Origin of the sequence: Ruegeria atlantica (assembly GCF_013033965.1) — a bacterium.
Taxonomy (GTDB): Bacteria; Pseudomonadota; Alphaproteobacteria; order Rhodobacterales; family Rhodobacteraceae; genus Ruegeria; species Ruegeria atlantica_D.
The window spans coordinates 170,392-224,406 of record NZ_WQFE01000008.1 but is presented as its reverse complement, the minus strand read 5'-3'; the positions used below and the strand labels follow the sequence as shown (position 1 = coordinate 224,406).

The window sequence follows — 54,015 nt, the reverse complement described above, 5'->3', positions numbered from 1 at the left end:
ATGCCGCTGAAAAAGCGGCCTAACATTTGAACCAATCACTCTCCGGTAAACCCGGGGCGGTTCAGATAGCCTCTCGCTGCGCACTCCGCCCGGATCTCGTTGACTATCCTCAGAAAACTTGGCGGTTCTGGTACGAGGTAGTGTTGGCGTAGAACGCGCTCGATTGTGCTTTCTACATCGGGTTCCAGGCGTCGTGAGCCATACTTCGGACCGCGTCGTTTAGGGAGTAACGAGCTCGCGCGCCCATCATTTATCTTGAGGCGACGGTAAAAGTCCCATGCGGTGCTTCTCGAAACGCCAATCTTCTTGGCCGCTTCCAATAGTAGCGGTCCAATATCCTGCCCTGACTCCTCAAGTTCCAGTATTGGACGCAACGCATTGGCCCGTTCAACTGCGAGCGCACTTTCTTCTGGGTGCTCTACTTCATTAGACAAGATCATCCCCACGCGACTTATCCACAGGACACTCCGTCCGGGAATTAAGGGCACAGTCCGGTAAATAATGATACAGTCCAGAAATTAGACCAGATGAGCGTTTTTGCGGCGGGCGCGACGCCCGTGTTTTTCTCGGCGAACGGAAACTGTTCGACGGAGAAAAACAAATGAGCAAGATGCTGTATGTGGGTCTGGACGTCCACAAGGATACGATTCCGGTAGCGGTTGCCGAGGATGGCCGGGGTGGTGAGATCAGGTTTCACGGGGCCATTGTCAATTCATCGGATGCTGTTCTGAGGTTGACCAAAACGCTGACGAAGAACGGCTGCACGCCATCCTTCTGCTATGAAGCGGGACCTTGTGGATATGGTCTTCACCGCTATTTGACGAAACTCGGGTTTGAATGCGCAGTTGTTTCGCCGACTATGATCCCGCGCAAATCAGGTGACCGGATCAAGACAGATCGACGCGATGCTGTGATGCTGGCGCGGCTTTGGCGGGCTGGGGAGCTGACCCCGATTTGGACACCTGATGAGGAGCAAGAGGCAATGCGGGATCTGATCCGCGCCCGCAAACAGGCGATGGACGCGGTGAAGACTGCCAAACAACAGCTTCTGAGTTTTCTGCTGCGCCATGGTCTTCGCTATGAGAATGGGAAGTACTGGACGCAACGCCATCGACGTTGGCTGGCAGAGTTGCGCCGCTTTCGTTTCCCGCATCAGCAGTTGGCATTTGAGGAGTACAAACGCGCGATCACCCAAGCCGAGGATCGGGTCGCAACGCTGGATAAGGTGATTGATGACACCATTCCGGGCTGGCATTTTGCGCCCGTTGTTGATGCGTTACGCGCCCTGCGTGGGGTCAATACGACTATCGCTGCAACCGTTGTGGCTGAGATCGGTGACATCACCCGTTTCGAGAATCCACGCCAACTCATGGCTTGGTTGGGGTTGGTGCCAAGCGAGCATTCCAGTGGATCCACAAAACGTCGCGGTCGATTGACAAAAACAGGCAATGCTCTGGCCCGGACAATGCTTGTGGAGGCCGGTTGGTCATATCGCCATCCCCCAAAAGAAGGGCAGCCTTATCTGAAACGGTCAGCACACTTGCCGCAGCACATCAAAGACATCGGATGGAAGGCCCAAACCAGGCTGTGCAAACGGTATCGGAATCTCAGCCGAACAGGCAAACCGCAACCCCGCGTTCTGTCCGCCATTGCTCGGGAACTGGCCGGATTCGTTTGAGATATCGCCAAGCAGACACCGCTGGAACCTTAACCATCCTATCTAGCCTGCCTGTGCAGTACGCTGGAGATGGGAGCCAATGATGGGGAAATCCTCGGAGTGCGTTGGAGCAAACACTCGGTCTTAGAGAGAGGCAATCCCACGTCGTATTTGGTAAGGCGGTATCCAACCCGCGGATGAGAGCATGACAACACTCGGTTCGGCTCACCGTCTCCAGCGCCTGTACAGGTTACAAACTTTGACCATCCCGCGCCAGCGGGGTAGTCTTTTCATGCCGGGAAAGCCAAAAACGCTCATGAGCGCACAATCAAGCACTGATTTTGCTCAACTTTCTAAAGTCAACGTCCAGTAGTTAACAGCACAGTGACAGCCACGCTCGGACATAATTTCTTCAAGATTACGGTACGACACGCCGTATCGAAGGTAGAAGAACACAGCAAAGAGGATCACATCCTTGGGATATTGTGCGCCTTTGAAGGAGATCATGAACTGGCTTTCGACTAGTTTGGACCAAAAGCCACCCACACGCGAACCCCAGCGAGTCAATAACTAAATCTTTGCAACAGAGCCAATGTTTGTGACTGCATCACAACCCCCTGCCTACGTTACGCGCAAAAACTGGCATTTTTGTTCATTAGTTCTGTTGCGCCACAGATTCCCTATTATATCCGATAAGTATCCCTTATCAGGTATAAGTGATTTTACCCCGAAATTGATGCAGAGTGTGCTCCATGAAGTCCCCTGCCCCGTTTCTTCCGACCGCCTCTCCGGCCCTCTCTGTTGAAGATCAGGAGGCGCTCACGGATCTCTATATCCGTGGTACGTCCGCCAACACATTGCGGGCGTATTAGCGTGATTTGATCTATGTGACCGGGATCTGCTTCAAAGATTTGACCATTGTCGCGCATGGATGTAGCGAGCGCTTGGTACAATCTATTTTTAGGTCGAAGGTCGGCTCACGATCTCGTTTAAAGGCGCGCATTACCCGAAGGACGTGATCTTGTTCGCCGTGTTCATGTATGTCCGGTACGGCGTTTCATACCGAGACCTGGAAGAGGTTATGGGTGAATGAGGCATTAGCTGGATGCGCCTTTCTCAACCGCCACTATGCGAACACGCCTGGTTCGAGTTCCTCCCAGAACTCAAAAATCTTGGTGGCGTTCAACCCGGATCGCCATCCATGAGCTCGGAAATGTTCTCGATCGAGGTCGTTATCCAGGCCAGACAAAAAAAGCCGTTTATCCGCATCCCGCTGCGTTGGGTTTCGCCGCGAAACCAGCTCTTCGACGATAGTTAATCGCCGCGCACGTTCACTTCGCTCTGCGGCACGCTCTTCGTATTCCCTATCTTGTTTCTCCTGTTCCGCCGTCCGAATTTTTTTGACCTCGTCAGTTGACGGATTGGGTGCCAGACGTCTTTCTTTTTCCGGTGCCTGGTAGTTGTCTCTCAGAGCCGCAGACAAAAACCCCAGGGTGGATTTGACGCCATCCCGACCCCTTACATAGTCAAGCTTTTCTCGAACATAGTCTTCCCCATGCTCGGAAATCCACTGCCGGGCCAACCTGTCAGAAACACCCTGTTCACGCAGTGTCTTGTAAATTTTCAGATTGCGAACGCCATCCTCATCATCAATTTCAAACATCGCCTTCTGCGGATTCCCTTTTATCAGGAACCGTATTTCCGTGACTGTGCGCCCCTTCTTTTGGAACTCAGGCTCGATAAGAATGTCAGAGCTTTTATTTACTTCAGCAACAGCTGGCTTGATGATCTTGGCGTTAAGGTGCTTGAAACTGCCATAGTAGTCGCTCCCATCGACCCCCATGAGCTTTCTGAAGACGTCTAATGCCCACCATCCCGTCGAACCCGTCCGGACAAATCGATAACAGTTTTCATAAAGCGCCAGTCCGTGCCCGGAGCTGAAGTTTCGTTGAATTTGGACGTTAATCAACGCGTAAATCTTCGGGTCATAAAGCTTCTGCGCTAAAGCTGGTGAATATGCATACTCGCAGATGCCATTTTTTAGTTTTGCAAAGCTCAGCAATGAAGAGACACCCCATTCCTGGCGCCCCTGCTCGTCCAGCATATCCCACTCGGCCACCGTCTCGGCCAAGGCGCGCAAACTTGCACGCAGCGTATCAAAGTCGTTCGAATTGTATCCAACCATCATCGCCAGAGTTCGAGCGTCAATAGTATGCGTCGGTGCCGACGTTAACGCGTCGTATGCGTTCAACAGCAGGACGTTCGACAGCTTGCGTTGCAGCAGCGTCAGCTTGCCGCTGATGTGGATCGCGGCGACGTTTTTCTTAACAGTCTCGCGGCGCAAGGCGCCCGCAAGGTTATCCATGTCAACTTGTGTATCCGGCATGATTCTGCCTGGCTGCTCGTTTGCTTATTGTTTGCACGTTAGGTACCTATGTTGCAATCTAATTTGGGTGCCCAAATACGGGATGACCGTGATCCCGTGGACGGGTACCTATCATCGCACTTGCAACAGTTATCCACAGAAACCCCGAATTCTGGATTCTCTCGATCACATGAAACCGGCAAATTCGACTCTGCCAACGCTCGATTTAGAGCCTTATCTGTCAAAAGAATGCAATCCTGAGAATCGGGTCCCGACCAACCGTAGTTCGGTACCGTTGGACCTGTATTTGGGGACCTATGATCCTGCAAACGGGTGCCCGTGTTACTGGAAACAGGTGCTCAAACACCTTTAATCTTTTGTTATTATTGATTTTTATTATCTCAAAGATTCTAAATATTACAAATAAACTAAACGCTTTGTTGCGCCTTTTCTAATATATCTATTAAGTTTCGTGGCGAAACCACCTGACAACCCCAACTTCTGTGGAAAAAACCCCCAGGAAGGATAGCCTAATCCCCTGATGTTCGCTACAGTGTGCCATATACGCCGACAAGGCGAACATTACCTGAGGTATCGACAGTGAATAAAAGCAACCAACCTCCCCTGCCCCCCTATCTTAATCTCGATCCCGAGAATGCAGCAGCGAAGTTACCCAATCCTATTGGAACCTCGCGATTCGCTAAAGCTGCAACATTCTGTGCAAAAGGGCGTGAGGATTTGGCTCGAAGAGGATACGCTCCAGACGGTGAAAAACGTCTTCGACGCTTTTCGATCTGGGAGATTACGAAGTACCTTATCCCGGTCGCGCCCGCACATTTAAGGCGAGTTCTCAAAGCAAACGCGGACCTACCACAAGGAGAGGGTGAGGCGGGGTCGAAATGGTTCACCTTGGAAGAAGTTCTAACCCTTCGTAAACACTTCGCTGCAGAGGGTGTTAGCACAAAAGAGTATCTTCCTTATCGCCCGGACAATCTCCCTGCCAAAGTTGTATCTGTGGCAAACTTCAAGGGAGGCGTCGGAAAAACTTCAACCGCGGCGCACCTCGCAATGTCTGCTGCATTGGATGGTTACAAAGTTCTTGTAATCGATTTGGATAGCCAGGGATCAATGACGTCAATTCTTGGCGGATCCGTTGCCGACGAATGGCAAACGGTTTTTCCGCTTATTGCAAAAGATTACGCACGCGCCGTTCAAGAGGAAAACCGAATAAGACAGGTCGGCGGGCAGGCGGAAATCCCTTTGGATGAAACGTTGCAGGAGGCGCTAAAAACAACATCAGTTGACGTTATTCAGAAGACGCATTGGCCAAATATCGACCTTATCGGCGCGCAATTGAATCTATACTGGGCTGAGTTTCAGATACCAGTATGGCGTATGGGGCTAAGAAGTTGGCCTTTATGGGACGGCCTAACCAATTTTCTCGAAAATGAAGGCGTCCTCAACGATTATGATATCGTTTTCGTCGATACGCCTCCTGCACTTGGGTACCTAACGATTAATGCATTGGCCGCAGCAGACATTCTTCTGGTCCCGCTTGGAGCGTCGTTCCTCGAGTTTGATTCAACGGGCCGGTTCTTTGATATGCTCTATACGACTTTCGCAAGCATTGAGGATGGAGAAAATGCAGCTCAAAGAGCGGCTGGATTGCCTGAGTTGAAATTCGAATGGGATGTGGTTCGGGCAATCATTACCCGGTTTGATGCCAGCCAACAGACGGACATGGCAAATGTGATCCAGGCATATTTCGGCGATTTCATGAATGCTTACCGGCAGGATTTCACAGCGTTGGTTGGGCAGGCAGGAGAGCAGGTGAACGGGATTTACGAGGCTGACTACCGCGATTTTAACCGTGAAACCTATGTGCGCGGGCGCGAAACTTTTGATCGTACTTATGCAGAGTTCAAAGAGGTTCTGATAGGTTGCTGGTGGCGTGATGCCCAGATGGGAGGAGAGTCGAATGGCTAAACGGAGAAGACTTGCTGTTCCAGATACAGCGGAATTGGAAGAGATGGAGGCAGGTTTCGCCGCGAAACCCTCATTGAATCCGTTTGAGAGTACGTCATCCACGCCGCCAATTGCACAGGTGGCCGCTGAAGCCGCGACTTTAAGTGGTATGGCAAACGTCACAGATCGTGTCGAACTAGCGAAAGATCAAAGCGACGCTGCACGTTGGCGAGACGCGCAGGATGCCGGATTGGTGGCTGAAATGCTGCCGTTGGACTTGATTGATGCCGAGTATATTCGCAGGGATCGAATGGTCGAGGACGAAGAGGCTATGGCGGAGCTTCTGGAATCTGTGCGAACTCATGGGTTGCGCACGCCCATCGAGGTTTCTCGGGAAGGCGAGGGTTTTGGTCTTATCTCGGGGTTCAGACGCCTGGACGCATTTAAGCGCTTGTCCAAAACCGATGGGCGGTTTGCTACCATTCCAGCCTTCGTGCGGGGTGCCGGCTCGGGGCAGGGAGCTTACGTGTCGATGGTTGAGGAGAATGAGCTTCGTTCAAATCTAAGCCCGTACGAGCGTGGACGTATCGCGGTTCTGGCCGTAGGGCAGGGGGTTTTCGAGACGACTGAGGCTGCAGTCGACGTTTTGTTTGCGGCGGCTTCCAAGGCAAAGAGGTCGAAAGTTCGAAGTTTTGCTATGGTCCATGAGGCGCTCGGCGACCTGCTGCAGCATCCTGTTGCCCTTTCAGAAAAGGCAGGCTTGAAACTGGCGTCAGCACTGAAAGAGGGCGCGCAGTCCAAACTTCGAGAAGCCCTCGCCGGAGCAGAGGCTATTGATCCGAAAGCCGAATGGGCGGTTTTGGAAAAAGCAATGAATTCGAGTCTGTCACCTTCGAACAAGAAACCGCGAGGAGGACGCCCGCAGCAAATCAAACAATTGATGCCAGTCAAGCTGGCCCGAGGGGGTACTGTACAGGCCGAGATTTCGCCGGACGAGGTTCGGATTAGGGTTCGGTTGCAAGGAATGTCAGAGGAAGATGCCCAAGAACTGATAGAACAGATCGTGCGCCACCTGGACTAGCGTCCTAGAGAACCCAAAATAGATGGTGACTGGAATACACATTTGACGAGCAATCACTGTGTAGGGATCACATGCGATTGCGAGGCTCTCGGTGTTATGCGCAAAAGGTCAAAATAATGAGCGTTATGAAGAGTTTCTTATTTACAGCCTGCGTAGCGCAATTAACTGCGATGACTCGGAAAAATTTGCTGGAAAGTGCGGTTACCATTCTCAAGATACCAATAAGCGACGGGGTGAGAGAGCCACTGAATGTCGTTGCACATGAAACAAAATCGACTTATAGTTTCGTATGCAACTAGATTCCTTCTTTCCATATCGTCTCGCCGTGGCGTCGGAGGCGTTCTCCCGAAAGCTAACTGAGGTGTATCAGCGAGAGTTTAGGCTATCTCGGGAAGAGTGGCGCCTTCTTTTTCTGCTTGCCAACGCCAAGAGTCTGACTTCGCTTGAACTTACCCAACGCACGACTCTGGATAAGGTCCAAGTCAGCAGAGCCGCGCAGAAGCTTGATGATAAGGGGCTGATAACACGTACGATATCCGAGGAGGATCGCCGAATCCGGGTCTATCACTGCACGCCCGAAGGTTTTCGACAATTCGAAAAGCTTCTGCCACAAGTTGATGCTTGTGCGCAGGAGATGCTGAATTCCATGTCCGCCGAGGATCGCGCGGCGCTGGACCGAGGGGTAACCGCGCTTCTCAAGGCTGCAACGGCGACATAAAACTTCTTCTGTCTCGCCATACCGCCAGGCGTAGTCTGAGCCAATCTGAGTACGGGATTCAGCATAATCAAGGTGTCGAACCAGCAGGGGATCGAACCTCTCAGATCAAGAGGCGTCGGGTTGGTTTTCAGGGTGGGCAGCGTCAAATGCAGGCAGCGCCAAGGCGCGCTTTTCAATCTCAAGAAGCCGCGGGAAAGATGTCATGTCGACGCCCCAGCGATGCGCGTTGTATAGTTGCGCGACCAGGTTGATATCGGCCAGATCCGGCCTGTTACCGAAACTGAAGGCGACACCGTCAGGCAGAAGTGCCTGATAGGCCTGGAACCCTTCAGTCATCCAATGCCGGAACCACTCGATCCCATCTTCGGCCGTGAGACCGTAGCGGGATTTCAGATGCGTCAAAACCTTGAGATTGTTAACCGGATGAATATCCATTGCTATGGTATGGGCCGCAGCCTTGACCCGAGCGCGCTCGAACGGATCTTCTGGCACAAGCGGGAAATTGGGAATTGTGGCGTCTAGGTAATCGATGATCGCTAGCGACTGGGTAAGCACGCGACCATCTTCCAGGATCAGAGTAGGGACACCCTTGATGGGATTCAACGCGACGTATTCCGGCGCGCGTTGTTCCCCGGAAACCAGATCGACCTGTATCGTTTCGTAAGAAACACCTTTGAGATTAAGAGCGATCCGAACCCGGTAAGAGGTTGTAGAACGCCAGTAGCTGTACAGTTTCATAACGCTTTTGTTCTGTTTCAAGCCGCATCAAGTCCAATCAAAGGTCAATGCCCGCGCCGGTAGTCCAACCGGCGCAGGAAGTCTTTCAGGCAGACTTGTTGAGTTCCTTGGCATGCAGCCAATCAGCATGTTTAGGAGCTTTCTTGGTCTTCGACCAATCCTCAAGCATCAGCCATTTCACTTCGTCCATGCGCTTCAGCATCTCTTCTTCCTCCGGGTCCGGGCAGGCCAGCTCGATCCGGTGACCAGAAGGATCGAAGAAGTAGATGGAGTGAAAAATCGAATGGTCAGTCACGCCCAGCACTTCGACGCCGTTGGCTTCCAGATGATCCTTGAACTGAATCAGCGCTTCGCGATCCTTCACCTTAAAGGCGATGTGCTGCACCCAGACGGGGGTATTTGGATCCCGGCCCATCTCTGGCTTGGTCGGCAATTCGAAGAAGGCGAGCACATTGCCGTCCCCGGCGTCCAGGAACAGATGCATGTAGGGGTCCGGTTCATGCGTCGAGGGGACGTGATCCTCGGCGATGGCCAGAATGAAGTCCATGTTCAGCATCTTTCCATACCATTCGACCGTCTCTTTTGCGTCTTTGCAGCGGTAAGCGACGTGATGGATTTTCTCGATTTTCATCGGTTCCTCCTTTCCGAGGGAGCAGTTTTTGGGCCGAGGCGGCGCAAAAGGGCCGACCGACCGTTTACATCAGCCCCACCAGCCAGAGCGACAGAGAAGGGACGAGGATGAGCAATGTCAGCCGCAGGATGTCTGCGATCCAGAATGGCAAAACCCCACGAAAGATGGTTCCAAGTGATACGTCCTGCAGCACACCCTTAAGCACAAAAACATTCATGCCTACTGGTGGGGTGATCAGGCTGATCTCAGTGGCTACGACGACGACAATTGCGAACCAGATCAACGCGTTTTCGGGGTCGAGAAGCAGTTCGTTGGCAAACTCAAGCTCGAACATCAGCGGGTAGAAGACCGGCACCGTCAGCAGGATCATCGACAGGCTTTCCAGAACGCAGCCAAGCACCATGTAAGTTGCGATGATAAACAGGATCACCGCCCAGACCGGCAGTTCGTTGTCGATGACAAAACCCGACAATGCATCCGGCAATCCGGCATAGTTGATGAAGTTGGTGAAAAGCTCTGCCCCGATGATGACGGCAAAGATCATCGCCGTCGCGCGGATTGAATCCAGCGTTGCTGCATAAAAACTGCGCCACGTCATCGTTCTGAGGGCTATTGCGATAAGGATCGAAGCACCTGCGCCCATTCCAGCGGCCTCGGTCGGCGTAAAGAAGCCGCCATAAATGCCGATCATGATGAAGAGGAAGAGGCCCAGCACACAAAAGACACCGATGACGTCAGACCGGCTCATCGGTTCGGTGTTTTCTTCTTCGGGTGCCAGAGCGGGGTTGATCCGTACCGCCACCATGACTGCGCCGAGATAGAGCAGCACACCGATGATACCCGGCACAATCCCGGCGATGAAGAGCTTGGCAATATTGGTTTCGGTCAGGAGGCCATAGATAATCAGGATCACCGAAGGAGGGATCAGTATTCCCAGCGTACCACCAGCAGCGATCGAACCGGTTGCCAGCCGATCATCATAGCCAAAGCGGCGCATGGAAGGCATCGCCACCTTAGACATCGTGGCCGCTGTGGCCAGCGATGACCCGCAGACCGCAGAGAAACCGCCGCACGAAAAGACCGATGCCATGGCAAGCCCGCCGCGCAATCTGCCGAAAAGCCGATCAGCGCCTGCGAACAACCCATGCGCCACGCCTGAGCCCGCCAACACATTGCCCATGAAGATGAACAAGGGGATGACCGAAAGCGAGTAGGACAACGAAGTGTCAAAGGCCACTTGACCTGTCATGGCCCAGGCCGGTTCCCAACCGCGCATGAAGGCAAATCCGAATCCACCCACGGCCGCCATCGCGAACGCAATGGGCACGCGCAGCAGAATGAGGCCCAGTAGGATCGCAAACCCGATCAGTGATTCAATCATGGTGCGCCCTCTAGGTGATCTTTGTCAGTTTCGTGCTCGACGGGTGGTTGTAATCCGCGCAGGAATGCAATGAACGCCGAAACCATGCAGGAGACTCCGGCCAGATAGCCGAATGGTGCCAGTGGAATCTCCAGGGCATTGGTCACTGCGCCGTCATGGGCAGCCTTGGCTGCGTGGGTGAAAAGCCGCCAAGCGAAGGTGGCCAACAGGGCCGCAGAAAACAGGCCTGCAAAAGCAGACATTAGACGTTGCGCCTTGCGTCCGAGCGCCAGATTCAGCAGGTCGACTTCAACATGTTCACGGCGCTCGGTCGTCAGCGGCAGGGCCAGGAAAACAAGCGCTGCCAGTAGTATTTCAGTAAGTTCGAATGCACCGGAAAGCGGCGCGTTAAACAAGTAACGGCCAACCACGTCGACACAAGTGATAAGGACAAGGCTGAACAGGATCAGCGCAGCCCCGACACCTAGTGACCGGTCGAGCAGCAGCCCGATGTCCAGCCCCTCTTCAGGGGGCTGGTCGGGGAAACGATGGCGCAGCCGCTCCATGGATCAAAATTCCACGCCAGCCTGTTTGCGGATCTCTTCCAGTGCCGCCGCTCCGTCATAGCCATCTGCCGAGATGGCTTCGGACCACGCGGTTTCGGCATCAGCAGCTTGGGACTTGATCGCATCAACCACCTCGGCTGGTGCTTCGTAGATTTCGATCCCGGCCTTTTCGGCCGCGGCATTGCCTTTCTGGTCCGCGCCGACCCAGGCCTCACCGACCAGGGCGGCAAAGGCTTCACCGGAAATCGCCTCGATTGCGGCCTGATCCTCTTCGGAAATCTCGTTCCACTTATCCTCGTTCATGACCATGAACCAGGTGGTGTTGTAGATGCCGCCGGGCACTTTCATCGTGTATTTGACGTCTCCGGTCAGTTTGAAAGCGGCAAGGGCGTCAAAGGGGAAGGTCACGCCGTCGATCACACCGCGCGAAAGCTTTTCATAGACTTCACCCGAAGACATGAACAGCGTCGTGGACCCAAGCCCGGACATCAGATCCGAGATGTAGCCGCCCGGCACGCGGATCTTCAAACCAGAGAAGTCATCCGTCGTTTCGATCTTGCGGACATTGTTGTGGAGCAAACCGGGGCCGTGCACGAAAAGCCCGAGAAGTTTGGTGCCTTCATGTTCTTTCTGAGCCTCCAGCGGGCCTGAGTAGACGTTCCAGAACGCCTTGGAACCAGCAACAGCATCGTCACCGATGAACGAAAACTGCCCGATCCGCGAGCGGGTAAAGCGATCATCTGTTGTAAAGGAATGCAAGCCATACGTTATGTCGGCAATTCCCTCGGCAGCCATATCGTAATGCGCCGGGGGCGGGCCCATCGGTTTTGCCAGAACGCGCACCGTCACACGGCCATCGGTGACTTCCTCTACCTGTTTTGCCCAAGGCTTGATGGCGTCAACCACGATCGGGTGGCGCGGCGGCAGCCAGCTTGACAGGGCAAGTTTGGTCTCGGCAACGGCTGTTGTTGCGATGGATATGGCAGCGGTTGCAATGCCGGCGAACAGCAGGGCGTTGCCCTTCAGTTTGATGTTCATGGTTTCCTCCCTTGGATTACGTGATGTCTGCGGCCCTGAGAGCCTGGCTCAGGACGTCGCGGTCGCCGATATGGTTGGCTAAGATCAGAATAAGCCGAGCGTTGATTGCGTCGCTCTCATCCTTGTTCTTGCCCTCGTGGGTGGCCAGCAGATCGGCGTAGAAATCGTCGGTTCCGTCAATATTGGGGGTCAGGATCAAATCGCTCATTGATTTACTTCCTTGCCGGTTGCGCGGCGCAGGGCCGTACGCATAAGGGCTTCGTTGAATTCCGCCCGACGGGCCGCGACATGCTGATCCGGACGGATCAGGTAGACCGCTGAAGTGGCTTCGCCGAGGTAACGTTTTCTGAGCTGGCCCGTTGGATCGTCGCGGGCCGAGAGCGCCAACCGCCGTGCGATTATTCCATCCTCTTCCAGGATTTCCGGGGCCTCAGCATCAATCGTCAGAAGGATGAACTCATCGCCGAGTTTCGGCAGAAGAAAGCCGTCACCCAATGGGGCATCGGGGCAGGGGGCACCAGGCTGTGTCCGCTCGGGGCCACCCGCAAGCGCATCGGCTGAATTGAGTTGCGATCCACTGTACACACAAGGAACCGAGAGCCTGCCGGAATTTACCATCGGCCGGGCGAATTCGTAAGTGCCGCTCAGACCAAGAACAGCATCGCGGAAGATTCTGCTGGTCTCAGATTTCGGTGTGATGAAGTCAGTAGAGCGGGTGGAATTCAGGATATTCTCATCTGCGCCATAGATGCGTTCGACATTGTAGGTTTCAAGCAGGCTTTCCGGTGCTTTGCCTTGAATCACCAACCCTAACTTCCAGCCAAGATTGTCCACGTCCTGCATGCCGGAATTGGCACCGCGCGCACCAAAGGGCGAAACCTGGTGCGCCGCATCGCCAGCAAAAAACACTCGACCCGATCGGAAGCTGTCCATCCGCTTGCACTGGAAGGTGTAGATTGAGGACCAGACCATTTCATAGTCCGCATCGCCCAGCATCGCATCCAACCGGCGGCGGACATTCTCTTCTTTCAGTTCCTCCGCACGGTCCACATCCCAGCCGATCTGAAAATCGATCCGCCAGACATCGTCGGGCTGCTTGTGCAACAGTGCAGAGGCACCCGAGCCGTGTGTTGGCTCGAACCAGAACCAGCGCTCGGTGGGGAAATTCAGATCGCCCTTCAACTTGATATCCGCGATCAGGAAGCTGTCCTGGAATACACGGCCGCTGAAATCCAGACCAAGCATCCCGCGTAGTGGCGAATTGGCTCCGTCGCAACCGATCAACCAGTCCGCTTCGAGCGTGTACAGCCCGTCCGGCGTCATCACCGTCAGGGTGACGTGATTGTCGTGCACCTGAACCGTGTCCACACGGTTTTTGCCGCGCAACTGGATCGGGGCACCGTCTTCCTGCAGTTCACGCAGCCGATCAATCATGTATTGCTCGAAGTAGGGCTGCTGGAGGTTGATGAAGGCAGGGTATTTATGCCCGTCCTCCGGTAGCAGGTTGAATTCGAACACCTTGTCGTCGCGGTGGAAGACCTTGCCGAGGTTCCAGACTACTCCTTTGTCGAGCATCGGCTCACCGCAGCCATAGCGATCCGCTACTTCGAGGCATCGTTTTGCGAAACAGATCGCGCGGCTACCCATGCCGATGCCTTCATGGTCATCAAGCACGACAACCGGAATACCCTGTCTGCCAAGGTCAAGTGCGGTGGCGATCCCGATCGGCCCCCCGCCCATGACGACAACCGGGTGGCGCACCGGCGCGTCCAGATCCTGATCCGGCGACTTTTTGTATGGATAGCTTTTGTAAGCCAGCTTGTAACGGTCATCGAACATCGAAGAATCCCCTCCCTTCAGGCGTTCAACCCTGCAGTTGCTCCCACATTTCCAAGTCCCGTTGCGCCGTCCAGATGCGCGGCGTATCGATGCCGCGCGCCTCGTCATAGGCGCGCGCAACGTTGAACGGCAGGCAGTGTTCGTAGATCGCGTAGTCCGCGAATTTCGGGTCGCAGGCGGCCCGAACAGCGTCCCAGGCCTCTTTCAGGGTGCCACCGCGGGCTGCCACTTTTGCTGCTGGGCGGTAGGTGCTCTCGACGAAGTCCCGGGTGGACTCGATCGCCGCTTCGACCATTTCTTTTCCGATCAGCGCATCACCCCGGCCCGGCGCAATGGCGTCGACATCGAAAGCGGCGATATTGTCGAGCGTGCCGCCCCAATCAGTGAAATGACCGTCACCGCAGTAGCAGGCCGAATGGTATTCGACGATGTCACCGGTAAACATAACGTTCTGGTCAGGGACGTGAATGACAATGTCACCGGCAGTATGGGCGCGCCCAAGATGCATCAGGTCTACGCGCCTGTTGCCAAGATAGACGCTCATGCGATCTTTGAAGGTGGTCGTGGGCCAGGTCAGCCCCGGAATGCTCTCGTGACCTTCGAACAGGCGCGGGAAACGCTGAAACTCACTGTCCCAGTCTTCCTGACCACGCTCGACAACTTGAGCCCGGGTTGTTTCGGACATTAGAACCTGATCCGCACCGTAGGCCGAAGCGCCAAGAACGCGGACCGCGTGATAGTGGGTGAGCGCTAGATGCGTGATTGGCTTGTCGGTCACTTCACGGACCTTCTCGATCACCTTGCCAGCCAGCCGAGGTGTTGCCTGCGCTTCAACGATCATTACGCTGTCATCACCAATGATCACACCGGAATTGGGATCTCCTTCAGCGGTAAAGGCCCATAGCCCATCACCGACCTCTGTGAAGCTGATTTTTTTTTCAACCAAATCTCCCTGAGATGCGAATGCCTTAGCCATTGTGTCCTCCCGACGTACGTTGCGCGCTCGACTCATGTCGTTTCATTTGCAACGACTATCGTTACAAATGAAACTAATGTCAATGCTGTTTGGTTTTGCAGCAATCGGTTTGGGTACCTTGTTTCCGGGAACAGCCGAACGGATATTCGCGAAGTGATTGGTCTGATATCGCGTTTTTCATTCCAGATTCATTGGAGGCCAATTCTGCAAGCCGTCCAAAGGGGCCACCCATTCATCGGCACCGGATACGTCCAACGCCGAGGATACCTCAGCGCGTCAAAAGCCTTCGACCACTCGCATCAAGAATCCAGCACTTAGTGCCTTCGAACACTGCAGCTGTCAGGGCATGCCCATAGCCTGCACCTGTGTCCAGGTTGATGCGATTGCCATGATGGTCTGCGTCGGCCACATGGGTGTGGCCGTGAACCACCAGCCAAGGGTGAGGAGTTGTATAGTCGAGAAACTCATCTCGGATCCAAATCATGTCGTCCGGGTCCTGCTGGTTCAGTGGGATACCGGGTCGAACACCTGCGTGAACAAACAGCAGATTGTCCTTCAAATGGTAGGGCTGCAGCCCTTGCAGAAAGCTGATATGGGCCTGCGGAACCGCCGCTTTGGCGCGGGCGTGGACCTGAAAGACGCGGTCGCCTTCGGTAACTTCAACGCCGTAAGACCTCAAAGTCTCGACACCGCCGATCCGGGGATGTAGCCAGTGATAGCCAACAAGCAGCCGCGCGTCACTGCGTGGGTAGTCCTCCAGAAACATCGCGCACATCTGGTCGTGATTTCCGCGTAGGAAGATCCAGTTTCGATCCTGGTCCCGACCTTGAATCAATAAATCCAACACGGCAGCACTGTTGGCACCCCGGTCCGTGTAATCTCCGATAAAGACAACTTTGGCTTCGGGGCCGCCATCTTTTTCGATACGCATAAGCGCTTCTTGCAGCAAACCAAGTTGACCGTGGATGTCCCCAATGGCGTAAATGGGTTCGTACATGGCTTTCTTTCAGAGTTTGGTTAGCTTTTGGGTCAGTTGGACCAGTCGATCTGAAGGTTTTCACGGAAGGCAAACCGGATCAGATGCGCCTCGATCACGTGTTGCCATCGTGCCAGATCCCCTCGCGGTCCGGTTTCGGCTTCGATTGACAGGCTTTCTGCTGTGGCCATCAGCCTGACCCGGTCTCCGTCGGGAAAAGCCACAAAGCCCTGATTGTCATCGAATGAGACTTCGGCTTTGTGAGACCAATGTTTGCACAGTTGCTTCAGGTATTTTCTGGCGGTATCGGTCCGGGCGGTGCCTGACACGCTTTGATCCGGCAACAAGGTCAGCGCTGTATCCGCGGCTGCGCGCAAGGTCTTTGCGAACAGAACCACGTCGATATCGGTGGCCAGAAAGGTGACGCCCAGATCCAGACATTTGCGCTGCATCGCCGGGTCCATCGTCAGAATACCTGCTGCCTTGCCTGATGCGACGATCCGATTCAGCGCGTCCAGAACGGCAGCTTCGACCACGGGGTGGGCGGCGTTGCCGATATGGCCCATATCCGCGGCCAGATCTGAGGGGCCAATGAACACGCCGTCTACGTCTGAGGCTAGAACATCATCGAGTGCGTCCAGGCCGGTTCGGTTTTCCACCTGCACCAATAGGCAGATCTGATCTCCTGCAGTTTTCAGATAGTCGGGGATCGCGGCAAAGCGCGAGGCGCGCGCCAGCGCCGAGCCGACACCGCGCACACCTTGCGGCGGGTATTGCACGGCGCGAACAAGATCACGCGCCTGATCGCCGCTTTCGACCATCGGCACCAGTATGTTCTGAACACCCGCATCCAGATACTGCTTGATCATCCAGGTCTCGCCAGTTGGTAGTCGCGCGACGGGTACGCAGCCTGATCCTTCGATGACCCGTACCTGATCCAGAATCGAGCGCAGATCGTTTGGCGCGTGCTCTCCGTCAACTAGCAACCAATCGAACTGAGATGTGGCTGCGATTTCGGCGGCATAAGCATCAGCCATTCCAATCCAGCAGCCGACCTGCGGTCGGCCAGACTTTAGCGCGACCTTAAACGCGTTGTGGGGCGCAGGCATCTCCGGTCTCCTTTAGGCAAAGTTGATATCGACCGAGCCAAAAGACCCGAAGTCTGCATGGATTTCAGTGCCCGGAGGGCATTCGACTGGCCGAATAAAACTCCCAGACAAGATAACCTGACCCGGCTCGATGCTCTGGCCGTACTGCGCCATACGGCGGGCCAGCCAGACGACGCTTTCAACGGGATCATTCAGAACGCCTGCGCCCAAACCGGTTTCTTCAATCTCACCATTGCGGAAGGTCAATGCCCCGACCCAACGCAGATCAAATGCATCCACCGCGTGCCGCCCGGGACCCAGCACAATGCCTGCGTTGGCGGCGTTGTCGCTGATTGTGTCAAATACGCTACGCGTCTTTCCGGTCGCGGGATCGACACGCTGAATGCGGGTGTCAAGGATTTCGATCGAAGGCGCAACGTAATCGGTGGCGGCAATGATGTCGTCGCGCGTGACGCCCTCTCCACTCACCGCAGATTTCATGACAAACGCAATTTCGGTCTCGATACGGGGCTGGATAAACCGGTTCTCAGGAACGGTTCCGCCATGATCGAACGCCATATCATCGAACAGAATGCCACTGTCGGGGATGTCGATATTCAGCGCATATTGCATCGCCTTCGAGGTCAGTCCGATTTTCCAGCCAATCACCTTGCGCCCTTGCGCCAGCTTCTGACGATAGATGGCGTTTTGCACCTGATAGGCATCGTCCATCCCCATCTCGGGATGGCGCAGCGACAAGAGTCCGATCTGTTCGCGCGTGTTTTCGGCCCTTAGAAGATCGGCAGCGGCGCGGGTGTGATCTTCGGGGGTCATACCTGTTCGTCCTCAACTGTGTTGCGCAGTGTGCCGATGCCTTCAACCGACACCTCGACCACATCGCCGGGCGCCAGGTATTTCGGTGGATCGAAACGCGCCCCTGCCCCGGTGGGCGTACCAGTGACGATGATGTCGCCAGGCTGCAATGTCATAAAGGTCGAGATGTATTCGATCTCGCGCCGGATCGGGAACATCATGCGGTTCAGAGTGTCGTCTTGGCGCAACTCGCCATTCACATGGGTCTGAATGCGCGCGTCGTCTAGCTGGGCTGCATCGGTAAAAGGCACCAGCCACGGACCGATGGAACCGGAATTGTCCCAGTTTTTTCCTTGCGTGACGTTGAACTTTGCATGGCGCACCCAGTCGCGGATTGTGCCTTCGTTACACAATGTCAGGGCTGCGATATGGTCATAGGCATCTGCTTGTGCAATGCGGCGACCGGACTTCCCGATAACGATAGCGACCTCGCCCTCATAATCCAACGTGTGGTTTTCCGGAGGACGGATTAGCGGGCGGTCGTGTCCGGTGAATCCGCTGGCAAAACGCGGAAACAGCGACATATACTTCGGTTGCTCGCTACCATCCTTGTATTCCGCGTTGCGGTCCGGGAAGTTTACACCGACGCACAGAATACGACGAACATCTGGCATCACCATTTCGTAAGTGAATTCCCTGTGGGTCACTTCGCGGCCTGCGGCATGCTCGGCCAGTTTTTCGAACGCGCCTGCGGCGATTACCTCGTAGAGACTGCCGTGATCGGGGAACGCGTCGTTCAGCGCAATTGCACCGTCATCGGTGATGGCACCGAAATAGGTTGCTCCTTTGGCGGTGTAAGTTGAAAAACGCATCAGGCCTCCTCGGCGGCGTTAATGCCACCCATGCACAGATATTTCAGTTCCATGAAGTCATCGAGCCCGTGGCGCGATCCCTCGCGGCCCAAGCCGGACATCTTAACCCCGCCAAATGGCGCTTCGGCGGTTGAGATCAGCCCGGTATTTATCCCGACCATGCCATATTCCAGCGCCTCAGACACGCGCCAGACGCGGGCCAGATCACGGGAATAGAAATATGAGGCGAGGCCGAATTCAGTGTCGTTGGCCGCCGCGACGACCTCATCTTCGGTGTCAAATTTGAACAGGGGTGCAACAGGGCCAAAGGTTTCTTCTGTAGCCACGGCCATTTCCGATGTCACGCCGGTCAGAATAGTGGGTTCAAAGAAGATGCCGCCCAATTCGTGGGCCTTGCCGCCAAGGGTTACAGTTGCGCCTTTGGCCGTGGCGTCAGCGACATGTTCGGTCACTTTTTCCACGGCGGCCTGATCGATCAGGGGACCAAAAATGATGCCCTCGTCAAACCCGTTCCCAGTTGGAAGGGCCGCCACCTTCGCGGCCAGCTTTTCGGCAAAGGCGTCATACACACCGGCTTGCACATAAATGCGGTTGGCGCAGACGCAGGTCTGACCGTTGTTGCGGAACTTGGCGATAACGGCGCCTTCGACGGCGGCATCCAGATCGGCATCGTCGAACACGATGAACGGCGCGTTGCCGCCCAGCTCCAACCCCAGTTTCTTGATCGTAGGAGCACATTGCGCATAAAGCAGCGCGCCGATCTCGGTCGATCCTGTAAAGGTCAGCTTCTGTACGACCTTGCTGGACGTCATCTCGCCGCCGATCCCGCGCGCTGATCCGGTCAGGACCGAGAACAACCCGTCCGGCAGACCTGCCCGATCAGCCAGAACTGCCAGTGCGATGGCAGAGAAGGGCGTCTGGCTGGCAGGTTTCAGAACCATCGAACAGCCTGCGGCAAGGGCCGGGCCGGCCTTGCGTGTGATCATGGCATTAGGGAAGTTCCATGGCGTGATCGCGGCCACGACTCCGATGGGCTGTTTTATGGTGACGATCCGCTTGTCCGGCGCATGGCCGGGCGTCACGTCGCCATAAGCGCGACGCGCCTCTTCGGCGAACCACTCGATGAAACTGGCCCCATAGGCAATCTCACCCTTGGCTTCGGCCAGCGGTTTGCCCTGCTCGGCGGTAAGTATGGCGCCCAGATCGTCCTGATTCTCCATCATCAGGTCATACCAGCGCCGCAGAATCTGGCTGCGCTCTTTGGCTGTGCGCGCGGCCCACGCTTTCTGAGCGGTCTGCGCTTCGGCGATGGCGATAGCGGTTTCTTCGGCCCCCAGATTGGGAACTTTGCCGATTACCTCACCCGTAGCCGGGTTGGTGACGTCGATTGTATCCGTCATGTCGGCTATGCCGATCCAATTGGTTCCTACTTTGGCTGCCTGAACTAGCAAAGAAGGATCGTTGAGACGAAGCTCTGACATTCTGATGGTTCCTGTGTCTCGGTCTCAGACCGAAAAGCTGATGTTTGCCTGACCCGTTCCAGAGCTTCCGAAATAGGGCGTGTAGATATCGATTTCGCCTTGGTAGCTGCCCCAGCCCAGAGCTCCGAACAGCAGCGCGGTGTCGTTCATCGCGCATTCGCCTGTACATTTCTTGGCGTAGTCGGGCAGGAGTTCGAGGAATTCTTCAAATCGCCCTTGTTCCCAAAGCTCCAATACACGGAGATCCATCTGACGGTTGAATTCGCCATTGACCGCATTCAACCCATCGACTGAGCGTTCGTTTGGCGTGAAATCGTGACTCAGTGAGCCGGATGCCAGGATCGAGACATTACGATCCGAACGCCGGATGCCTTCTGCGATGGCCTCGCCCCAGACACGGTTTTCGGCAATTGAGGAAAACTGGTTGACCGCCACCGGCAGCACCCGAGCATTGACGCCGTCGTTGATGAAATGCATCGGCAGCAGCGTACCATATTCCATGCCCAGATCGGGCTGGGCATGCCCCAGTGCGCGTTCGCCGCGTTCCTTCATCACGTCCAGAATGCTGTTCGCAAGCTCTGGGTCACCGCGATAATCGAATTCCATATCCGCCAGCATATGCGGCAGCTCGTGGCTGATGAACCGGCCTTTATGGTGGTTCTTGGCGTTAAGGTGAAAGCCTTGATTGGTGATCCAATGCGTGTCGAAAATGATGAACGTATCGACGCTGCGGTCAATCGCGTCCTGACGCAAGCGCGCGTATCCATCAATAGCAGGTTGCCGGATACCTTTGTACTTGGGCATTGTGTGGGACATCCAGATGCTTGGCACATGCGTGATCTTTGCGGCCTGTACGATCTTCCCCATGACAATTCCTCCTTATGAAAGGTGGCGTTCGACCGCCTCGAAGGGAGGGCGGGCGGTCGGACGACATTTGGTCAGACCCAAAACGGGTATTCTGAACCATAGGTGTTTGCGCGTATCCTAACTTAGTTCGATGTGCGGCCCACTGTTGGGATACCGCAGAATCTGGATTACTTGCCCAGCTGCACGATCTTGTGTTGGCCAGTAGCAAATCCGACGTGTTTCTGTTCCATGTAGAACTCGAACGACCAGTCGCCGCCGTCACGACCAATGCCAGAGGCCTTAACGCCGCCAAAGGGTGTCGGCAGGTGGCGGACGTTTTCTGAGTTCACCCAGATCATTCCGGCTTCGAGCTTGTCTGTAAAACGCAACGCGCGCGTCAGATCGCTGGTCCAAACGTAGCCGGTTAGTCCATAAGGCGTGTCATTGGCGATCTCCAACGCTTCTTCCTCGGTCGAAAAGGGGATGGAGGTGAGAACCGGGCCAAAGATCTCCTCACGCGCGATGCGCATCTGGTTTGTGGCATTGGTGAACAGGGTCGGGCGAACGAAGTAGCCCTCGTCACCCACTTTGACGCCGCCGGCTGCCACGGTCGCACCATCCTCTTTGGCGATGTCAAAATAGCTGGTTACCTTGTTGTAGTGTTCCTCGGTCACAAGCGGGCCGATCTCGGTCGCAGGGTCCAGCGGGTGGCCGACCTTGATGTTGTTTACCCGTTCAATCAGTTTGGCCTCGAACTTTTCCTTGATCGTGTCATGGATCAGCAGGCGTGAAGAAGAGGTGCAGCGCTCGCCATTGATTGAGTAGATCATGAAGATCACTGCATCCAGCGCCCGGTCCAGATCGGCGTCATCAAAAACGATGACCGGGTTCTTGCCTCCAAGCTCCAGATGCATACGCTTGAGCGTATCGGCACCCTGTTTGGTGATGATCGACCCGGTGCGGCTTTCGCCGACAAAAGCGATGGCCTTGATCAGTGGGTGCTCGGTTAGCGCCTTGCCCGCATCAGGGCCAAACCCGTTAACCGTATTCAGCACTCCTTTGGGCAAGCCGGCCTCTTCGGCGATTTCTACGAGCAGACGCGCAGTAAGGGGGCTGTCCTCGGCCGGTTTATGAACCACAGTGCAACCGGCGGCCAGTGCCGGAGCTGTTTTCCAAGTCGACAGCATGAACGGTGTGTTCCAAGGGGTGATCACGCCCACCGGGCCGATCGGCACGCGGGTGGTTATATTCATCAGCGTAGGCGACTTCAGATGCTGGCCATCGCGGGCCTGGACCACCTGATCGGCGAAATAGCGGAAGTTCTCGGCCCCGCGCAGTGCTGCTTTGGACATGAACCGCAGGGTTTGTCCAGTATCCCAGCATTCGCACAGGGCGATTTCCTCGGCGCGCGCCTCGATGGCTTCGGCTACGTTCAGCAGAACGCGGCGACGCTGGGTTGCGGGCATGTCGCGCCAATCGGCGAATGCGGCATGGGCGGCCTTGGCCGCTGCATCGATATCATCGGCGGTACCATGCGCGACATCGCAAATCACTGACTTGTCTACCGGTGATGTGGACCGGAACACGCCTGCAGCGCCGTCCCGATCCTCACCTGCGATGCGGTTCTTGATACCCGTCTCTTTGAACCGCGCCAAGAATCCCGCTAGTTTCTCGATATTTGTGTCCAGTGCACTCATGCTTCAGGTCTCCTGCGTGGTCGCGCTCAAGTGTTCTCGGATCGTGCCGGTCTTGGGCGAAAGGTCTGGGTCGATGTCGCGCATCTCAAGCGACAGCGCGATCGAGTATTGTGACAAGGCGGGTGCCAGATAAGCATTGACTGCCGCAAAAATGCGCTGTGTGGCATCGTGCTTGACGTCATCAGGGCGGCCGCCACGCAGGCGTATCGAGATATCGATGAAGCCATGGTCTGGGTTGCCGTCGGCGATCGCATAGTGGTCAGCGCGGATGGCGCGGACACGAATGCCTGGCAAGGGGAAGGTATCTATCTCCACCGCCGTCGCGCGAATGCACTCGCACAAGCCACCCATGTCGACACGATCGTCCAGATTGCCGGAGTATTCGACGTGGAAATGTGGCATGTCTCCTCCTTTATTGTTAACATGTTTAGTAAATTGCGCTACGCTCGTCAAGAGCTTGCTTTGTTAATCTTTGCAATTCCCGAATTGGAACTCTAGAAGTCGGATATGAACACTCAAAGCCACACCCAGAGCACGTCTCGATCCCTTCCGATTGCTTTGCTGCGCGCGCGCGAAACCGTTATGGCCCCGATCCGGGATATGCTGCAGGGCATTCAGCTGACCGAACAAAAATGGCGCATCCTGCGTGTTTTGGACGAATTGGGCGAAGTCGAACAAAGTGCCATCGCCAACGAGGCATGTCTGCTGTTGCCCAGTCTGACGCGCATTCTGCGCACGATGGAGGCCGAAGGCCAGATCACCCGCCGTCAAGATAGCCAGGACAAGCGCCGCACTATGGTGAAGATTACGGATGACGGGCGTAGGATTCTTGCGGATAACCTCGCGACGTCTTTGGCGATCACCAGTAATATCGAGGCGCAGATGGGACGCGAAAAGCTGGATCACCTGCTGGACCTCCTTGAGGAGTTGCAGGCCGTAAAAGTCTGACCCCGGCCTTGCAGATCAGGGTCAGAGCGGCGGTTAGAGACTTGCCAGACCGGTATCGAGTGCCGACAGGATCTTGGAAACATTGTCAGATGTGATGATCAGAGGCGGCGACAGGATGATGTTGTTGCCCGATACACGGACCATCACGCCATCTTCGTAGGCTGCCTTCTGGACCTGCAACGGCAGATGTCTGGCGATAGGTGCTTTGGTGGCACGGTCTGACACCAGTTCCAGCGCGCACATCAGACCCTCGCCGCCGCGCACGTCGCCAATCGCGTCGTATTTCTCGGCCAGCTTTTTCAGACCGGCGAACAATTCATCCCCACGAGCGGACGCATTTTCCCAGACCCGCAGGCGGTTGATTTCCGACAGGGCCGCCAAAGCGGCTGCCGCGCCGACCGGGTGGCCGGAATAGGTATAACCCTGATCAACTGACGCCTTGCCTGTGGTGTCACTTTCAAACACCTCGGCGACTGCGCCCGAGATCATGGCCGCACCAAACGGGAAGTATCCATTGGTGATTGCCTTGGCGGTGGTCATGATGTCGGGCTGCACACCCCAATGCCGAGCGCCGCTTTCGCTGCCGGTTCGGCCAAAGGCGGTGATGATCTCGTCCGATATCAGAAGAATGCCGTGTTTCGAGCAGACGTCGCGCACCATGGGCATGAAGCTTTTGTGCGGCGGGATCACGCCGCCGGCGCCAAGAACGGGTTCCATGATGAAAGCGGCGACGGTGTTCGCGCCCTGGAACGTTATTTCTGCTTCCAACGCTTTGACGCAGAGCTGCGCCAAACGTTCGGGGTCGGTCTCATCGAACGGGTTTCGGTAAGTCCACGGAGCGGGCACATGGAAACAGCCTGGCATCATCGGCTCATAAGCCGCTCGGAACTTCTGGTTTCCATTTACCGAGGCGGCGGCGAAATGGGTGCCGTGGTAGCCTTGTTTCAGGCTGATGAATTTGGTGCGCCCCTCCTGACCACGTACTTTGTGATACTGCCGCGCCAGTTTCAGCGCGATCTCAACTGAATCGGAACCGCCCGATGTGAAGAACGCACGGGTCAGCCCATCGGGGGCAAAGAACTGAGCAAGCTCATATGACAGCTCAATTGCCTTGTCGTTGCTGGTGCCACGGAAGGTGGAGTAATAGGGCAGGGCGTTCAGCTGATCAGCAATCGCCTGTTTGACTGGTTCGCAGGAGTAGCCAAGGTTTACGTTCCAAAGACCGCCTACGGCGTCGATGGCCTTATGCCCGTCAACATCGACGATGCTGACCCCTTCGCCTCCGGTCAGGATTGTGGGCGGGTTCTTCTGGCTGTCGGCAGGGTGCGCCATTGGATGCCAGAAATGTCGAGCGTTATTTTCCTTCAGAAAGTTGGAATCTTTCATTTCGGGGTTCTCCGGGTATTGAGTCCACTGCCTGTCGCGGGTGGAATTCGGTTGGAAATGTCTCGGGTATCTGGCCGCCAAAGTTTGCGGTCAGCTCATGCGTAAGTGTGTGAAGAGAACTCAAGATGGCTGGCAGCCGTTCGCTAGTGGCACGGCTTTCGGGAACGGCGATCGCTATTGTTCCGATTGCGATTTGGTCGATACCAAAGATCGGCGAGGCAAAGCCATAAACGCCATCCTCGTAGCTGCCATTGCTGTTGGCCCATCCTGCGCGACCGACCAGCTTGACTCGCTCACGAATAGTATCCGGGTCAGTAAGGGTCTGGTCTGTATAGCGGGTAAGCGGATCAGAACCGAGACGCTCAAAAAGAAAAGTGGGGCCAAAGCTTAACATGCACAGACCCGATGCGGTGGCATTTATTGGGATGATCTCGGTCGGATCCAGACTGACGCGCACGCTATGTTGCGTCGTCTCGACCACAAGAGCGGTTTTGAGCGTGTCTTTTTCAAGAAGGGATAAGTGCAGACTTTCTCCGACGACTTGCATCGCGGACCGCATCTGTGAACGGGCACCTTCCAAACCGGGTTTGGCAATCTCGCGCAGCGCCGCCAATCGCAGCGCCGCGGGGCCAATCATGTAGGACTTGGACATCGGATTCTGCTCGATCAGGCCAAATTCTTCCAACGCCCGCAGATGCCTGAGCGTGGTTGCTTTGTTGGCTCCTGACAGCCGAGAAAGTTGGCTCAGGCCGATCTCCGGCTGCGAGTTCGAAAAATATTCTAACATTTTCAGAGCGTTAAGGGCAGTCCCCATTCTTCATACCTCCTTAGGCACACCACATACTTGACAGATACAATTTAACAAAGCAAGATATTTATTGTTAACACGGTTCAATAAATGAACCACGCACTGGGAGGTGTCAATGAAGAAATTTCTAGCAACCGCCGCCTTTGTAGCTTCTGCAACAGCTGCACTGGCCGAATATCCCGAAAAGCCGGTTTCCTTTGTGGTTCCGTGGCCTCCGGGCGATCTGGAAGATGTTCTGACGCGGATGATCGCGGATGAATTCCAGGCGATGTACGGTGTTCCTGCGGCAGTGGTGAACAAGCCCGGCGGCGGCGGTGGACCGTTTCCCGGTGCTGTAGAAGTGGCCACTGCCCCGGCGGACGGCTACACGATCGGATCGTTCGTAATTGGGGTGCCAGTTATTGGACCGGAAATTGGCATTCCCGAACTTAATCCGAACCCGTTTGATCCTATCGGTATCTTCCTGACATATCCCTTTGTGATTGCAGCCAGCAAAGACGCGCCGTTTTCGAACTGGGAAGAACTCGTGGCGCATGGCAAAGAAAACGACGTGGCGCTCGGGCATTTTGGTTCGGTCTTGCCACCAACCCAGGTGACCTTTGCGGCGGCGGTCAGCAGCGGTTTCGACTTCGCCAGCGAAGCTGCATTTGACGCGTTGGATTGCAACACACTGGCCTCAGGCGATGTGGATGTAATCAACACCACGCTTCAACTGGTGCTGCCCTGTCTCGATCAGGTGAATGTTCTAGCCAGCATCGGCGGTGAACGAATTTCACTGGTGCCGGACACACCCACGATCGTTGAAATTAATCCGGATCTACCGCTGGCGCTTTGGAACGGTTTGTTCGTTCACAAGGACACACCAGATGATGCGCGCGAAAAAATTACGGCCGCCGCGCAGAAGGCTCTGCAATCAGACAAAGCCAAGGCATTGGCCGCAGAAACCGGTGCGCTGATCTACTGGCAGGACCCGGATGCGTCGAACGCGCAGATCGAAACGGACAAAGCGTCTTTCGCAAAAATCGAAGAAATTCTGGGCGAATAAGTTCCAGATCGAGGCGCGGGGCATTGCTTCGCGCCCTTTTCAGGTTGGGAGGATGCTATGATTGCTAAGACGTTACAGGACATGTTCAAAAGATATCGCCGGCCGGGTGATGTTGTTTTTGCGGTATTGTTCCTGGCCTTCGCAGTATTTCTACTGTCCCAACTTGGTGATCAGACCAAGGTCGTCAAACGAACCAAATGGTTCGCACAGCCCAGTCTGTGGCCCACCATCGCAGTCTGGAGCATGGTGGTGTTCGGCTTTCTGCACTGGCTTAGTTCGGCCTTGTCAGAGCGGATCAGCGGCCGCTGGGCCGAGGTCGGGTTCTGGGCTCGGTCGTTCGAATATGTCGCCTATTTCCTGATCTATGTACTGTTAGTTCCGCAGCTTGGCTACTTGCCGTCGACGATGCTGTTTGCAGTCTTCCTAACTCTTCGGGCTGGGTTTCGTGGATCGGGTGCTGTTGGCCTCGCTGCGCTGTTTGGCTTCGTAGTCACGATCGTGTTTCGCGGCTTTCTTCAAGTCAAAATCCCGGCCGGAGCTATCTATGAGTTCCTTCCAGATTCCGTGCGCGCTTTTGCGTTGACCTACCTGTAAGGAGGGCGTCATGGAAACGCTTCTGTCCGGAGTTGCTATCCTGCTGCAGTGGCAGGTCATCGTCGCCCTGCTGATCGGTTCGATCGGAGGTGTCATCATCGGTGCGCTGCCCGGCGTGGGTGCTGCGGTTGCCATCGCCATCCTGTTGCCTGCAACCTTCGCGTTCGAACCCATCGTGGGCCTAACCCTGTTGTTGGGCATCTACGGATCGTCCATGTATGGCGGTGCCATTCCCGCGATCCTGATCAACACACCCGGCACTGCCGTTAACGCACTGACCACGTATGACGGCTATCCGATGACGAAACGCGGGCAGGGCCACCGCGCCTTGTCGTTGGCCTATTCAGCCTCATTTTTCGGCGGAGTGTTCGCGATCCTTTGCTTGATGGTGCTGTCGCCGGTTCTGGCTCTTGTCGCGCCACATTTCGGTAGTCGAGAGATTTTCCTGGCCGCGCTATTGGGCATCGTTTTGGTCGTGCTGGCGCATCGAGGCCAGATCTTTGCCGCGGGTATGTTGGCTGCTTTCGGAGTCTTCCTGAATACCGTGGGGCTGGAACCCGTGAAATACACTCGCCGGTTCACCTTTGAACAAAGCTGGTTAGCTTCGGGCGTCGATCTTATCGTTGTCGTACTGGGTCTTTTTGCGATCAGCCAGGCGTTCCTGCTGCTGCTGGAAAAGAACCATGCGCCGGGCAATGCCCATGTAAGCGGCAACCTCTTTGCTGGTCTGAAAGAACTTTTGGGCGTGAAACGCGTCGCCGCCGTCTCCTCCAGCATCGGTGTTGTCATGGGAATGGTGCCAGGCACGGGAGAGTTTACATCGCAATTCCTGTCTTACACGTATGCCCAGAAGACATCGAAAGACCCCGAAAAGTTCGGTGATGGTTCACCCGAGGGCCTTGTGGCGTCCGAGGCTGCAAACAACGCTGTTCCCGGTGCTGCCATGATCCCGCTGTTGGCTTTGGGCATTCCGGGTGAGGCGCTGACGGCGATGATGCTTTCGGTATTTTATGTCCACAACGTGATTCCCGGTCCTCAGCTGTTCGAAAACCAGATGGATTTCGTTTTAGCCCTGTATATGGCGCTGATCCTGCTTAACGTGATTGTTCTGGTGTTCCTGCTGTTTTCAACGAATTTGCTGCTGAAGATTATTCAGATCCCGACCCGGTTCCTTGGTGTCATGATCCTGATTCTGGCCTTCGTGGGGGTCTATAGCCTGCGTAATTCGATCACCGATTGCGCCATTGCAGCCGGATTCGGGGTCTTTGGGCTGATCCTTAAGCGGCTAGACCTGCCGATTGTGCCGATCATTCTAGGCATGGTGCTGGGCGGGATCATGGAAACAAAGTTGCGCAGCGCCATGGCACGGGTCAAGTCGCCGCTCGACTTCATCGATCGCCCCATCGCGGCCATCCTGTTCAGCCTGATTGTGCTGATCGTGATCCTGCATTTACGCACGCTTTACTCTGAATTCAAGAACAAGCTCAGACCGGAACCAAGTTTGCCACCGGTGGATTCCGATCATCCGAACCAGCAAGGATAAGTGACCCATGGACCAACTAGCCATCGACGCGCTGCGCGGCCAGCCCTTGGTTGCCCGCAGCCATTTGATTGACGGGTGTCATCACGCCGCCGCTGAAGGCGGGCTTTTGGATGTTATGTCTCCAATCGACGGTCAGATCCTGACTCAAATAGCCGAGGGGACTCCTGCGGATATGGAGCGGGCGATTGCGGCAGCGCGCACCGCTTTCGAGGACGGTCGCTGGTCGCGCACCGCGCCGGCCGCGCGCAAAAAGGTGTTGTTGAAACTGGCGGATCTGATCGAAAAACACGCTTTGGAATTGGCCGTTTTGGGCGTGCGGGACAATGGAACCGAGATCAACATGGCCATGAAGGCCGAGCCGATGTCGGCGGCAGGTACGTTGCGCTATTACGGCGAAGCCATCGACAAGATCTATGGTCAGATCGCGCCGACAGCGGAAAACGTGCTAGGCCTTGTGCATCACGCTCCGGTAGGCGTCGTGGGGGTGATTGTACCCTGGAATATGCCGATGATGATCGGGGCTTGGAAAATCGCTCCGGCGTTGGCCGCAGGAAACTCAGTCGTGCTGAAACCCGCGGAATCGGCTTCTCTGACCCTTCTGCGGTTGGCGGAACTGGCGCTTGAGGCAGGTGTGCCGGATGGTGTTCTGAACGTTGTTACCGGCAAGGGAAGTGTGGTTGGCGAGACGCTGGCACTTTCGATGGATGTAGACGTCATGGTTTTCACCGGGTCCGGTGTGACGGGTCGGCGGCTATTGGAATACTCGGCGCGCTCGAACCTGAAACGCTGTTATCTGGAACTGGGCGGCAAATCCCCCAATATTGTGTTCAATGACGCCCCCGATCTCGGGCGGGCTGCCAAGGTCTCTGCCGCAGGTATTTTCCGGAATTCAGGTCAGATTTGCGTCGCGGGATCGCGCTTGCTGGTGCAGGAGGACATTCACGAAGACTTCGTTGCTGAGATTGTCAAACACGCTCAGGCCTTCCGTGTCGGCAATCCGCTGGACCTGAGCAGCCAGATCGGTGCGGTGCATTCGCTGCCGGAACTCGAAAGCAATCTTGAATTCGTCAACAAGGCTGAAGCAGAGGGTGCCGAGCTTCGCGCCGGTGGCAATCGTATTTTGACCGAAACCGGAGGCTACTATATGGCGCCTACCGTTATGAACGGGGTCAAACCGACCGATAACCTATTTCGCAATGAGGTGTTCGGCCCGGTTCTCGCCGTCACGTCCTTCAAAGATGAGGACGAAGCTCTGCGCCTGGCCAATGATAGTATTTATGGGCTGGCCGCAGGTGTGTGGACTTCCAACCTGAGCCGCGCGCATCGCATGGTGGCGGGCATCCGTTCGGGCGTTGTTCACGTCAATACTTATGGCGGCGCGGACGGCACAGTGCCTTTGGGCGGAGTAAAGCAGTCGGGCAATGGTCACGACAAGTCACTGCACGCAATGGAGAAGTACTTCGATCTGAAAACGGCCTGGATTCAGCTGTAAGACAAAGACCTTGGAGGAGAAGATAACCATGGGCAAAAAAACGATTTTGCTGATCGGCACGTATGACACCAAAGACCCCGAGATGCGGTACATCGAAGAGTGCATCAAGGCGCAGGGTGGCGATGTGCTGACCATGGATGTCTCGGTTCTTGGGGATCCGACCACGCCCACGGGCATTTCCAAACATGATGTTGCTGCGGCCGGTGGTATGACCATAGATGAGGTGATCGCGCTCGGTGACGAAAACAAAGCATTTCGCGTGATGTCACGCGGCGCAGCAGCGGTTGTGGCGCAGGTCTACGCCGAAGGCAGGTTTGACGCGATGCTGGCAACCGGTGGCACGATGGGTACTGATCTGGCGCTGGATTGCGCGCAGGCTTTGCCGATGGGTGTGCCGAAGTACATCGTCTCGACCGTCAGTTTCTCACCGTTGATCCCACCGCATCGTTTGGCACCGGATATTCAGATGATCCTGTGGGCAGGCGGGCTTTATGGTATGAACTCGGTTTGCCGTTCATCGCTGAGCCAGGCTGCAGGCGCTGTGTTGGGCGCTGCCCGGGCCGTTCAGCGCCCCCTGCGTGATCGCCCGATGATCGGAATGACCTCGTTGGGTTCATCCTGTCTGCGATACATGAAAACTCTGAAACCTGCGTTGGAAGAACGGGGTTACGAAGTGGCTGTTTTTCATTCAACGGGCATGGGCGGCATGGCCTTCGAGAAACTTGCGGGTGAGGGTGCGTTCTGCTGTGTAATGGATTTCTGCATGCAAGAATTCGCCAACATGCTGGCAGGATCGTTGGTGTCCTCGGGGCAGGACCGGTTGACCAATGCCGGGCGTGCGGGTGTCCCACAGATGGTGGCACCGGGGGCGCTGGACCTTTTGGATTTTGCCGGTTGGCAAGAAATCCCCGATCAATATGCAGACCGCCCTTTCCATGAACATAACCGCCTGATCAAAAGCGCGGTGTTCAACGCCGAAGAGCGCAGAGCTACGATCCGGGAAATGGCAGACCGTCTGTCGGCGTCCACCGCTCCGGCACATTTTTTTCTGCCGCTTGAGGGCATTGAAGAATGGGACCGGATCGGAGGCGATGCCTACGATGCCGAGGCGCGCGAGGCCATGATAGACGAGGCTCGCAAGATCATGCCGACCGTAACTCCGGTGACTGAAGTTGCAGCTCATATCAACGACGTGGCGTTCGTTGACGCAGTGCTGAGTCAGTTCGACACGTGGGTTTCAGAAGGCGTCGTTGAAAAAGGCAGTGCGCTCGACGCGGTTTGACCGCGGCAGGCAGGGTGTTTCGATTGGAGTATCACTCGTCAACACCCGATTGCGTGGTTACCACTTTTCGCAGGCGGTGATTTCCTCTGAGGGTTGCGCCTATCCGCGCTTCGCGTAAATCCTGCGCGATGTCGACGATTTGTCGTCAAAGCGCAGCATTGGCGGCAAAGCCGATGTGATTGAAGTTTGCGCACCGCCCATTGGGTCAGCTGCACCTTGTTCAAACAGTTCGATGACCTCGGTATGGATTTCCAGATCCGCCATTGCGTTTTCGATCAAGGTCCTTGGAAGCTCTGCCAGGCAAGGTCGTGCGCCCGCATTGATGTTTTTGTGTTCTCGCAGGATTGCGCGACACATGACCCCAGGCACGAAGGGGCCGCATCCCCTTTCAGCGATCAGAGTCCACTTGCGGGTTACGCGTTGGCCGTTGAGATCTCCTGAAACACGTACTTGCATGCCACCACGGTCGCTCCCGAAGGGATAGAGCGCTTTGGAAAGAAGGTAGAGCGCGGAATATGCCGTTTCGGGCAACTCGAAGCGCCAATACTGCCTCGCTCTGGCCAAAAAATCTAAGGCCCAGTTCATCACCGGAAGTTCTAGGCCCGCGCGAAACATGACGCTATTTGCGCCCGTCCTGCCCGGAAGAAGCGCGATGTCGGGAACGTTAACGCTGTATCCAATGCGCATCATATCCGGCTCCAGTTCATACGCCTTGCGATCCGTCCAGCCGATGGCGGTCTGCCAGGTGCTTTCGCGCCACACTTGATACGGCCTTCCAACGCCGCTCAAGATACTCTTGATAACGGATATACCGCGCGGCGCGCGATTGCCGGGCAGGATTGCGATGTCGATCAGGTCGACTTCTTCCAGATCCTCGATCAAGTCATCAACGATACTGGAGGACAGACCAGGCACGCTGGATGCACCAGAAAGTGCGAAAACACCTGCAGCCGTTGCTTCGGTGTTCAAGCCGTTGATGCCTTTTGTGAATGTGGCACTGTCCGACAGATCAAGGTAGTTGCAGCCATGGGCAATACATAGCCTTGGGACTCGATATGGGTCGTCGCCATAATGTTGGAACGGTCCCGCAGCATCGATAACAACGTCCGGCTTAACGTCAAACAGCGCCTCTGGAGCATTGTGGATGTCCAACTTCAGCGTCCGCGCTCCGAGTTCTTGAGCCGCAGTCCGGCCTTTTTCAGGGTGTCGCCCGGCCAGCCAAAGTTGGTGCCCATCGCGTGCCAGCAATTGGGCTGTCAGGGATCCGAAAACTCCGTATCCGCCTATAATCACAACCTTCATGACGGGATGTTCCTGACAATCTCGGCATCGTGGAAAATTGCGTCCTGCCAGATCAGCTCACCAAAAACCGGATGTTCCAGTTCCATGGTGAAACGAAACTGCCCGCCCCCGAGTTCCTCGTGGCCGACAATCAACCCTCCTGGGCAGATCCACCGCGGCAAAGGCAGCCGTCGTTGTCCCAGTTTCAGGAAATACCGTTCGCTGACAAAATATAGGCCAGTCCTTGTGCTTTCGAGCCGCAGCGAGATGCCAATTCCGAACCCGATGTACTCTTCCAATCCAGTAGGCCCGGCAAAGCGTTTAGAGCTGCCAACCATCTGCGGAAACCCGGCGGCCCGGCCATATTGCCGAATCCAGAACTGCCCACCTGTTGCCGCATCTTCGGTGACGGTGACCACTGCGGATCGACCGACAGAGGTGCGATCAAACGGCAGCGGAGCACCTAAGACCCGCAGCGCAAAGGCCAGCGCGCGCCCAATGGGGTTCATCCGCATCTGGGTCACACGACCTTGATAGGCGAGGCTTGCATCACCCAACAGCCGCTTGCTGAACCGGCGTTGGATTGCCTTGGGAAGACGGTCCCATGCCTCGGCCCCCAGAAGGGTTTTGAACCGATCATCCCAATCGTTTGCCGCATCGGATAGCGTTTGTGCTGGCTTCATGCCGGGCGGGGTAACTTTTTCTTTGTTCGCGCGCATTCTGTTATTTCCGTTGATAGAGAAATAGAGAGATAAAATTTTTTAGCGGCTCTTTTTGCCTCCGGCGAAGTTGAGCAGAGAAACGACTTTCGTTCCCATTTTCATCAGCATCACCAGCTTTGGGCGCGGCACTGTCAGCATGTCGCGGAACCATGTGTCGGCCGTTGCCAGGAAGTCTTGCATATCTTGCATCCGCTGCAACGCCGTCGGGTCCAACCCGCTTTCGGTTTCGGCCTGGGTCACGCAGGCCCGCAAGGCTTGTGCCGCCGGATCAATCTCGCGCTCTTTGCGCCCTTGGGCGATACGGATCCCCATTTCCCAGACATCCACTTCGGCCTCATAGTGTTCGCGACGATCCCCTGGAACAGGCACCCGACGAATGAGCCGCCAACTCACAAGTTCTTTGAGTGAGTTGGACACGTTGGACCGCGCAATGCCTAACGACTCGGCGATCTGTTCGGCATTGAGAGGTTTAGAGCTGAGATAGAGCAGCGCGTGAATCTGCGCGACTGAGCGGTTGACACCCCATTGATTGCCCATATCACCCCAATAGAGAATGAACTGGCTTGCTGCGCTAGATTTCGTTATGTCAAAAATTTCTGTCATGACAGAAATATGAGATAAACTCAGGGGAAAATCAAGAACAATTTGGGTCTGCAGCACGTACTCACTTGTGACCGCACCTAACTCGGGCTGACGGATGATTTAAAAAAACTTGAATATATGCCATTCTCCAATCTGGGCAAAAACTGATCAACACGTTTTGAATTGTCGCCTGCGGCCTGGGAGGAGCCTGTTATGAACTTGAGACCAGATCCAACGTTTCATGCAACACCAAAACTTGCCATGGAGGCTCCGCCGGAAACGCTTGCCTTTACATTAATGCTAAGCCCGGACGGGTCAGAACCCGATGGTCTGGCGGTTGTGGATGTTGATCCGAATTCAAAAACTTACAGCCAGATTGTCCATAAGCTCATTATGCCCAACAAGGGAGACGAGTTTCATCATTTTGGTTGGAACGCTTGTTCTTCCGCTCTTTCACCGTTGACCGGGCATGCATTTCTGGAGCGCAGGTATCTCATCGTACCTGGTATCCGGTCCTCGCGTATCTATGTGATCGATGTAAAAGAACCGCTGAAGGCAAAAATCCACAAAATCATCGAACCGGAAGAAGTGTTTGCCAAGACGGGGTACTCACGGCCCCACACAATCCACTGCGGCCCCGAGGGAATTTATGTCTCAACGCTTGGTGGCGGCGGTGCGGACGGGACAGACGGTCCTCCGGGTATCTTCATTATGGATTGCGAAACCTTTGATATTCTCGGCCGCTACGAGATGGATCGGGGGGAGCAAGACAAACACTATGATTTCTGGTGGAACCTTCCGCGCGACTATATGGTCAGTTCGGAATGGGGGCTGCCTCCGCAATTCGAAAACGGGATCGTGGCCGAGGATTTGCTGTCCAACAAATACGGTCACAAAATTCATTTCTGGAACCTGCGCGAACGCCGCAATGTTCAAACTATTGATTTGGGCGAAAACCATCAGATGGCCTTGGAAATCCGGCCCGCTCATGATCCATCAAAGGATTACGGCTTTTGCGGTGTCGTTGTTGATACAACAAATCTGCAAGGTGCAATATTCACATGGTGGCAAAAGGACGACGGAACCTTCGAAGCGAAGAAGACGATCACGATTGATCCGCGACCAGAGAAAGCCGAGAACCTCCCGCCGCTGTTGCAAGGCTTCGAAGCAGTGCCGCCACTGGTTACCGACATCGATTTGAGCTTGGATGACAAGTACCTGTATGTCGCCTGCTGGGGTCAGGGGGAAATGCACCAATACGACGTATCCGATCCAATGAACCCCAAACTGACCGGGAAGGTAGAGCTGGGCGGGATTGCCAGAGGTGCAAAACACCCCAACGGAAAAGGTTTCGCCTACGGCCCGCAAATGGTCGAGATTAGCCGGGACGGCAAGAGGGTTTACTGGACCAACTCGCTGTACTCGACTTGGGACGATCAGTTTTACCCCGATGACGCAGGCGGGCAGATGGTCATGGCCAACGTTGGGGAAAATGGTGGATTGGAACTGGACAAAGACTTCTATGTCGAGTTTCCAAAGGGTTATCGAAGCCACCAGATCCGCCTAGAAGGTGGCGACTGTTCAACCGATAGTTTCTGCTATCCGTCCGTCTGACGCGTGGACGGAATAGACACGACAACAGCCCTGTGGTGGGCTGTAGTCGCCTCTGGCATATACCACGGGATCAATCCGGGCATGGGTTGGCCCTTGGCAGTGTCTGCCGCATTAATGGACAAGAATCGCAACAGCCTGTTAAAAGCGCTGATTGCGTTGGCCGCCGGGCACCTTCTTGCGATGGCGGCCATTCTTTTTCCCTTTACCGCGCTTCTTTTTCTCGTTGAGTGGCAGCGCGAAATCCAGATTGGGGCTGCGTGCCTTGTGATTGGGCTTGGCGTCTACCTTTTGTTCAACCGCCGCCATCCTCGGTTTCTTGCGCGTGTTCCGCCATCTCGACTTGCGTTGTGGTCGTTTCTGGCTGCGATGGCACATGGCGCAGGCTTGATGCTGGTGCCCATTTACCTTGGCATATGCCAGACGATTGAAACCAATTCAGGTCACGCGGCTGCTTCTGATTTGATGACTGGCCACGCCCAAATCGCTGTTGCTGTTGCATTGGCCCACACTCTGGCGATGACTGTTTCTGGCGGTTCGCTTGCCTTTGGGGTTTACCATTGGCTGGGTCTGCGGTTTCTCTCCAAGAGCTGGTTCAATTTGGATCTGGTCTGGGCGCTAAGCCTGATCCTTGTGGGTTTGATTTCGCTGCTGTTCGTTCACTGAGCAAAACGGAAGGATGTGACGCAAACCCTTGCAGCAACGCAATCACAGATGAGCGATGCGGTGATCCTCAATCGTGATGATGCCATGTACGTCTTTGGTCAGAAAAACGCGACTGGGCAAAACCGCTCGGACAGGGTTTTCTTTTATAAGTCGATCCAACCTGGTTCGTCTGTTCCAGAAATAAAAAACCAAAGCTTGCCACTGGAAAGGCGGGGAAATTGCAGTATTGAAAGTTCTTTGCAAACGACCTCGTCCTGCATTGCCATACCGTTCAGATAACAATGGTTTTCGGACAGAATTGAAGAGTCGAAATTGGCCTGCCAGGCAGGTTCGAATGCGCGAGTATCAGACACTTCGGCGATGCGGTTGTAGCGGGTGTTTCCGAACTACTCATTCCCATCTCTGCCAACCCCCACATCGTGTGCATCAAGATGGCCCGTCATATGGGTTGTGCGTGGAACAAAGCATTCGGTGAATTGTTCGTCCATCACCTGAGCTGAACGCAGGATTTTTCGCATTCTGTGCGTTATGTTTGTTGGCGGACGGCGCAAATGTTACGGCAAGGGAAAGTGTCCTTCCCCTTGCCGCATACCTTTTCGTTTGAACAGCTCATTCGTTTAGAATTTGATGCTGCCTTTGACAAACGCGCTGTTGATGCGCGTGCTGTCCGAGAAACGGCCCTGGTAGCCGATCTGAACGGCCCTGTCGCCTTTGGCAAAAAAGGTCACGCCTGCTTCGACGTCGGCGAACAGTTTGTCGGACGCTGCCGAGTTGGTGAAATCTGGCCCATCACCGAGCCGGGCTGTCACGGAAGTGTCCGCATTGTTGAAATAGGTCGCCCCGATTTTTCCGTATGCACGCAGCGCAAGTGTATCGCTGATCTGACGATCCCGACCGAACTCCAGCGCCGGGCTGAGCGAGAAATAGGTCTCGCTGTTGCTGTCGACGGTCAGTGCAGTTGCTGACGTCCCGGATTCCGTGAAACCGTTGCGCTTCACACGTGTAAGGTTCGCATCCACCATAGGTTTGAGGTACCCGGCGCTGTATTCAATCAAGTACGCGGCCCGCAATTGTGCCGACAGATAATCGACGTCGTAATTTGAGGTATTTGATGCGTTGAGGCCGCCGAAAGTGACGGCGCGTGTCGTGTCGAAGTCGCCCGAACCGCCCGAGATCGCCCCAGACAAAACAAGCCGTCCCAATGTGTGTTTCAGGCTCAGACCAACTGAATAGGAGTCGAAGTCACTGTTAACGCCGGATGTTGAGGCGACATTGCCGGATTCGTATGCCAATGCAAACCCGGCAAACCAGTCAGGCCGGAACTCAAGCTGACCACCAATGCTGATACCGTGGGTGCGGCTATCGAAACCCACAGAGTCTGACGTGCTATCCTGATCAAACTGGCGGGTCTGAGGGCGTGCCCAGATGCAGCTGCCTTCCGAGATGGCGGCGTATTCCACGCCGGTCACCTGGCAAGAAAACAGCTGATTTGTGAAGCTCTGGGCGTTCAGCAATGCGTTCGTTTCACTGCTCAGAATTCCTTCTGCACCGAGCTGATCGTACGCCTGTTTCAGTTCCACCGCGCTGGACACATCATTAAGCAAGGCACCGGTTACCGGAGCAATGCTCTCGTCCTCGTCTTCAAAGGCCGCATTAATTGCATTGGCGGTGCTGCGCTGGTTGGCGTTCAGCCCGGCACCAGGGGCGGCGAAATTTACGTTGGTCGCCAGGACCACGTCATTTGCATTGGGAAACTGCAGCTCAGCCTGCAGGATTGGGCTGAGTGTAAATCCATTCAGTGTCACGCCCTCATTTGTCGTGCCGCCCGCGGCAGACAAAATCGTGAATTGCTGAGTGCGGTTCGATCCGCTCAATACGTTGACGTCAACAGTGCCGTTAAGGGCAGCGGTTTCTGAAACGTTCAGACGGTCCGAGGCACCTGTATCAAGGTTAAGGTCGACAGCGAAGCGGCCACTTTCGCTTTGTACCAGCCGGCCTGTCACGCTCGTGGTGGCGATCGTTCCCCGCCCTCCCGGAGATAGCATCCCGTCATTTGTCAGAGTGTTTCCTGCGCCCAGGTTTACAACGTCACCAGCGTTGAAGGAGCCGCCTGCCTGGTTGTTGAAAGCATTTGTACCTTCGCCCAGCGTAATGGCGCCGTTGGCTGTTGTGGTCAGTGTTCCGAAATTGTTGATTGTGGTGTTTCCTGCGCCTCCGATCACAGCAGATCCACCCAGCGAGGAAAGGACAACCTCACCCGTCGTGTTTACAATATTCGTCGCGCCCGAAGCCGAGAAAAAGCGTACGGCCGAACTTTCCCCTGAACCACCTTGGACAGTTGCACCAGAGATAGAGACAGTGGACGTATCAGTAGCCGAACCAGTTACGCGGATACCGTCGGCGCTTTCACCCTCTGCTGTAATCCTGTTGCTGACGCGGATCGCAGTGTCGCCGCTGCCGGAGTTTAAGGCCTCAATCCCGCTTGCCTGATCGCCGCGGGTCGCGATTTCACCCGTGGACACGACGTCGATACTACCGGCGCTGAAGTTCCGGACTTCGATCCCAGAGGCACCTGAACCCCCGGTCGAGATATTCGACATCGACGAGACCGAGATATTGCTGATCTGCGCGGTACTTGATCCTACAGCAAAAATTCCATCTGCCTGTGCACCTTCTGTACGAATGGTGTTCGACGTCGTAACTTCGATATCTCCCAGACCATTGCGCAATGCAAAAATCCCGCGAGCTTCGATCCCGGTGGTTTCAATCTGACCTGTGTTGCGAATTGAAACGTTCCCGGTACCCAATTCCTTGGCCGCCCCGATTGCGATGGCTAACCTTCCCGCAGTGGTGATTGTTCCAGTAGACTGGATCGTCAGGTCACCTTCGCCGTCAAAATTCGTCCCGGCAATGCCACTTGCCCTGTCTGCCTGTGTGACAATATCGCTGCCCGAAGTGATTGCCGTACTACCACCGCCGACGTGAAAAGCAACGACCCCGGTCGAAGCTTCGCCCCTTGTCGAGATATTCCCGCTGGTGTTGATCTCAACGCGGCCAGCTCCCGAGTCACTGATAAGAATTCCTATGGCGTCGTTCCCAGTTGTCGCGATGTTCCCGGTCGCAACGACAGCAACACTACTGTCGTCGACTGCGTTAAACGTTGTGACATCGATGCCGCGCGCCTGATTGCCCTGCGTTTCGATGTTTGCCGCCGCTTCAACGGAAATGTTCCCGACCGCTTGTGTTTGCCGGGTCAGAATCCCGCTGCCAATTGTGCCCGAGGTTCTGATTTCACCCACCGCCCGGATCGTGGTATCACCGGAGCCCCCTTGTTGTTGGACGCGAATCCCGTTTGCGGATGCCCCTGATGTCGAAATTACTCCGGTCGAGTTGATTGTCGTGTTGCCGCCATTCCGATTGAGGGCAGTAAGACCGTGGGACGTGTCACCAGTGGTTTGGATGTTGCCTGTTGTTTCGATCGAAACATCACCCATACCACCGATTTTCGTCACATTGATGCCGCTGGCGGAAGTTGATTGAGTTTCGAGATTCCCTTCCGAGGCGACCGATGCGTTGCCTTCACCATTGGCTCTGATTTCGATCGCATCTGCGCCTCCGCTGCGGGTGGTGATATCCCCGGTCGAGGTCACCGCTACAGCACCGCTGCCTTCTTCGTTGACGAGGATCCCGTCGGAGTCCACGCCTTGTGTGGTGATGTTCCCCACCGATATGACTTGCACATTCGTGCGCGATGTCGCGGTATCCGTGTTCGCGAAGATACCGGCAGACGTATCGCCGGTAGTGTTGATATTGCCGGTCGAGGAGATGCTGATATCTCCGTCGGCATCCCCCAAATTCTCTGCACGGATCGCATGTGCTTCTGAGCCGGCTGTCGACAGGTTACCGGTTGAGTTAACTTCGATTGCCCCGAGTTCACTTTGGACAGCACGAATGCCGCTCGCAAGGTCTTGCTGGGTTGTGACATTCCCTTGCGAGGTAATCAAAATATTACCGACAGCACCCGGGTTGAGCTGGGCATCGATGCCTGTTCCTGCAGCCACGATGTTGCCGGTTTGGGTGATGTCGATGTTGCCGTCCCCATCGGAGCGAAACACGACAATACCCCTGGCCCGTTCTGACGTAACATCACCTGTGGATTGAAGGGTGACATTGTCACCGTTGGACAGAACAAAAATTGTCTCAGCGCGCGAACTCAGGTTGCCATTGTTTGCAATCTCGACATTGCCCGTGCCATTTAGATTGACGTTCAGAGCGTGATTGATTGCATCAATGTCGCCATTGGTATTTATCCTAACATTGCCATCAACGTTGCTGTCGCCAGAAACATTGGTTTCTATTCCGCTTCCTCTTGCGCTGATGTCTCCCGTCGATGAGATCGTAATATTGCCAGCCGCGTCAGCTTCGATTCCGTTATCATTCGCACGTATTGTCCCAGTCGAAGTGATGGAGATGCTGCCGTCTTCGGTGGTGCCATCCAATCCGTCATTTGAATTGGCCGTAACATCGCCTGTTGATTCAATGACGATGTCTCCAGTTCCATCGACATCCACCTCAATACCGTCCTGATTGGTAGTGATATTGCCCGTGGACCTTACGGTGACATCGCCATCTCCATCGACGTCGATCCTTATGGCTTCTTCACCCATACCGGTCTGGGTTGACAGATTTCCGACCGAGTCGACAGTTACATTCCCATCCTCGACATCAATGTCGATCGCTTCGTCTTGCATGGATGTGACATCACCCATTGACGTCAACGTCACATCACCGACGTCGGTCCTAAGTCTAATACCGTCCCCAATCGCGTTGACATCACCATTAGAAGAAACGTTGATATTTCCGTTGGGACCCTGATGATCCACCATAATCCCGCGGGTCCCATTGCCAGACGTAATGATCCCGCCCGACCCGGTTGTATCCGCGTTCAGTGTAAGATCCCCGGCTTCGGAAACAAAAGAAATACCCTCAACTCCGGTTGCCGGGGCAATTCCCTCTGCGTCAACATTGTTCACATTCAATGTCTCAACAGGTTCTGCGACCGCAACTCCAGCTTGCAGGTCTCCGCTGCAGCTGACGGTCGTTCCGCTGGTGGTGCACTGCGGGTCGCCAGGAACGACCTGAGCTTGGACGTCAGTTGGCATCGCCAGTGAAGCGACACCGGCGGCTGAACCGATCAGCGCTGAAGTGATCATTTTTCTGCCATTTTTGACAGTTTTATGGTTGAGTGCGATCGAGCGGCGACGCGCTTTGCGGTTTTCAATCATTATTTGTCCACTTTTTTGCCTGTTGGTCAGTCTTGTCCGGATCTGACCTGATCCATGACACCTGTTGCCAACCGGTGATTGGCGTCGTTCAGGCGTCTTCCGTGTTGACGTTTTTTATAAGTCTATCCGAGAAGGAAACCGGCTGACTTACATTCGCCAATGAAATTGGCGCTATCCAAGCGGTTCAGACGCTTTCCGCGCTGTCTGTCCTGCTTTGGTGACTTTTCTATTAGCAACCATTCTTTACTCATACCCATCCCAAACACTCTCACGCTACGAGGTCGACATTGAGCCTGCCATTTGCCGCCCAAAACCAACCTCAGTTACCACCCCAGTTTCCTTTTTTGTTCGAAGATTGCTTATCGGACGCCACAGCTTAATGTTCAATATTTCAGCGTGTATGGTTTCGATACGCATTGGCTATTGTTTTTGACAAACTAAAGCATGGCAGGTGAACGGTAGGACCCGTTCTTCCGCAGAACCTTGGCAAAGGCCGCTCCGGCCGGAGAATGCTGTCGACCTGACACTGCAAGCACGGACGTCAGGCAACTGAAGTCTAAATCCTCAACGGGTAATGAACGAACCTCGGGCGGGCAAGGTGTTCCAGCGGGTAGGAAGGCAACCCCGAGATCGGCACGCAGAAAGCTCATGGTATCGCATCTTGACGTCATGGTGTGGATCCTTCCCGGAGAAACGCCCACTTCATGAAGCAGCGTAAGCAGCTTTTTGTCATTGTCGCTGAATGGCTCCAGCAGAAGCGCTTCGTCCTCCAACATGTCGAGGGTGAAACGGTTCAAGTCAGAAATCCGGTTCCCGGCAGACACAAATGCAGCTACCGGCTCCTCAAACATGTTTAGTGTTTCGAAACGTTCCCAAAGTCCGTCGCAGCCCGTCGCAACAGCAAAGTCAAGATCACCATACTCTAGCGCTGAAAACACGGCGTCGCGGTCATCGCGCATGATGGTCAGTTCCGTTGCCGGAATACCTGACACAAGCTTCTGGATGGCCGCTACTATCCGGTCCACTTCGACTGCGCGCGTCATACCGATACGAATTGATGCCCGGTCACCCTGAGAAAAATCTTCGGCGAGGCGCATTGCTTGCAAAGCACCCTCATAACATTTTCGGAGTACCGGATACATCATCTGCCCCAATTCAGTCAGATGTGTCCGCGCGCGCTCTCTCCGAAACAGATCACCGCCAAGCTGTTCCTCAAGGCGCTTTATTCCACGAGTCAGCGAGGGTTGCGAAACCTCGCACTTCTCGGCCGCTTTGGTGAAGTTGAATGTTTCACAAACTGCTAGATAGTATTTGACCTGATTCAGTTCCATTTGTTCCTTGAATTCGCTGCACGCCTGCCTCTTCTAAGCACTAGGCGACGCCAAAATGTGCCTCAACCCCAGGACATTTGAGCTTACAACAACGTGAATAAACCGTGAGCAGTGGGTATATCTTATCGCCCAATAGTAAGCGCGCTTGCAAAAACTTGGTTTTCCACCCGCTGCAGGCTTTGCACCGCACCTTGAAGGTTGAGCGAGGGAAGGGCGCGTTTCCTTCTGGACAAATAAAAAGGTACGGAGACAGACACGAAAAAACAATCGATTGCCCGGTCAACCAAAGGCATAGTCAGCAAGAGAGAACATCTAAACCGAGATGAGGAGAGCGATGGACGCTTATACCAAGCCTGCTCACTGGTCAGAGCCCAGAAACAAGCTGTTCCCACATCAGGTCGGGTTCACCTGCCCACCACATGACTTTGATGCCGCCCCGTCGGACTTTCTGCGTATGGCCCCGCGCAGCGTCGGCGTACATGGTCGTATGTTGCACGTCCCTGACTATGCTCACCGACTGGATCAGAGAAAGAAGAACTTTGGCCTTCTGGAAGAATTTATTGAATGTATGGCGAACAATGGGGCCGATGTTTGCGGGCAGGTCGGTTCGAACTGGGTTCATGCCAGCGACATGGGCGTCGAGGGCATTCGTCAGCATTGCGAAATGCTGAGCGAGAAGTACCAAACCCCATTTCATATGGCGGGTTATGCAATGGTCGAGGCTTTGCGTGATCGAAATGTGGAAAGAGTGGCCCTAAATGCGTGCTATCATCGGAACAGCTGGTATCAGGGTACAGTTGGATTCCTGAAAGAAGCTGGATTTGATGTGGTCTGGGCCGGAAACTTTTTCGATCAGGGTTGGTTCGATAGCCAGGAAGCCGTCGATGACTGCATCTGGTGTTTTGACGAGGACCTGATCTGGAAGTCTTTTGATTACACCGCTGACAAAGCCCCCAATGTTGATGCCTATCTGATCAATGGGATGAGCAATTTCCGCCGCGCCTCGGACGGGATTGCGCAACGGCCTGTGCACTATGAAGTCGAACTTGAGGAACGGCTTGGCGCACCTGTGATTGGCCACGATACTGCGCTGTACTGGCGGATCTTTAAGTCTCTTGGTCTTGCCCCGGAGACGCAACAAGGCAGCTTGCTGTCTTCATTGAAAGGCTGATGACATTGCACAAGATCATTGCCCTTTGGGCTATTCCGCGTTCGACCTCGACGGCCTTTGAATGGATGATGCGCCAACGTGGCGATCTGGATTGCTTGCACGAACCGTTTGGCGAAGCGTGGTATCAGGGAGAAGACCCATTGTGGCCCCGTTTCAGAGAAGGTGAAAAAACCACACCGGGCCTGACATTGGAAAGTGTTTGGGAGGGCATTAAGGCCCGCGCGGAACAAGGTCCGGTGTTCATCAAGGACTTTCCACATTACATCAATCACATGTGGGACGCCGAGTTCCTGTCTCATTTCACCCATGCCTTCCTGATCCGTGACCCGGCCAAGACGATCACGTCCATGTACAACAAATGGCCCGAGTTCGATGAGCTCGAGGTTGGCTTTCCCGAGCAGCGCGCGCTTTTCGATCTGCTCCACGCACTGAACGGTTCAACCCCGCCCGTGATCGACAGCGATGATTTGCTGGAGAACCTACACGCTGTGACGCGCCGCTTTTGCGATGCGATCGGCATACCTTTCATCGAAAAAGCGCTGAGTTGGGAGGCAGGCGGCGATCCGTCCGCACACAGCTGGTGGGATGGCGGGTCGTTCCACGCCAATCTGGCCAAGTCCACCGGGTTAGTTCCGCAAAAGCGGAAATACGTGGATCTTGAAGATACGCCCGAGCGTGTGCGCCGCGTCCATCGGCGGATGAAGCCGCACTACGACCACCTACACAAAAAACGTCTGCGTATACCCGAATCAGTCTAAAGCACCCACTTAACGACCTAGCCGGGCGTAAAGTCAGCTGAAGCGACTCTTAGTCAGAATCGCCGAGACGCTCTGACAGGTTTTGGAGATTTGGTGTTGGAACTGTGCAAGGTCCTGCAGGCTTGCCAAAAACCACTGTCTTCCCTAGTTTGGCGTGAAGGTCACATTCAACAACGGGAGGGCACGAGCTGAACATGCGTATCATCCGCCGACTTCAGCATGGTCCCCGTTTTGCCCTGCAGATCCGTTTGCAGGGCTGACCCGAGAGTATCCTTATCGACGGTCTGCCCATAGCCGCATAGCGGCCAAATTCTTTGTGACCCGAGATATCCAATGACAATCATCAATATCAATGCTTTGGGCATGACCCTTGGCGAACCGCTGTTCTCTGACCTCGACCTGACAGTCTCGAAAGGTGACAGAATAGGCCTTGTTGCCGCAAATGGGCGCGGGAAGTCCACATTGCTGGCCTGCCTCGCAAGAGAACTTGAACAGACCTCAGGTGAAATCACATACGCCCGCGGTTTACGAACCGGGTACGTCAAGCAATATGTCCCGCCCGAGGTACTTTCCGTTACGCTTTTCGATTGGGTTCTGACCGCTCTTCCGCCCGAACAAGCAGACTATGAAAGCTGGAGGGTGGATGTGGTTCTGGATGAGCTCAAAGTCCCTTACGAATTGCAGCACAAACCCCTTGAGGAGCTTAGCGGAGGATGGCGGCGGACGGCGATGTTGGCGGCCGTTTGGGTGACAGAGCCGGATCTTTTGCTACTGGATGAACCAACGAACCACCTTGATCTCAACCGTATCGCTTTGCTTGAAGGGTGGCTGGCAGGGTTGTCTCGTGAGGTGCCCGTTATTATCACCTCGCATGATCGGGCATTTCTTGAAGCCACAACAAACCGTACCCTGTTCCTGCGGCCCGAGAACTCTCGGGTGTTTCAGTTGCCTTTCACCGCAGCTCGGGCAGCGTTGGATGAGGCGGACGCGGCTGACGAACGACGTCAGGCAAATGACCTAAACAAAGCCCGGCAATTGCGCCGCCAAGCTGCCAAGCTGAAGAATGTCGGGATCAATTCTGGCTCTGACCTTCTGTTGACCAAAACCAAGCAGCTGACAGAACGCGCTGACAAACTCGAAGCCGCTGCCAGACCTGTTCATCAAGAACGTTCGGCGGGTGATATCACGTTGGGTAACAGCGGCACGCATGCCAAAGCCCTGATCACACTGGACGAATTGACTGTCAAAACGCCTGACGGGCGGCCGCTGTACAACACCGGTCAAAAATGGATCGCACGTGGTGAGCGCATCGTTGTGCTTGGCAAAAACGGAACTGGGAAAACGCAGCTGATCAAAGCCGTGCAGCGGGCCTTGGACGGCACCCAGGATGGCGTGAAATGTGCGCCTTCGGTGGTGCCAGCCTATTCGGATCAGCATTTAAGTCAGCTGATTGCAACCGACACGCCGTTGATTGCCGTCACGGCAGAGGTAGACATCGGGGATCAACGCGCCCGCAGTCTGCTGGCGGGCGCGGGTATCAATATCCAAATGCAGGATACTCGGATCGAGGCGCTGTCCGGTGGCCAAAAAGCCCGGCTGGCAATGTTGATCCTGCGGCTCCGAAACCCCAACTTTTATCTGTTGGACGAGCCGACAAACCATTTGGATATCGAAGGCCAAGAGGCACTGGAGGCCGAATTGATCACCCACGGTGCGTCTTGTTTGCTGGTCAGCCATGACCGGAGTTTTCTGCGAAATGTTGGTAACCGGTTCTGGTGGATAAACGGTCGCAGGCTTGAAGAAGTGTACAGCCCAGACGAGTTTCTGCAAAGCGAAATGAGGTACGACTAACCTTTGACCGGTCAACCTATTCCTCTTGCTATCTGTTGGCGGTGCTGGTTGAACCGGTCTTCTTCAAAGACACGGCCATGTCGCTTAAGGCGCGATAGACTTCTCCAGCGAGAGGATGCCAGTTGGCCACGTCGCCCCCCTGAGAGGTGACGACCCGTTGGTCACCCCGCGCCGCCGGACCGGTCAATGCCTGCTGCGGTCCTAGTGCAACCACATTTTCCGCAGTGCTTTCAAGAAGCTGCGCATTCAACAATGGGACAACATCGCCTGCAACTCCGGCTTCGACCCAGGCTTCACGCGCGAGGGCTTGCAGTACCACGGCAAAATTGTTCGAGATCACGGCTGCAGCGTGGTAAAGGCTTTTTCCATCAGAGCGGATCGAAAAACACTTCGCCCCCAGTCGCTCCAGCAACGGTTGGAGGGCTTTCAATGCATCAGCGTCACCTTCAAGGCCGCACAAGGCTCCCTTGAACTGACTTGCCGCCGTGTCAGGGTCCGCGAAGGACAGAACCGGATGCACACTGGCCAAACGCCAGCCTAAATTGCGCAGCGCAGCCATCTCATCGGCCGGGAAAAACCCACTACAGTGAAAGGCGATGGGATTTTGATCTGTCGCAGTCTGCGTCGCGGCAAGTTCCGAGGCAATGATTGAGATTTGCGTGTCGGGTACCGCAACAACCCAAAGGTCGGCTGACCGCATATCTGACAGGTCGGATACAACGCGACCTGCCCCGGCACGTTGAACGGCTTTTTCTGCCGAGCTGCGACTTGCGCTTAGGATATCCTGAATTTGGCAGTCTGCCAAAGTACTGAGAAGACTCAGAAGTGTCTGACCGACCCGGCCCGCTCCGATCAGGTTAATTTTGATCCTGTCCATTCTCGAGGCCTCTGATTTCTGGCTTTGCCGACTATGCCTGCGGTTCACTTCCATTGCAAAGATCCAGACCCGCCTGCAAGGTAGGTGGCTTGTTCGGTTCGGACGCAAGCATCGATCCGATACAAAACCCTGTTGGGAGTCCCGGCCCGTACGCTGCTGCTAACACGCCCGCGACACCGATGTGGAATTGAGACTCTCTGCCGAACAACAAGGGTGGCAAGAGTTGTAACGTTCCAATTCGTTGTATGCTGCTTCTTGGAAGTATTCCAGATTATCAGAACCTTAGACTGTTCCGAGGTTTTACCCCAAAGGCGCGCAACATGATCGCGTAGCTTCGCAGACGGGTCGAATCGTTAAACTCTTCACGTTTTAGATTGGCCGAGGTTGTAAGCACGGGCAGGAACGCGCGCGACTTTTGTGTCTAAAATGGAAACAATACCAATCCAAGAGTCCACATTAGACTGCGCTTCATGGTTGAGTGCTAGGTACAGTCACTGCTTACAGGTGAACCCATGCGCTGCGAGACATAGTTTTCCATTTAGTTTTCAATGTTATGTAGGTCATGCTACCAGAGCTTGAAACATCCGTTCCGCGCTGGTTTCAACCTGACACAGCGAAGAGTCGACAGCCACACAGTCATGCAATACCCTAGCCTCCATCCAATTCGTTATTATTTGCCGACGTTTTTCGCCTGAGGGGGTGTATGCAAATTTCGTAGGGCAAGGCCGAAGGCGTGGTTTTATTGCGTCGAGCGCTGCGAGATCCCCTCTGATTGTTGTGTGGGGTTGCTATGTTAAATGGTGTTGCTGAAGGCTCATTGCGTTCATTGAAATTTGATCCAGCGCTGGACTTGTATCAGAGCTTTTTGCGAGTTTGTTCTATCGTACCGGATAAAGTCGCCCTGATGGGTGGTGGTCGGCAGTATACGTATGCAGAGGTGGCGGCCGCCGCAGACAGAATAGCCAGTCACTTGATGAGCCGGGGCGTACGACCTGGCGACAATGTCGTGATGATTACGGATCGAACGCCTGAGGCCATCCTGACCATGTGCGGGATTATGCGCGCAGGCGGCGTCTATGTCCCCTTGGATCCCGCATACGATTCCAAGCAATTGGGTTATGTGGTGGGGGACTCAAAGCCTTCGGCGCTCCTGTGGGAAGAGCCCTATGAAAACTTGGCAATTGAGTTTGCTTCGGGCGACATTCCCCGCCTGAACATTCGGGAAATGTTGAATTCTGAACCTGCGGTCAATCACTATTTTCCGACCAGAGCAGGCGGCGATTCCTGCTATATCATGTATACATCTGGATCGACCGGGCAGCCGAAAGGTGTGGTTCTGCCTCATAGGGCCATTACCCGCTTGGGATATGATCAACCGACTGGTCAGATGAAACCCGGAGATGTGTCTCTGGCCAACTCGACCATTGCTTGCGACGTTTCGACCTGGGAAATCTGGGCGCCTCTTTTGAACGGCGGAGCGGTCGCTGTTGTCACCGAACCGAAACCTGCTTTGGGCGTTTTGGCTGAGACGATCTCGCGCTACGACGTCAATGTCGCTTACTTCTATACCGGGTTGTCGCATCTGATGATCGAGCATCATCTGGATGCGCTGGGTGGGTTGAGACAGTTTGGTGCCGGCGGCGATGTCTTGTCTTCTTCGCATGTGCGCCAATTGATGAATGCCTATCCGGACATCGAAGTCATCAACGGGTATGGCCCGACTGAAAATTCGGTATTTACCACGATGCATCTTGTGACGTCGGAAGATCTGGACGGTGGGTCCATACCCATCGGCCTGCCAACAGGCCATTGCGAGTGTTTTGTTGTCGATGAAAATTATAAGGAGCTGCCGATTGGGGATGTGGGACAACTGGTGGCCGCAGGTCCCGGCGTTGCAACAGAATACCTCAACAAGCCTGAACGTACCGCAGAGTCGTTTATTCCAGATCCGCGCCAGGGTCGCAGTGGCCAAGTCTACCTGACCGGAGATCTGGCCCGGTGTCGTGACAACGGTGTTTACGAGTTTCTCGGGCGCGTCGACAGACAGGTAAAGATCGGCGGGCGCCGCATTGAGCTGGATGAGATCGAACACCATCTGCGTGAAATTCCAATGTTGGTCGACGCCGCCGTTGCGCTGATTACCGCAAAAACAGGCGATAAGCGGATCGCTGCATTTTTGAAACCCGCGGGGGAAATGCCTGCGGATCAAAAGGCCTTTACTAGCGATGTTATGGATGAACTGGGCAAGGTGCTTCCGGACGGATGCCTGCCTCGGGTGAACCGGGTGCTGGCCGAGTTTCCTTTGACCGTCAACAGCAAGATCGACCGCAAAGCATTGGTGCGCAGTGTTGAGGCACCTGAGGACGAAGCCGAAACCGATACCGTTGTTGCGTTCCGCTCGAAGCGCACCAGGATGGGCGCGACCGAAGTACAAGCGATCATTGCCAAGGTCTATGACGAACAACTTGGTTGTGGCCCTTTGAACGAGTTTGCAACTTTTTTCGAGGCTGGCGGCACATCTTTGCAACTTATAAGCGCGCATGCAGAAATCACGAAGCGTTTGGGCGTGACTTTCGACATCACCCTGATGTTTGAGACGCCACGATTGGGGCCATTGTCGACAGCGATTGCGGATCTTGCTGTAAAAGGCCCTGTAGATGTGACGAGTGCAGATCCCCAGCCGGAACGTCACGAAGTAACCTCTGTCCAACCAGACCTGCCAGAAGACGCAGTTGCCATTGTTGGCATGGCCGCAAAGCTGCCCGGTGTGAACTCACTGGATGAGTTTTGGAAACATATCCGGAACGGCGACAACTTGATCAAGCCATTCCAAGCAGAAGAACTGGACGACAGTTTCTCGCCCGAGGAGCGGGCAAAAGACAGCTATGTTCCTGTCCGTCCGGGCTTGCCCGATGCGGGCATGTTCGATGCCAAATTCTTTGGCATGCACGCCCGAGAGGCTGCCGTCACCGACCCTCAGGCGCGTATTTTTTTGGAGATCTGCTATCACGCGCTAGAAGACAGTGGACATGATCCGTGGCGAATGCACATGCCCGTGGGAGTTTATGCAGGGTGCTCAATGAACACCTACCTGATTCACAATGTTCTGGGTGACCGAAAAGGATCAGAGGACTTCACGTCGAATTATCAGACCGGAAAGTTTGCCGAAATGACCGGAAACCTGGGCGATTGCCTGGCGACCCGGGTGTCCTACAAGTTGGACCTCAAGGGTCCATCTATGACGGTTCTGACAGCCTGTTCCAGTTCATTGACTGCGGTATCTCAGGCGATGATGGCCCTGCGGTCCCGGCAATGTGATATGGCTTTGGCTGGTGGGGTTTCGATCACCTTTCCGCAAAATCGCGGGTATGTTGCGCAGGAAGGCGGGCTTGCGTCGGATGATGGCGTTTGCCGCCCGTTTGATGCGCAAGCCAGCGGAACGGTGTTTGGGCATGGCGCCGGTGTCGTGGCCTTGCGGCGCTTGAAGGACGCTGTTGCCGACGGAGACCATATCCACGCGGTTATCCGTGGTGCTGGCATCAATAATGACGGGGCCGACAAGATCTCGTACACTGCGCCAACCGTAGTTGGGCAAGCTGATGCAATCCGCCGCGCGCATGAGGATGCAGGCATAGCGCCTGGTACTGTGTCGTACATTGAATGCCACGGAACGGCGACCCCACTGGGTGATCCGATTGAAATTAAAGGATTGCGTCAGGCCTTTGGGGACGTGCACTCTGATGGTGGATGCACGTTGGGTTCTGTCAAAGGGAATATCGGCCATCTGGACGCGGCGGCAGGGGTGGTCGGGGTGATAAAGACCGCGCTGATGCTGACTCACCGCACAATCCCACCGGTGGCAAATTTCAGCACGCTGAATTCACGGATCGAATTGGATGGATCGGGGTTCAGGGTCCCGGACTCTGTGTCTGAGTGGGCACAGGATGGTCCATTCCGAGCGGGCGTCAGTTCATTCGGAGTAGGTGGGACCAATGTGCATTTGGTGATGGAAGAAGCTCCGGGTCTACCGCGCGATGCAGAGGATCGTTGTGTTCAGGCGATTGTTTTGTCCGCCAAGACACCTGAGGCACTGACTGAAATGCAGGATCGGTTGGCCGACGCGCTGGAACAGCCCGACGCACCACACTTGGCTGATGTCGCCTATACGCTACAGGAAGGCCGCGCTGAATTTGAATTCCGTCAGGCCGTTGCCGGAGGTGATCGGGCAGAGGTGGTGAACGCGCTGCGTTCGGCGCCGGCTGTGCGAAAGCCGGTATTGCAGGATAACCCGTCGGTTGCATTCATGTTCCCTGGTCAGGGCTCTCAATACCCCGGCATGGGCAGTGGGTTGTACCGTGCTGAGCCCGAGTTTGCTCGGTGGATTGATCAGGGTGCGGAAATCCTGCGCCCTGTTCTTGGAATGGACGTCAAAACAATGCTCTGCTTTGGCGATCCTAGCGACCAGGATCTTGCGCGCGCGCTGCGCGAAACCCGACTGACGCAGCCCGCTTTGTTCCTGACCCAATACGCCTGTGCACGTTTGTGGATGGCCCGAGGGGTGACCCCGGCAGCGATGATCGGGCATTCGGTTGGTGAATTCACAGCCGCGGCGCTTGGCGGCGTGATGGACTTTGAAACAGGCCTGTCAATCATCGCAAAACGTGGGCAGTTGATGCAGGCTCAACCCGGCGGCGCGATGCTGTCGGTACGCGCGCGGCTTGACGAACTTGAGGCGCATCTGGACGAAACTGTCGATATTGCTGCGTGCAACGCGCCGCGCCTAAATGTGCTGGCCGGCGAATTTGATGCGATTGATGCGATTGAGGAACGACTGAAGGCGGCCGACATACCATGTACGCGCCTGCACACGTCTCATGCCTTCCACTCTCGTATGATGGATCCGGTTTGTGATGCGCTCGAAAGCGCGATTGCAGAAACGAGATTGCGACCAACGCGAGTTCCATATGTCAGTTGTGTCACCGGCGACTGGGTGACCGACGGTCAATGCACCGATCCGGCCTATTGGGCCAATCAAGCGCGCGCTGCGGTGAACTTCGGTTTGGCTATATCCAAGCTTACGGAAGACGGACCAACCGCATTGCTTGAGGTCGGCGCGGGAAACACGCTTTCGGCATTCAGCGCACAAACCCTGTCCCGTGATGCATCAGTTGCGATCGTGCAATCCCTTCCGGACCATACGCGCCCGCAAACCGACGAAGTGGCGATGGCGACAGCAATGGGCCGTTTGTGGAGCTGCGGAGTTCCAGTTGAGTGGGACAAGCTCGGTCAGCGCGGCAACAAACGAGTGCCGCTGCCAACCTATCCGTTTCAGCGCAATCTGCACTGGGTGGATGGCCCCGCATCTTCGAACACGGCGCGGCAAAACGCTGTGGCCGCTCAGTCCCCGTTGCCGATGAATTCTGTTTCTAGCGGCAGTGAGATGCCGGCTGTGCCAGGTTCAACTCCTGCCGAGCCGATTGATCGCAGGTCGCGATTGACCAACGAAGTTCTGGCTATTTTGAGGGATGTGTCTGGCGAAGATCTTGGGCCGGATGACGCAACGGCTACTTTTTTGGAACTTGGGTTTGATTCCCTTTTTTTGGGGCAGGTTACCCAACGACTTACTGCGGATTACGGGGTCGATCTGACATTCCGCCAATTGCTGGCCAATTATCCGACGACTGCGGCGGTGGTGGATTATCTGGATGAAGCCATGCCAGTTGAAACCGTTGTACAGGAACCCGATACGGTCGTACCTGCTCGGTCGGGCAATGCAGCGCCTGCCGTTACTTTGGGCGCGACCACTTCGTCGGGGAGTGATCAGCCACCCGGCGATGGATCGGTGGCCTCGGTCCTGCAGGCGCAGGTTTCTGCGATGCAGACATTGTTTGCGCAGCAGCTTCAGGTGTTGTCCGGTGTTCAGCCGAAGGCGGCTGCTGACACAGCCAGCGTGCCTCTGGTTTCAGCCCGGTTGCAAGCCAAGGACGTAGACGAAGGGTCAGCAAAGTCCAAGTCGAAATCCGGATTTTCGATCGGTCGCGCGACCAATGCGTCCGGCGGTGAATTGTCACCCGA

The 54,015-nt window shown here is 55.3% G+C and carries 42 protein-coding genes and 3 pseudogenes (1 of these 45 only partly in view); 18 read left to right on the top strand and 27 right to left on the bottom strand.

Going from position 1 to position 54,015, the window contains the following annotated elements; all coding sequences use genetic code 11:
• Positions 1-601: 601 nt before the first annotated feature.
• Positions 602-1,678: an IS110 family transposase gene (locus GOW16_RS15490; RefSeq protein ID WP_170416575.1), complete on the top strand. Its 1,077-nt coding sequence runs from the start codon at positions 602-604 to the stop codon at positions 1,676-1,678.
• Positions 1,679-2,023: 345 nt separating this feature from the next.
• Here GOW16_RS15490 and GOW16_RS15485 read toward each other — a convergent pair.
• A pseudogene (locus GOW16_RS15485) lies at positions 2,024-2,164 on the bottom strand (IS6 family transposase); the annotation flags it as partial.
• 475 nt (positions 2,165-2,639) lie between these two features.
• Between GOW16_RS15485 and GOW16_RS15480 the strand changes: the two are divergent.
• Positions 2,640-2,747 (top strand): annotated as a pseudogene (locus tag GOW16_RS15480) (IS6 family transposase); the annotation flags it as partial.
• Positions 2,748-2,783: 36 nt separating this feature from the next.
• Here GOW16_RS15480 and GOW16_RS15475 read toward each other — a convergent pair.
• Positions 2,784-4,043, bottom strand: coding sequence for a replication initiation protein (locus tag GOW16_RS15475; RefSeq protein WP_170416573.1), 1,260 nt, complete (start codon positions 4,041-4,043; stop codon positions 2,784-2,786).
• Positions 4,044-4,622: 579 nt separating this feature from the next.
• Here GOW16_RS15475 and GOW16_RS15470 point away from each other — a divergent pair.
• The 3 genes from GOW16_RS15470 to GOW16_RS15460 all read left to right on the top strand — a co-directional run bounded on the left by GOW16_RS15470 (position 4,623) and on the right by GOW16_RS15460 (position 7,786).
• Entirely contained in the window at positions 4,623-6,008 is a 1,386-nt protein-coding gene (locus GOW16_RS15470) for an AAA family ATPase (RefSeq protein ID WP_170416571.1), read from the top strand.
• Complete coding sequence (locus GOW16_RS15465; RefSeq protein ID WP_170416569.1) at positions 6,001-7,068, top strand: ParB/RepB/Spo0J family partition protein; 1,068 nt, start codon at positions 6,001-6,003, stop codon at positions 7,066-7,068. The genes GOW16_RS15470 and GOW16_RS15465 overlap by 8 nt, the downstream gene beginning before the upstream one ends.
• 289 nt (positions 7,069-7,357) lie before the next feature.
• The gene (locus GOW16_RS15460; protein ID WP_170416567.1) at positions 7,358-7,786 is read left to right on the top strand and encodes a MarR family winged helix-turn-helix transcriptional regulator; all 429 of its coding nucleotides are present in this window, start codon (positions 7,358-7,360) and stop codon (positions 7,784-7,786) included.
• A gap of 105 nt (positions 7,787-7,891) precedes the next feature.
• Here the strand turns inward: GOW16_RS15460 and maiA are convergent, their stop codons facing one another.
• The 16 genes from maiA to GOW16_RS15380 all read right to left on the bottom strand — a co-directional run bounded on the left by maiA (position 7,892) and on the right by GOW16_RS15380 (position 23,109).
• Entirely contained in the window at positions 7,892-8,524 is a 633-nt protein-coding gene (gene maiA / locus GOW16_RS15455; protein ID WP_170416564.1) for a maleylacetoacetate isomerase, read from the bottom strand.
• A gap of 85 nt (positions 8,525-8,609) precedes the next feature.
• Positions 8,610-9,155 (bottom strand): VOC family protein, encoded by a 546-nt coding sequence (locus GOW16_RS15450; protein ID WP_170416562.1) that lies wholly within the window; start codon positions 9,153-9,155, stop codon positions 8,610-8,612.
• 64 nt (positions 9,156-9,219) lie between these two features.
• A complete protein-coding gene (locus GOW16_RS15445) occupies positions 9,220-10,536 on the bottom strand; it encodes a TRAP transporter large permease (RefSeq protein ID WP_170416560.1) in 1,317 nt (438 codons plus the stop codon).
• Positions 10,533-11,081 (bottom strand): TRAP transporter small permease, encoded by a 549-nt coding sequence (locus GOW16_RS15440; RefSeq protein ID WP_170416558.1) that lies wholly within the window; start codon positions 11,079-11,081, stop codon positions 10,533-10,535. The genes GOW16_RS15445 and GOW16_RS15440 overlap by 4 nt, the downstream gene beginning before the upstream one ends.
• A gap of 3 nt (positions 11,082-11,084) precedes the next feature.
• Entirely contained in the window at positions 11,085-12,119 is a 1,035-nt protein-coding gene (locus tag GOW16_RS15435; RefSeq protein ID WP_170416556.1) for a TRAP transporter substrate-binding protein, read from the bottom strand.
• 16 nt (positions 12,120-12,135) lie between these two features.
• Positions 12,136-12,327, bottom strand: a complete 192-nt coding sequence (locus tag GOW16_RS15430; RefSeq protein ID WP_170416554.1) for a DUF2783 domain-containing protein — start codon at positions 12,325-12,327, stop codon at positions 12,136-12,138.
• Complete coding sequence (locus GOW16_RS15425; RefSeq protein WP_170416552.1) at positions 12,324-13,958, bottom strand: FAD-dependent oxidoreductase; 1,635 nt, start codon at positions 13,956-13,958, stop codon at positions 12,324-12,326. The genes GOW16_RS15430 and GOW16_RS15425 overlap by 4 nt, the downstream gene beginning before the upstream one ends.
• Positions 13,959-13,983: 25 nt before the next feature.
• Positions 13,984-14,934, bottom strand: coding sequence for an MBL fold metallo-hydrolase (locus GOW16_RS15420; protein WP_170416550.1), 951 nt, complete (start codon positions 14,932-14,934; stop codon positions 13,984-13,986).
• Between the two features lie 268 nt (positions 14,935-15,202).
• Entirely contained in the window at positions 15,203-15,931 is a 729-nt protein-coding gene (locus tag GOW16_RS15415; RefSeq protein ID WP_170416547.1) for a metallophosphoesterase family protein, read from the bottom strand.
• A 32-nt stretch (positions 15,932-15,963) separates the two neighbouring features.
• Positions 15,964-17,019 (bottom strand): aldolase/citrate lyase family protein, encoded by a 1,056-nt coding sequence (locus tag GOW16_RS15410; RefSeq protein ID WP_170416545.1) that lies wholly within the window; start codon positions 17,017-17,019, stop codon positions 15,964-15,966.
• A gap of 12 nt (positions 17,020-17,031) precedes the next feature.
• Positions 17,032-17,832: a 2-oxo-hept-4-ene-1,7-dioate hydratase gene (gene hpaH, locus GOW16_RS15405; RefSeq protein ID WP_170416543.1), complete on the bottom strand. Its 801-nt coding sequence runs from the start codon at positions 17,830-17,832 to the stop codon at positions 17,032-17,034.
• Positions 17,829-18,683 carry a fumarylacetoacetate hydrolase family protein gene (locus tag GOW16_RS15400; RefSeq protein ID WP_170416541.1) on the bottom strand — a complete coding sequence of 285 codons (855 nt, stop codon included), beginning with the start codon at positions 18,681-18,683 and terminating at the stop codon, positions 17,829-17,831. Before GOW16_RS15400 ends, hpaH begins: the two co-directional genes overlap by 4 nt.
• Positions 18,683-20,164 carry an NAD-dependent succinate-semialdehyde dehydrogenase gene (locus tag GOW16_RS15395; protein ID WP_170416539.1) on the bottom strand — a complete coding sequence of 494 codons (1,482 nt, stop codon included), beginning with the start codon at positions 20,162-20,164 and terminating at the stop codon, positions 18,683-18,685. Before GOW16_RS15395 ends, GOW16_RS15400 begins: the two co-directional genes overlap by 1 nt.
• 24 nt (positions 20,165-20,188) lie before the next feature.
• Positions 20,189-21,031, bottom strand: a complete 843-nt coding sequence (gene hpaD, locus GOW16_RS15390; RefSeq protein WP_170416537.1) for a 3,4-dihydroxyphenylacetate 2,3-dioxygenase — start codon at positions 21,029-21,031, stop codon at positions 20,189-20,191.
• 167 nt (positions 21,032-21,198) lie between these two features.
• The gene (hpaE, locus tag GOW16_RS15385; protein ID WP_170416535.1) at positions 21,199-22,707 is read right to left on the bottom strand and encodes a 5-carboxymethyl-2-hydroxymuconate semialdehyde dehydrogenase; all 1,509 of its coding nucleotides are present in this window, start codon (positions 22,705-22,707) and stop codon (positions 21,199-21,201) included.
• Between the two features lie 3 nt (positions 22,708-22,710).
• Positions 22,711-23,109 carry a 5-carboxymethyl-2-hydroxymuconate Delta-isomerase gene (locus GOW16_RS15380; protein WP_170416533.1) on the bottom strand — a complete coding sequence of 133 codons (399 nt, stop codon included), beginning with the start codon at positions 23,107-23,109 and terminating at the stop codon, positions 22,711-22,713.
• Positions 23,110-23,214: 105 nt separating this feature from the next.
• Here GOW16_RS15380 and hpaR point away from each other — a divergent pair, with 105 nt between their 5' ends.
• Positions 23,215-23,655 carry a homoprotocatechuate degradation operon regulator HpaR gene (hpaR, locus tag GOW16_RS15375; protein ID WP_170416531.1) on the top strand — a complete coding sequence of 147 codons (441 nt, stop codon included), beginning with the start codon at positions 23,215-23,217 and terminating at the stop codon, positions 23,653-23,655.
• A gap of 33 nt (positions 23,656-23,688) precedes the next feature.
• Here the strand turns inward: hpaR and GOW16_RS15370 are convergent, their stop codons facing one another.
• Positions 23,689-25,041: an aminotransferase class III-fold pyridoxal phosphate-dependent enzyme gene (locus GOW16_RS15370; RefSeq protein WP_170416529.1), complete on the bottom strand. Its 1,353-nt coding sequence runs from the start codon at positions 25,039-25,041 to the stop codon at positions 23,689-23,691.
• Positions 25,010-25,855, bottom strand: coding sequence for an IclR family transcriptional regulator (locus tag GOW16_RS15365; protein WP_170416527.1), 846 nt, complete (start codon positions 25,853-25,855; stop codon positions 25,010-25,012). Before GOW16_RS15365 ends, GOW16_RS15370 begins: the two co-directional genes overlap by 32 nt.
• Positions 25,856-25,964: 109 nt before the next feature.
• Here GOW16_RS15365 and GOW16_RS15360 point away from each other — a divergent pair, with 109 nt between their 5' ends.
• Genes GOW16_RS15360 through GOW16_RS15340 form a run of 5 tightly spaced genes read left to right on the top strand, consistent with a single transcriptional unit; the run spans position 25,965 to position 31,805 of the window.
• Positions 25,965-26,894 (top strand): tripartite tricarboxylate transporter substrate binding protein, encoded by a 930-nt coding sequence (locus tag GOW16_RS15360; RefSeq protein ID WP_170416525.1) that lies wholly within the window; start codon positions 25,965-25,967, stop codon positions 26,892-26,894.
• A gap of 57 nt (positions 26,895-26,951) precedes the next feature.
• The gene (locus GOW16_RS15355; protein WP_170416523.1) at positions 26,952-27,488 is read left to right on the top strand and encodes a tripartite tricarboxylate transporter TctB family protein; all 537 of its coding nucleotides are present in this window, start codon (positions 26,952-26,954) and stop codon (positions 27,486-27,488) included.
• Between the two features lie 10 nt (positions 27,489-27,498).
• Positions 27,499-29,031, top strand: a complete 1,533-nt coding sequence (locus GOW16_RS15350) for a tripartite tricarboxylate transporter permease (protein ID WP_170416521.1) — start codon at positions 27,499-27,501, stop codon at positions 29,029-29,031.
• Positions 29,032-29,038: 7 nt separating this feature from the next.
• The gene (locus tag GOW16_RS15345) at positions 29,039-30,523 is read left to right on the top strand and encodes an aldehyde dehydrogenase family protein (protein WP_170416519.1); all 1,485 of its coding nucleotides are present in this window, start codon (positions 29,039-29,041) and stop codon (positions 30,521-30,523) included.
• Positions 30,524-30,551: 28 nt separating this feature from the next.
• Entirely contained in the window at positions 30,552-31,805 is a 1,254-nt protein-coding gene (locus GOW16_RS15340) for a Tm-1-like ATP-binding domain-containing protein (RefSeq protein WP_170416517.1), read from the top strand.
• 99 nt (positions 31,806-31,904) lie between these two features.
• Here GOW16_RS15340 and GOW16_RS15335 read toward each other — a convergent pair whose 3' ends face one another.
• The 3 genes from GOW16_RS15335 to GOW16_RS15325 are packed head-to-tail and all read right to left on the bottom strand — an operon-like array spanning position 31,905 to position 34,411.
• Positions 31,905-33,107 carry a saccharopine dehydrogenase family protein gene (locus GOW16_RS15335; protein ID WP_170416515.1) on the bottom strand — a complete coding sequence of 401 codons (1,203 nt, stop codon included), beginning with the start codon at positions 33,105-33,107 and terminating at the stop codon, positions 31,905-31,907.
• Positions 33,104-33,805 (bottom strand): DUF4166 domain-containing protein, encoded by a 702-nt coding sequence (locus GOW16_RS15330; RefSeq protein ID WP_217354635.1) that lies wholly within the window; start codon positions 33,803-33,805, stop codon positions 33,104-33,106. Before GOW16_RS15330 ends, GOW16_RS15335 begins: the two co-directional genes overlap by 4 nt.
• Before the next feature lie 42 nt (positions 33,806-33,847).
• On the bottom strand, positions 33,848-34,411 hold the full coding sequence (locus tag GOW16_RS15325; protein WP_170416514.1) for a GbsR/MarR family transcriptional regulator: 564 nt from the start codon (positions 34,409-34,411) through the stop codon (positions 33,848-33,850).
• Positions 34,412-34,603: 192 nt separating this feature from the next.
• Between GOW16_RS15325 and GOW16_RS15320 the strand changes: the two genes are divergently transcribed.
• The 3 genes from GOW16_RS15320 to GOW16_RS22835 are packed head-to-tail and all read left to right on the top strand — an operon-like array spanning position 34,604 to position 36,946.
• Positions 34,604-36,004 carry a selenium-binding protein SBP56-related protein gene (locus GOW16_RS15320; protein ID WP_170416512.1) on the top strand — a complete coding sequence of 467 codons (1,401 nt, stop codon included), beginning with the start codon at positions 34,604-34,606 and terminating at the stop codon, positions 36,002-36,004.
• Between the two features lie 3 nt (positions 36,005-36,007).
• Entirely contained in the window at positions 36,008-36,667 is a 660-nt protein-coding gene (locus GOW16_RS15315; RefSeq protein WP_170416510.1) for a hypothetical protein, read from the top strand.
• 15 nt (positions 36,668-36,682) lie between these two features.
• On the top strand, positions 36,683-36,946 hold the full coding sequence (locus tag GOW16_RS22835; protein ID WP_254429802.1) for a hypothetical protein: 264 nt from the start codon (positions 36,683-36,685) through the stop codon (positions 36,944-36,946).
• 29 nt (positions 36,947-36,975) lie between these two features.
• On the opposite strand, the pseudogene GOW16_RS23100 reads toward GOW16_RS22835, so the two are convergent.
• From GOW16_RS23100 to GOW16_RS15300, 3 genes and pseudogenes are all read right to left on the bottom strand, one after another.
• Positions 36,976-37,020 (bottom strand): annotated as a pseudogene (locus GOW16_RS23100) (hypothetical protein); the annotation flags it as partial.
• A 264-nt stretch (positions 37,021-37,284) separates the two neighbouring features.
• A complete protein-coding gene (locus GOW16_RS15305; RefSeq protein ID WP_170416506.1) occupies positions 37,285-41,880 on the bottom strand; it encodes an autotransporter domain-containing protein in 4,596 nt (1,531 codons plus the stop codon).
• Between the two features lie 509 nt (positions 41,881-42,389).
• Positions 42,390-43,283 (bottom strand): LysR family transcriptional regulator, encoded by an 894-nt coding sequence (locus GOW16_RS15300; RefSeq protein ID WP_170416504.1) that lies wholly within the window; start codon positions 43,281-43,283, stop codon positions 42,390-42,392.
• 334 nt (positions 43,284-43,617) lie between these two features.
• Here GOW16_RS15300 and GOW16_RS15295 point away from each other — a divergent pair, with 334 nt between their 5' ends.
• The 3 genes from GOW16_RS15295 to GOW16_RS15285 all read left to right on the top strand — a co-directional run bounded on the left by GOW16_RS15295 (position 43,618) and on the right by GOW16_RS15285 (position 47,063).
• A complete protein-coding gene (locus GOW16_RS15295) occupies positions 43,618-44,454 on the top strand; it encodes a hypothetical protein (protein ID WP_170416502.1) in 837 nt (278 codons plus the stop codon).
• Positions 44,454-45,212: a sulfotransferase family protein gene (locus GOW16_RS15290; protein WP_254429801.1), complete on the top strand. Its 759-nt coding sequence runs from the start codon at positions 44,454-44,456 to the stop codon at positions 45,210-45,212. Before GOW16_RS15295 ends, GOW16_RS15290 begins: the two co-directional genes overlap by 1 nt.
• A 333-nt stretch (positions 45,213-45,545) precedes the next feature.
• Entirely contained in the window at positions 45,546-47,063 is a 1,518-nt protein-coding gene (locus GOW16_RS15285; RefSeq protein WP_170416500.1) for an ABC-F family ATP-binding cassette domain-containing protein, read from the top strand.
• Positions 47,064-47,091: 28 nt separating this feature from the next.
• On the opposite strand, the gene GOW16_RS15280 is transcribed toward GOW16_RS15285, so the two are convergent.
• On the bottom strand, positions 47,092-47,994 hold the full coding sequence (locus GOW16_RS15280; protein WP_438826272.1) for a Rossmann-like and DUF2520 domain-containing protein: 903 nt from the start codon (positions 47,992-47,994) through the stop codon (positions 47,092-47,094).
• Positions 47,995-48,757: 763 nt separating this feature from the next.
• Here GOW16_RS15280 and GOW16_RS15275 point away from each other — a divergent pair.
• On the top strand, positions 48,758-54,015 hold the 5' portion of the coding sequence (locus tag GOW16_RS15275; protein WP_170416496.1) for a non-ribosomal peptide synthetase/type I polyketide synthase. 4,540 nt of this gene lie beyond the right edge of the window; 5,258 of the gene's 9,798 nt are visible here — the first part of the coding sequence; its start codon is at positions 48,758-48,760; its stop codon lies off the right edge, out of view.

Coding starts and splice junctions, on each gene's coding strand:
- GOW16_RS15490 (WP_170416575.1), top strand. CDS start 602: ATGAGCAAGATGCTGTATGTGGGTCTGGACGTCCACAAGGATACGATT.
- GOW16_RS15475 (WP_170416573.1), bottom strand. CDS start 4,043: ATGCCGGATACACAAGTTGACATGGATAACCTTGCGGGCGCCTTGCGC.
- GOW16_RS15465 (WP_170416569.1), top strand. CDS start 6,001: ATGGCTAAACGGAGAAGACTTGCTGTTCCAGATACAGCGGAATTGGAA.
- GOW16_RS15460 (WP_170416567.1), top strand. CDS start 7,358: ATGCAACTAGATTCCTTCTTTCCATATCGTCTCGCCGTGGCGTCGGAG.
- maiA (WP_170416564.1), bottom strand. CDS start 8,524: ATGAAACTGTACAGCTACTGGCGTTCTACAACCTCTTACCGGGTTCGG.
- GOW16_RS15450 (WP_170416562.1), bottom strand. CDS start 9,155: ATGAAAATCGAGAAAATCCATCACGTCGCTTACCGCTGCAAAGACGCA.
- GOW16_RS15445 (WP_170416560.1), bottom strand. CDS start 10,536: ATGATTGAATCACTGATCGGGTTTGCGATCCTACTGGGCCTCATTCTG.
- GOW16_RS15440 (WP_170416558.1), bottom strand. CDS start 11,081: ATGGAGCGGCTGCGCCATCGTTTCCCCGACCAGCCCCCTGAAGAGGGG.
- GOW16_RS15435 (WP_170416556.1), bottom strand. CDS start 12,119: ATGAACATCAAACTGAAGGGCAACGCCCTGCTGTTCGCCGGCATTGCA.
- GOW16_RS15430 (WP_170416554.1), bottom strand. CDS start 12,327: ATGAGCGATTTGATCCTGACCCCCAATATTGACGGAACCGACGATTTC.
- GOW16_RS15425 (WP_170416552.1), bottom strand. CDS start 13,958: ATGTTCGATGACCGTTACAAGCTGGCTTACAAAAGCTATCCATACAAA.
- GOW16_RS15420 (WP_170416550.1), bottom strand. CDS start 14,934: ATGGCTAAGGCATTCGCATCTCAGGGAGATTTGGTTGAAAAAAAAATC.
- GOW16_RS15415 (WP_170416547.1), bottom strand. CDS start 15,931: ATGTACGAACCCATTTACGCCATTGGGGACATCCACGGTCAACTTGGT.
- GOW16_RS15410 (WP_170416545.1), bottom strand. CDS start 17,019: ATGCCTGCGCCCCACAACGCGTTTAAGGTCGCGCTAAAGTCTGGCCGA.
- hpaH (WP_170416543.1), bottom strand. CDS start 17,832: ATGACCCCCGAAGATCACACCCGCGCCGCTGCCGATCTTCTAAGGGCC.
- GOW16_RS15400 (WP_170416541.1), bottom strand. CDS start 18,683: ATGCGTTTTTCAACTTACACCGCCAAAGGAGCAACCTATTTCGGTGCC.
- GOW16_RS15395 (WP_170416539.1), bottom strand. CDS start 20,164: ATGTCAGAGCTTCGTCTCAACGATCCTTCTTTGCTAGTTCAGGCAGCC.
- hpaD (WP_170416537.1), bottom strand. CDS start 21,031: ATGGGGAAGATCGTACAGGCCGCAAAGATCACGCATGTGCCAAGCATC.
- hpaE (WP_170416535.1), bottom strand. CDS start 22,707: ATGAGTGCACTGGACACAAATATCGAGAAACTAGCGGGATTCTTGGCG.
- GOW16_RS15380 (WP_170416533.1), bottom strand. CDS start 23,109: ATGCCACATTTCCACGTCGAATACTCCGGCAATCTGGACGATCGTGTC.
- hpaR (WP_170416531.1), top strand. CDS start 23,215: ATGAACACTCAAAGCCACACCCAGAGCACGTCTCGATCCCTTCCGATT.
- GOW16_RS15370 (WP_170416529.1), bottom strand. CDS start 25,041: ATGAAAGATTCCAACTTTCTGAAGGAAAATAACGCTCGACATTTCTGG.
- GOW16_RS15365 (WP_170416527.1), bottom strand. CDS start 25,855: ATGGGGACTGCCCTTAACGCTCTGAAAATGTTAGAATATTTTTCGAAC.
- GOW16_RS15360 (WP_170416525.1), top strand. CDS start 25,965: ATGAAGAAATTTCTAGCAACCGCCGCCTTTGTAGCTTCTGCAACAGCT.
- GOW16_RS15355 (WP_170416523.1), top strand. CDS start 26,952: ATGATTGCTAAGACGTTACAGGACATGTTCAAAAGATATCGCCGGCCG.
- GOW16_RS15350 (WP_170416521.1), top strand. CDS start 27,499: ATGGAAACGCTTCTGTCCGGAGTTGCTATCCTGCTGCAGTGGCAGGTC.
- GOW16_RS15345 (WP_170416519.1), top strand. CDS start 29,039: ATGGACCAACTAGCCATCGACGCGCTGCGCGGCCAGCCCTTGGTTGCC.
- GOW16_RS15340 (WP_170416517.1), top strand. CDS start 30,552: ATGGGCAAAAAAACGATTTTGCTGATCGGCACGTATGACACCAAAGAC.
- GOW16_RS15335 (WP_170416515.1), bottom strand. CDS start 33,107: ATGAAGGTTGTGATTATAGGCGGATACGGAGTTTTCGGATCCCTGACA.
- GOW16_RS15330 (WP_217354635.1), bottom strand. CDS start 33,805: ATGCGCGCGAACAAAGAAAAAGTTACCCCGCCCGGCATGAAGCCAGCA.
- GOW16_RS15325 (WP_170416514.1), bottom strand. CDS start 34,411: ATGACAGAAATTTTTGACATAACGAAATCTAGCGCAGCAAGCCAGTTC.
- GOW16_RS15320 (WP_170416512.1), top strand. CDS start 34,604: ATGAACTTGAGACCAGATCCAACGTTTCATGCAACACCAAAACTTGCC.
- GOW16_RS15305 (WP_170416506.1), bottom strand. CDS start 41,880: ATGATCACTTCAGCGCTGATCGGTTCAGCCGCCGGTGTCGCTTCACTG.
- GOW16_RS15300 (WP_170416504.1), bottom strand. CDS start 43,283: ATGGAACTGAATCAGGTCAAATACTATCTAGCAGTTTGTGAAACATTC.
- GOW16_RS15295 (WP_170416502.1), top strand. CDS start 43,618: ATGGACGCTTATACCAAGCCTGCTCACTGGTCAGAGCCCAGAAACAAG.
- GOW16_RS15290 (WP_254429801.1), top strand. CDS start 44,454: ATGACATTGCACAAGATCATTGCCCTTTGGGCTATTCCGCGTTCGACC.
- GOW16_RS15285 (WP_170416500.1), top strand. CDS start 45,546: ATGACAATCATCAATATCAATGCTTTGGGCATGACCCTTGGCGAACCG.
- GOW16_RS15280 (WP_438826272.1), bottom strand. CDS start 47,994: ATGGAAGTGAACCGCAGGCATAGTCGGCAAAGCCAGAAATCAGAGGCC.